Origin of the sequence: Novosphingobium sp. BL-52-GroH (genome assembly GCF_044813085.1) — a bacterium.
Classification (GTDB): domain Bacteria; phylum Pseudomonadota; class Alphaproteobacteria; order Sphingomonadales; family Sphingomonadaceae; genus Novosphingobium.
This window is the reverse complement of the sequence record NZ_CP171149.1, coordinates 981,446-1,039,116: the sequence shown is the minus strand read 5'-3', so window position 1 is coordinate 1,039,116 and position 57,671 is coordinate 981,446. Positions and strand designations below refer to the sequence as shown.

Annotated in this window: 41 protein-coding genes and 3 riboswitches (2 of these 44 running past the window's edge); of the genes, 21 read left to right on the top strand and 20 right to left on the bottom strand. The window is 66.4% G+C overall.

The annotated features are described in order from the left end of the window. A protein-coding gene (locus ACFFDA_RS04470) for a TonB-dependent siderophore receptor (protein WP_404476403.1) crosses the window boundary here: on the top strand, window positions 1-2,105 show its 3' portion. Its footprint begins 31 nt before the window's first position; 2,105 of the gene's 2,136 nt are visible here — the last part of the coding sequence; its start codon lies beyond the left edge, outside the window; the stop codon is at window positions 2,103-2,105. A 62-nt stretch (window positions 2,106-2,167) separates the two neighbouring features. On the opposite strand, the gene ACFFDA_RS04465 is transcribed toward ACFFDA_RS04470, so the two are convergent. Both ACFFDA_RS04465 and ACFFDA_RS04460 read right to left on the bottom strand, forming a co-directional pair. Next, a complete protein-coding gene (locus tag ACFFDA_RS04465; RefSeq protein WP_404476402.1) occupies window positions 2,168-3,541 on the bottom strand; it encodes a sensor histidine kinase in 1,374 nt (457 codons plus the stop codon). Beyond that, window positions 3,538-4,206, bottom strand: a complete 669-nt coding sequence (locus tag ACFFDA_RS04460) for a response regulator transcription factor (RefSeq protein WP_404476401.1) — start codon at window positions 4,204-4,206, stop codon at window positions 3,538-3,540. The genes ACFFDA_RS04465 and ACFFDA_RS04460 overlap by 4 nt, the downstream gene beginning before the upstream one ends. Before the next feature lie 210 nt (window positions 4,207-4,416). Between ACFFDA_RS04460 and ACFFDA_RS04455 the strand changes: the two genes are divergently transcribed. The 4 genes from ACFFDA_RS04455 to ACFFDA_RS04440 are packed head-to-tail and all read left to right on the top strand — an operon-like array spanning window position 4,417 to window position 8,120. Then, window positions 4,417-5,190 carry a hypothetical protein gene (locus tag ACFFDA_RS04455; protein ID WP_404476399.1) on the top strand — a complete coding sequence of 258 codons (774 nt, stop codon included), beginning with the start codon at window positions 4,417-4,419 and terminating at the stop codon, window positions 5,188-5,190. Between the two features lie 37 nt (window positions 5,191-5,227). Further along, a complete protein-coding gene (locus ACFFDA_RS04450; protein WP_404476397.1) occupies window positions 5,228-5,932 on the top strand; it encodes a nucleoside triphosphate hydrolase in 705 nt (234 codons plus the stop codon). Continuing rightward, window positions 5,929-7,284: a lipopolysaccharide biosynthesis protein gene (locus ACFFDA_RS04445; protein ID WP_404476395.1), complete on the top strand. Its 1,356-nt coding sequence runs from the start codon at window positions 5,929-5,931 to the stop codon at window positions 7,282-7,284. Before ACFFDA_RS04450 ends, ACFFDA_RS04445 begins: the two co-directional genes overlap by 4 nt. Next, window positions 7,281-8,120, top strand: coding sequence for a hypothetical protein (locus ACFFDA_RS04440; protein WP_404476394.1), 840 nt, complete (start codon window positions 7,281-7,283; stop codon window positions 8,118-8,120). Before ACFFDA_RS04445 ends, ACFFDA_RS04440 begins: the two co-directional genes overlap by 4 nt. Window positions 8,121-8,214: 94 nt before the next feature. On the opposite strand, the gene ACFFDA_RS04435 is transcribed toward ACFFDA_RS04440, so the two are convergent. The 3 genes from ACFFDA_RS04435 to ACFFDA_RS04425 form a co-directional block, all read right to left on the bottom strand. Then, a complete protein-coding gene (locus ACFFDA_RS04435; RefSeq protein ID WP_404478297.1) occupies window positions 8,215-8,841 on the bottom strand; it encodes a hypothetical protein in 627 nt (208 codons plus the stop codon). Window positions 8,842-9,025: 184 nt separating this feature from the next. Further along, complete coding sequence (locus ACFFDA_RS04430; protein ID WP_404476392.1) at window positions 9,026-9,775, bottom strand: CbtA family protein; 750 nt, start codon at window positions 9,773-9,775, stop codon at window positions 9,026-9,028. A 7-nt stretch (window positions 9,776-9,782) separates the two neighbouring features. After that, window positions 9,783-10,010, bottom strand: a complete 228-nt coding sequence (locus ACFFDA_RS04425) for a CbtB-domain containing protein (RefSeq protein WP_404476391.1) — start codon at window positions 10,008-10,010, stop codon at window positions 9,783-9,785. A gap of 31 nt (window positions 10,011-10,041) precedes the next feature. Then, window positions 10,042-10,187, bottom strand: a riboswitch (cobalamin riboswitch). Between ACFFDA_RS04425 and ACFFDA_RS04420 the strand changes: the two genes are divergently transcribed. The 7 genes from ACFFDA_RS04420 to bluB all read left to right on the top strand — a co-directional run bounded on the left by ACFFDA_RS04420 (window position 10,186) and on the right by bluB (window position 21,799). Further along, window positions 10,186-10,773, top strand: a complete 588-nt coding sequence (locus tag ACFFDA_RS04420) for a histidine phosphatase family protein (protein WP_404476389.1) — start codon at window positions 10,186-10,188, stop codon at window positions 10,771-10,773. Its footprint overlaps the riboswitch before it by 2 nt. Window positions 10,774-10,841: 68 nt before the next feature. Then, window positions 10,842-11,096: riboswitch (cobalamin riboswitch) on the top strand. A 197-nt stretch (window positions 11,097-11,293) separates the two neighbouring features. Further along, the gene (locus tag ACFFDA_RS04415; RefSeq protein WP_404476388.1) at window positions 11,294-13,294 is read left to right on the top strand and encodes a TonB-dependent receptor plug domain-containing protein; all 2,001 of its coding nucleotides are present in this window, start codon (window positions 11,294-11,296) and stop codon (window positions 13,292-13,294) included. A gap of 89 nt (window positions 13,295-13,383) precedes the next feature. Next, window positions 13,384-14,874: a PepSY domain-containing protein gene (locus ACFFDA_RS04410; protein ID WP_404476386.1), complete on the top strand. Its 1,491-nt coding sequence runs from the start codon at window positions 13,384-13,386 to the stop codon at window positions 14,872-14,874. A gap of 79 nt (window positions 14,875-14,953) precedes the next feature. Further along, window positions 14,954-15,199, top strand: a riboswitch (cobalamin riboswitch). Window positions 15,200-15,399: 200 nt separating this feature from the next. After that, window positions 15,400-16,449, top strand: coding sequence for a cobalamin biosynthesis protein CobW (gene cobW / locus ACFFDA_RS04405; protein ID WP_404476384.1), 1,050 nt, complete (start codon window positions 15,400-15,402; stop codon window positions 16,447-16,449). Window positions 16,450-16,588: 139 nt separating this feature from the next. Beyond that, window positions 16,589-20,407 carry a cobaltochelatase subunit CobN gene (cobN, locus tag ACFFDA_RS04400; protein ID WP_404476382.1) on the top strand — a complete coding sequence of 1,273 codons (3,819 nt, stop codon included), beginning with the start codon at window positions 16,589-16,591 and terminating at the stop codon, window positions 20,405-20,407. 2 nt (window positions 20,408-20,409) lie between these two features. Continuing rightward, entirely contained in the window at window positions 20,410-21,018 is a 609-nt protein-coding gene (gene cobO / locus ACFFDA_RS04395) for a cob(I)yrinic acid a,c-diamide adenosyltransferase (protein ID WP_404476379.1), read from the top strand. 37 nt (window positions 21,019-21,055) lie between these two features. Further along, the gene (gene bluB / locus ACFFDA_RS04390) at window positions 21,056-21,799 is read left to right on the top strand and encodes a 5,6-dimethylbenzimidazole synthase (RefSeq protein ID WP_404476377.1); all 744 of its coding nucleotides are present in this window, start codon (window positions 21,056-21,058) and stop codon (window positions 21,797-21,799) included. Between the two features lie 21 nt (window positions 21,800-21,820). On the opposite strand, the gene ACFFDA_RS04385 is transcribed toward bluB, so the two are convergent. The 7 genes from ACFFDA_RS04385 to ACFFDA_RS04355 all read right to left on the bottom strand — a co-directional run bounded on the left by ACFFDA_RS04385 (window position 21,821) and on the right by ACFFDA_RS04355 (window position 31,817). Then, complete coding sequence (locus ACFFDA_RS04385; protein ID WP_404476374.1) at window positions 21,821-22,600, bottom strand: SDR family NAD(P)-dependent oxidoreductase; 780 nt, start codon at window positions 22,598-22,600, stop codon at window positions 21,821-21,823. Between the two features lie 36 nt (window positions 22,601-22,636). Further along, window positions 22,637-23,722, bottom strand: a complete 1,086-nt coding sequence (locus ACFFDA_RS04380; protein WP_404476371.1) for a nuclear transport factor 2 family protein — start codon at window positions 23,720-23,722, stop codon at window positions 22,637-22,639. Next, the gene (locus ACFFDA_RS04375) at window positions 23,719-24,465 is read right to left on the bottom strand and encodes an SDR family NAD(P)-dependent oxidoreductase (protein ID WP_404476369.1); all 747 of its coding nucleotides are present in this window, start codon (window positions 24,463-24,465) and stop codon (window positions 23,719-23,721) included. The genes ACFFDA_RS04380 and ACFFDA_RS04375 overlap by 4 nt, the downstream gene beginning before the upstream one ends. A gap of 137 nt (window positions 24,466-24,602) precedes the next feature. After that, entirely contained in the window at window positions 24,603-26,864 is a 2,262-nt protein-coding gene (locus ACFFDA_RS04370) for a TonB-dependent receptor (RefSeq protein ID WP_404476367.1), read from the bottom strand. Window positions 26,865-27,006: 142 nt separating this feature from the next. After that, window positions 27,007-28,344, bottom strand: a complete 1,338-nt coding sequence (locus ACFFDA_RS04365; RefSeq protein ID WP_404476365.1) for an SRPBCC family protein — start codon at window positions 28,342-28,344, stop codon at window positions 27,007-27,009. 149 nt (window positions 28,345-28,493) lie between these two features. Continuing rightward, the gene (locus ACFFDA_RS04360) at window positions 28,494-29,168 is read right to left on the bottom strand and encodes a TetR/AcrR family transcriptional regulator (RefSeq protein WP_404476363.1); all 675 of its coding nucleotides are present in this window, start codon (window positions 29,166-29,168) and stop codon (window positions 28,494-28,496) included. Between the two features lie 258 nt (window positions 29,169-29,426). Next, window positions 29,427-31,817: a TonB-dependent receptor gene (locus ACFFDA_RS04355; protein ID WP_404476360.1), complete on the bottom strand. Its 2,391-nt coding sequence runs from the start codon at window positions 31,815-31,817 to the stop codon at window positions 29,427-29,429. A gap of 259 nt (window positions 31,818-32,076) precedes the next feature. Here ACFFDA_RS04355 and ACFFDA_RS04350 point away from each other — a divergent pair, with 259 nt between their 5' ends. After that, window positions 32,077-33,807: an arylsulfatase gene (locus ACFFDA_RS04350; RefSeq protein ID WP_404478296.1), complete on the top strand. Its 1,731-nt coding sequence runs from the start codon at window positions 32,077-32,079 to the stop codon at window positions 33,805-33,807. 48 nt (window positions 33,808-33,855) lie between these two features. Here the strand turns inward: ACFFDA_RS04350 and ACFFDA_RS04345 are convergent, their stop codons facing one another. From ACFFDA_RS04345 to ACFFDA_RS04335, 3 genes are all read right to left on the bottom strand, one after another. Next, window positions 33,856-35,904 carry a transglycosylase domain-containing protein gene (locus ACFFDA_RS04345; protein WP_404476358.1) on the bottom strand — a complete coding sequence of 683 codons (2,049 nt, stop codon included), beginning with the start codon at window positions 35,902-35,904 and terminating at the stop codon, window positions 33,856-33,858. A gap of 128 nt (window positions 35,905-36,032) precedes the next feature. Continuing rightward, entirely contained in the window at window positions 36,033-37,214 is a 1,182-nt protein-coding gene (locus tag ACFFDA_RS04340) for a mechanosensitive ion channel family protein (protein WP_404476357.1), read from the bottom strand. A 167-nt stretch (window positions 37,215-37,381) separates the two neighbouring features. Beyond that, entirely contained in the window at window positions 37,382-39,646 is a 2,265-nt protein-coding gene (locus tag ACFFDA_RS04335; protein ID WP_404476355.1) for an FdhF/YdeP family oxidoreductase, read from the bottom strand. Between the two features lie 171 nt (window positions 39,647-39,817). Between ACFFDA_RS04335 and ACFFDA_RS04330 the strand changes: the two genes are divergently transcribed. Continuing rightward, window positions 39,818-40,093: a metal/formaldehyde-sensitive transcriptional repressor gene (locus ACFFDA_RS04330; RefSeq protein ID WP_404476354.1), complete on the top strand. Its 276-nt coding sequence runs from the start codon at window positions 39,818-39,820 to the stop codon at window positions 40,091-40,093. Then, a complete protein-coding gene (dmeF, locus tag ACFFDA_RS04325; RefSeq protein WP_404476353.1) occupies window positions 40,090-41,025 on the top strand; it encodes a CDF family Co(II)/Ni(II) efflux transporter DmeF in 936 nt (311 codons plus the stop codon). Before ACFFDA_RS04330 ends, dmeF begins: the two co-directional genes overlap by 4 nt. A 40-nt stretch (window positions 41,026-41,065) precedes the next feature. Here the strand turns inward: dmeF and ACFFDA_RS04320 are convergent, their stop codons facing one another. Beyond that, window positions 41,066-41,302, bottom strand: a complete 237-nt coding sequence (locus ACFFDA_RS04320; protein ID WP_404476351.1) for an SDR family NAD(P)-dependent oxidoreductase — start codon at window positions 41,300-41,302, stop codon at window positions 41,066-41,068. A gap of 258 nt (window positions 41,303-41,560) precedes the next feature. Between ACFFDA_RS04320 and ACFFDA_RS04315 the strand changes: the two genes are divergently transcribed. Continuing rightward, window positions 41,561-42,703, top strand: coding sequence for a hypothetical protein (locus ACFFDA_RS04315; RefSeq protein WP_404476350.1), 1,143 nt, complete (start codon window positions 41,561-41,563; stop codon window positions 42,701-42,703). Window positions 42,704-43,128: 425 nt separating this feature from the next. Here the strand turns inward: ACFFDA_RS04315 and ACFFDA_RS04310 are convergent, their stop codons facing one another. Then, window positions 43,129-44,106 carry a ParB/RepB/Spo0J family partition protein gene (locus tag ACFFDA_RS04310; RefSeq protein WP_404478295.1) on the bottom strand — a complete coding sequence of 326 codons (978 nt, stop codon included), beginning with the start codon at window positions 44,104-44,106 and terminating at the stop codon, window positions 43,129-43,131. Window positions 44,107-44,274: 168 nt separating this feature from the next. Further along, window positions 44,275-45,492 carry an AAA family ATPase gene (locus ACFFDA_RS04305; RefSeq protein ID WP_404476347.1) on the bottom strand — a complete coding sequence of 406 codons (1,218 nt, stop codon included), beginning with the start codon at window positions 45,490-45,492 and terminating at the stop codon, window positions 44,275-44,277. Window positions 45,493-46,046: 554 nt separating this feature from the next. On the opposite strand from ACFFDA_RS04305, the gene ACFFDA_RS04300 reads away from it, so the two are divergent. Next, window positions 46,047-47,366 carry a replication protein RepA gene (locus ACFFDA_RS04300; protein ID WP_404476346.1) on the top strand — a complete coding sequence of 440 codons (1,320 nt, stop codon included), beginning with the start codon at window positions 46,047-46,049 and terminating at the stop codon, window positions 47,364-47,366. 46 nt (window positions 47,367-47,412) lie between these two features. Here ACFFDA_RS04300 and ACFFDA_RS04295 read toward each other — a convergent pair whose 3' ends face one another. Further along, window positions 47,413-48,324 carry a LysR substrate-binding domain-containing protein gene (locus ACFFDA_RS04295; RefSeq protein ID WP_404476345.1) on the bottom strand — a complete coding sequence of 304 codons (912 nt, stop codon included), beginning with the start codon at window positions 48,322-48,324 and terminating at the stop codon, window positions 47,413-47,415. Window positions 48,325-48,632: 308 nt separating this feature from the next. Here ACFFDA_RS04295 and ACFFDA_RS04290 point away from each other — a divergent pair, with 308 nt between their 5' ends. Genes ACFFDA_RS04290 through ACFFDA_RS04280 form a run of 3 tightly spaced genes read left to right on the top strand, consistent with a single transcriptional unit; the run spans window position 48,633 to window position 54,430 of the window. Continuing rightward, on the top strand, window positions 48,633-51,836 hold the full coding sequence (locus ACFFDA_RS04290) for an efflux RND transporter permease subunit (protein ID WP_404476343.1): 3,204 nt from the start codon (window positions 48,633-48,635) through the stop codon (window positions 51,834-51,836). After that, on the top strand, window positions 51,829-53,010 hold the full coding sequence (locus tag ACFFDA_RS04285) for an efflux RND transporter periplasmic adaptor subunit (RefSeq protein WP_404476341.1): 1,182 nt from the start codon (window positions 51,829-51,831) through the stop codon (window positions 53,008-53,010). Before ACFFDA_RS04290 ends, ACFFDA_RS04285 begins: the two co-directional genes overlap by 8 nt. After that, window positions 53,003-54,430: an efflux transporter outer membrane subunit gene (locus ACFFDA_RS04280; RefSeq protein WP_404476338.1), complete on the top strand. Its 1,428-nt coding sequence runs from the start codon at window positions 53,003-53,005 to the stop codon at window positions 54,428-54,430. Before ACFFDA_RS04285 ends, ACFFDA_RS04280 begins: the two co-directional genes overlap by 8 nt. A 36-nt stretch (window positions 54,431-54,466) precedes the next feature. Here the strand turns inward: ACFFDA_RS04280 and ACFFDA_RS04275 are convergent, their stop codons facing one another. Beyond that, the gene (locus ACFFDA_RS04275) at window positions 54,467-55,003 is read right to left on the bottom strand and encodes a hypothetical protein (RefSeq protein WP_404476336.1); all 537 of its coding nucleotides are present in this window, start codon (window positions 55,001-55,003) and stop codon (window positions 54,467-54,469) included. A 685-nt stretch (window positions 55,004-55,688) separates the two neighbouring features. Here ACFFDA_RS04275 and ACFFDA_RS04270 point away from each other — a divergent pair. Further along, a protein-coding gene (locus ACFFDA_RS04270; RefSeq protein ID WP_404476334.1) for a TonB-dependent receptor crosses the window boundary here: on the top strand, window positions 55,689-57,671 show its 5' portion. It continues 390 nt past the right edge of the window; the window shows 1,983 of its 2,373 coding nt (coding positions 1-1,983); its start codon is at window positions 55,689-55,691; the stop codon falls past the right edge of the window.

The window sequence follows — 57,671 nt, the reverse complement described above, 5'->3', positions numbered from 1 at the left end:
TGGCGCTTGCAGCACTTCACACCGGCACCGCGTGGGCGGCCGAGGACAAGGAAGGCGAAGACCCCATCATCGTCACAGGCGCTCTCGAACGCAGCTCGGCCGGGACCAAGACCGATTCGCCACTGCTCGAGACACCGCAGCCGATCACCATCATCGATGCCGAGACCTACATCTCGCAAGGCGCGATCTCGGTTGCGGACACGTTCCGCTACGTATCCGGCGTCCAGGCCAATACGTACGGCACCGACGGCCGCGTCGACAGCAACCGCATCCGCGGCACCAGCCCGCTGCAGTTCCGCGACGGCATGCGCGACGTCTACGACAGCTACGCCAGCATCCGCGCCGACCCGTACAACTTCTCGCGCATCGAAGTGGTTCGCGGTCCCGCCTCGGTGCTGTTCGGGCAAAGCTCTATCGGCGGCATCTTCAACCTCGTTTCCAAGGCACCCGAATTCGAGACCCACGGCGACGCCGCGATCGTCTACGGCTCGTTCGACCGCAAGGAGGCGATGGCCGATCTCACCGGACCGCTCACCGACACCATCGCCGCCCGTATCGTCGGCCGCGTCCGGGATTCGGGCACGCAGGTGACCAGCATCACCGACGACCGCGTGATGGTCGCGCCCTCGATCAAGTGGCGGCCCAGTGCGTCCACCGAGGTGACCCTGCTGGGCCTGTACCAGGAGGACGACGGCGGCTCGCAATCGACCTTCCTGCCGCTGATCGGCACGCTGTTCGACAACCCGGTCGCAGGGCACTTGTCCAACGACACCTTCCCCGGCACTCCCGGCTTCGACCGCTACGACGGCCGGCTGCTGCAGGGCACCGGCATCGTCAACCACAGCTTCAACGACGCGATCAAGCTCAGCCTGAAGGCGCGCTACATCGACAGCCACGTCGACTACGTCTCGCAGTACCCGAACAGCTACTCCAGCCCGCTGGCGCCCTATGGTGCCGACGGGCGGACCATCCGCCTGGCGGGCAGCGCGACGTATGCGCGGATGAAGATCTTCAGCACGGACAACAACGTGCAGGCGCGCTTCAATACCGGCGCCCAGGTCGAGCACCTGCTGCTGGCCGGCGTGGACTATAGCTGGAACAGGATCGACCGGCGATCGACCTCGCTGGCGACGGCCAGCTTTGCGACCGGGGTCAACGTGATCGACCTTTACGATACGACGGACCCGCGCCGGTTCGACACGCCGACGATGGCGAGCACCAGCACCGTCACCCGGCCCGAACAGAGCCAGCTCGGCTTCTACGGCCAGGATCAGGTCCGGTTCTGGGACCGCGTCTCGGTGGTCGTCGGGCTGCGTCATGACGACGTGACCACCAAGGCACTCGGCAAGGCCGACGTCAAGGCAAAGGCCACGACCATGCGCGCCGGCATCATCGGCGAGCTGGCCTGGGGCATCTCCCCCTTCTTCAGCTACACCGAAAGCTTCCTGCCGATCACCGGCAACGATCCCAAGGGCAATGCCTATCGCCCGCAGTCGGGACGCCAACTGGAAGCCGGCATCAAGTGGGCGCCGGACCGCTACACGCTGGTCAACGCCACCGCCTATCACATCAAGGACCGCAACCGGCTGGTCACCAACCCCAATCCCAACCCGTCCGATCCCTTCCCCACCGCCTCGATCCAAGCCGGCGAGGTGATCTCCAAGGGCTTCGAGCTGGAAGCCAGCCGCGTCCTGCCCGAGAACTTCGTGCTGCGGGCGAACTACAGCTACACCAAGGCGCGCAATGCCAACGGCACGCCGGTGGACAATCTTGCCAAGCACATGGCCTCGGCATGGATCGACAAGACCATCCAGGATGTGTCGGGCTGGCAGCTCCGGCTGGGCGGCGGCGTGCGCTACGTCGGCGAAAGCCTGTCCTACGGGGCCGCATGGGTCGGCAGCACCCAGGCGCCCTATGGCTTCATCGTCACGCCCGACGTGACCCTGGTGGACGCGCTCGTAGAGATCAGCCGCGACGACTGGTCCCTCTCGATCAACGCCAACAACCTGACGAACAAGAAGTTCTACGCGGCCTGCCTGGCTCGCGGCGACTGCTTCATCGGCGCCGAACGCAACGTCTTCGGCACCGTTCGCTACCACTTCTGAACGCCCGCCCGGCCGATCCCGTTCGGGGTCGGCCGGGCCAGATCAGCGTGATTCGGCGCTTACTAGTAGCCCGACGCCTGCAGGGTGAGGATCACGAGTAGGCCCGGGCCGTCCTGGCGGTCGTCAAGCCGGATCGTGCCGCCCGACAGAGTCATCGCCTTGGTGGCGATCGACAGGCCCAGGCCACTGCCGGAGGTCGGCTCCGCACCGCGTTCAAAGCGGCCGAGCAGGCGCTCGCGATCCGCCGCCTGCACCCCGCGCCCCCGGTCGCCGACGGTGATGGCCAGGCGGTCGGAACTGCGGACGATGGCGATGTCGAGCCGGCCGCCGTCGCGGGCATGGCGTATCGCATTGTCGATAACCGCCGACAGGGCGATCCGCAACGACGAGGGATCGCAGCGCCAGCGCACGATATGGTCGGGCGTGACGGTGAATTCCATCGCGTCGGCGGGCAGGCGCACCGCCGCCTCGGCGACGACGTCGCCTACCAGCGCGTGAATGTCGACCGACCGGCTCGATACTTGCGTCGCATCGAGGCGGGCCAGAGTCAGCATGCCGTCGATCAGGTCGTTGGCGCGGTCGACCATCGCGACCAGCCTGCCCACGTCCTCCACCAGAAGGACCGGCGCCATCTTGCGCACCAGTTGCGCCTGGGCGCGCATGGCCGCCAGCGGGGTGCGCAATTCATGAGCGACGTCGTCGGTGAACGCCTGCTCCAGCTCGTAGCCCTGACCCAGCCGCGCGAACAGCTTGTTGAGGGCCACGATCAACGGCCCGAGATCGCGCGACCATTCCGTCGGGACCAGTGGGGTGAGGTCGGACAGCGACCGGGCATTCAGCGTGGACGCCAGCCGCTCCACCTCCGACAGGCTCTTGCGCAGCGTCCACCACAGCACGACCATCCCCGCCGCGAGCAGCAGCAGCATCGGCACCGCGAGCTGGCGCAGCACGGGCACCAGCGAGAATTCGCGCATCGCGCCACGCTCGGCGACGACGACCAGCAGGCGCGGATCGCGTCCGCGCAGGCCATAGCTGCGCCATTCGTCCTTCACCGCCCTGAAATCGTGCAGCCCGGTCTGGCGCGGCACGAGGCCGACCGGAGCACCCCAGCCCGACTGGGCGATCGGCCGGCCGTTCCAGAACACCACGAACATGCACCAGTCGTAGGACGCCTGGAACGCCTTGCGCTCCTCGGCAGTCAGCAGCGGATCGTCGTCCGACGACCTGGGACCGTGCGCCGTCAACAGCGCCGGCGCGAGGTCGTCCTGCATCAGCATGTAGAGCATGCGCGAGGCGTTCACGAGCTGGGCATCCGCCGCACGGCCGATCTCGCGGTTCGCGACGGTATAAAGGATGGCCCCCATCCCGAGGCCCGTCAGTGCCAGCAGGATCAGCAGCCGCCGGTAGAGCCGCGTCGAGAGCGAGGAGCGCCTCACGGTTCCCGGCCGCCCACCATGTAGCCCAGCCCGCGCGCGGTGCGGATGAAGTCGCGCCCGAACTTGCGCCGCAGCGAGGAGATGGCGACCTCGATCGTGTTCGATTCGACCCACTGGTCCTGGTCGTATAGCTCGCCCTCGAGGTCGGCCTTGGAAACGAACCGGCGGGCTCGCCGCATGAGCAGCGCCAGCACGCGGTACTCCTTGGCGGTCAGCGAGACGGCCGCCCCGTCGAGCGTCGCGACGTGGCCCGTGAAGTCCAGCGTGACGTCGCCGACGCTCACGCTGTCGTCCTGCCTGCGGTCCTTGCGGCGCAGCTGGGAGCGGATCCGCGCCGCCAGTTCCTCGAGGTCGACGGGCTTGACCACGTAGTCGTCCGCGCCGGCGTCGAGGCCGGCGACCCGATGCGGGGTGCGATCGAAGGCAGTGATGATGATGACCGGCGTCGCGTCGCGCCCGGAGCGCAGTTGGCGCAACGCCTCGAGGCCCGACATGTGCGGCAGGCCGATGTCCAGCAGGATCACGTCGTAGCTGTTGACGCTGGCGGCGGCGAGCACCTCGTCGCCGCGATCGAGCAGGTCGACGACATAACCGTCGAACTCCAGTGCCCGCTTCATCGCGCGGCCGAGATCGGCATCGTCTTCCGCAACCAGCAGCCGGGGCAAGGCATGGCTCCACCTGAAATGGGACGGCCCCTGCGCGTTCCAGGGGCCCCTGAGCGCTGCCTACGCCAGCCCCGAAAGGCCGTCAAACCGCCGATTTTTCTTTTTCCGGCCATCAGCTTCGCATCAGCTTGAAGGCCTAGGACCCAGCTTCGGCCTGAATGCAGGCACCGCGCGCGAGCCCGCCGCGTATCGAAAAGCGACTGACCGAACATGACGATCCACCTGCCCGCGCGCGAGATCGCGTACCTTGCCCTTCCGGATATTTCCCTATTCCCCCCGGTTATCCGAACCCGCGCCGGCCTCGCGCCCTGCGTGGCCCTCGTCGGGTGCGACGGATCGGGCAAATCGACGCTTGCCCGCGATCTCGTGGCGCTGCTCGACCGCCAGGCGCCGACTCGTTCGATATATTTAGGGCTGGGCACCGGCGAACTGGGGCGCCGCATCGCGCAAGTGCCGGTGGTCGGCGCGTTGGTGGAGCGCTACCTCGCGGGCAAGGCGAGCAAGGCCCACGACCGCCCCGACAAGCGGTTGCCCGGCCTCGTCACGGCGCTGGCGATGTATGCCTTCTCGCTCGCCCGCCGCCGGCGCTTCCGCAAGGTGCTCGACTATCGCGGGACCGGCGTGCAGGTCATCACCGACCGCTATCCGCAGGCAGAGGTTCCAGGCAGCTTCGATGGCCCGGGGCTGTCGTGGACCCGCAAGGGCTCGGCCCTGGTGGAACGTCTCGCCGCGCACGAGCGCGTCCTTTACGCCGAGATGGCGGCCTGCCGGCCGACGTTGGTGATCCGGCTGAACGTCGACGCCGATACCGCCCTGGCGCGCAAGGCCGATCACCGGCGCGACCTGCTCGAAAGGAAGCTCGCCGTCGTGCCGGGCTTGCGTTTCGGCGGGGCGCAGATCGTCGATATCGACGCCACCCGGCCCTATCACGAAGTCCTCCAGACCGTGCTCGCGGTGCTGCGGCGCAACGGGCTGAACACCTGACAGCCCCGCTTCCTCTTCTCTTCCCGGTATCCTTTCCATGAACAGCTATCCCCTTGCGCCCCTGATCGCCGTCGTCGGCTGCGACGGCTCGGGCAAGTCGACCGTGACGCAGGCCCTCCAGGAATGGATGGACGCGCGCATGCCCACCCGGATCTGCCACCTCGGCAAGCAGTCGGGCAACATCGGGCGGCAGATCGCGCGCCTGCCGCTGCTGGGCGGCCGGCTCGACAAGTCGATCCACGCCAAGGCACAGAAGGCCCAGACGGAAAAGGGGCCCGGCCTACTTGCCGCCCTCGTGATCTACGCCTTCTCGATGCGCCGCGTCCGCCGCTTTCGCCGTATGATGCGGCTGCGGGCGGAGGGCAATGCCATCATCGCCGATCGTTTCCCGCAACTGGGCGTACCCGGCCCTATGGACGGGCCAGGTCTCGCCAATGCCCGGCAGACCGGGCTGGTGGGCATGCTCGCTCGCGCGGAACGACGGCGCTACGCGGCCATGGCCGCCTGCTCGCCGGACCTCGTGCTGCGCCTCAATGTGTCGCTGGAGGTCGCCGTCGTCCGCAAGCCCGACCACCGCATCTCCTCGCTCGCCCGCAAGATCGCCGACGTGCCGCTGCTCACGTTCGAAGACGCGCCGATCGTGGAAATCGACGCCGAACAGCCGCTCGAAGACGTGCTGGCGCAAGCCATGGCGGCGATAACCCTGCGCGTGGAATGCACAGAGCACAGGGTCGCCGCGTGAGCACGAGCCTGCCCATCAAGCACTGGTTCTCCGACAGCGTGTTCCGCACCATCGTGCGCAATGCCTCCTACCTGGGTTCGAGCAAGCTGGTCGGCGCCCTGCTGGGCCTCGTCGCGCTGGCCTGTGCCGGGCGGGGCATGACGCCGGCGCTGTTCGGCGTGCTCGTGCTGATCCATTCTTACGCCAACGGCGTCGGCGCGATCGTCAAGTTCCAGACCTGGCAGTTCATCGTGCGCTACGGCGCCCCCGCGCTCGGCCGCGGCGACGTCGACGAACTGCGCGACGTCACCGGCTTCGCCTTCGGGCTCGACCTCGCCAGCGGGTTTATCGGCATGGCCGCCGGCCTGATCGTCCTGCCGTTCGTCGCCGAACGCATCGGTATCGACGCGCGCGACGTGGGCATAGCCATGCTCTATTGTACGCTGATCCCGACGATGACCGCCGCCACCCCGACCGGCATCCTGCGCGTGCTCGACCGGTTCGACCAGATCGCCGTCCAGCAGATGGTCACCCCCCTGCTCCGCGCCGTGGGTGGGGCCATCTCCTACTTCGGGAACCTGGGCTTCCCGGGCTTCGTGCTGACCTGGTATCTCGCCGACCTGGCGGGCGACCTGTGCCTGTGGTTCATGGCCGTGCAGGAACTGCGACGCCAGGGTATCCGGCGCGCGCTTCGCCCGGGCCTGTTGGGTCCAGGCCGGCGGATCAGGGGCGCGTGGGACTTCGTGTGGACGACCAACATCGCGCACTCGATCTGGGCCGCCTGGGGGCCGATCAGCAATCTCATCGTCGGCGCCATGCTGGGGCCAGCCAGCGCCGGCCTCTTCAAGATCGCCGCGACCTTCTTCGATTCCGCCAGCAAGCCGGCGGACCTCATGGCCCGCAGCTTCTATCCCGAGATCATGCGCCTCGACCCGGCCAGCGGGCATCCCTGGCTGCTGGCCATCCGCAGCGCGCTGATCTCGGGCGCGATCGGGCTGCTGATCCTGCTGCTGGTGATCCTGGGTGGCGAGCCGGTGATCGGCTTCGTCTTCGGCAAGCGCTACCTCGAGGCCTACGACCTGCTGCAGCTCATGACGGCCTCGCTGATCGTCACCATGGCGAGCTTCCCGCTGGAATCGCTACTCTACATGGCCGGCCGGCAGCGGGCGGCAATGGTGGCAGAAGGCATCGCGGCGCTGGGCTATGCCGTGCTGCTGTTCGTGCTGATCCACCTGTTCGGGATCACCGGGGCCGGCCTTGCCTATGTGGCCGGCGTCTGCCTCAAGGCGCTGTTCATGCTGATGCCCACGCTTGGCGCCTATCGCGGACGACGGCACCTTTCGCACGTCATGGCGCAAGGGGCCCGCGCATGAGTGCTCGCGACACCTTTTCGCGCGAAACGCTGGGCGCGCTGTTCGAGGCGGTCGAGATGGACGATGTCGTCGATCCGGTCGTCAGCCTCCCCGACCCCATACCGGTCGCCTGCACGCGCGAGGAAATGCGCCGATGCCTCGACTTGTGCGTGCAGTTCTGGCGCGAGGGCGCCGCGCGGGCCGACATGGTCGAGCTTGTCGGCACCCTGCTGCTGACCGGCGACCTGCCGCAGGATTCGCGAATCCGCTACAAGCACGTCCGCGCCCGCTACAAGCACTTGCGCTTTGCCCTCGTGCTTTACGGATCGCGGCACCGCGCGCCGCTTCTGTTCCGCTCCACCGTGGCGGTGATGGGGCATTTGCAGGACGCGTTTCGCAACCGGCAGCGGGCCGCGGTCCTCGGCTATGCGCTGCTCCTGCGCCTGTTGCTGTCCTGGCCGGCCTGGCTAGCGGTGCGATGCGAGGTCCAGGCCGTCCGCCTCGACGATGCGGAGGGCTTTCTCGCGTTCCGCCAGGCCGAATTCGCCCGTCTGAGGCAGTGGTTCGAAAGCGGAGAACCCACGGGACACCGGTTCCACGCGATGCGCAAGATCGTCAGCCGGCAGGTCTCGTTCTACGATACCGTGCGCACCCTGGAACCCGACGACCGGATCTATCGGATGTCGCGCTTCCTCAGCGCCATCAACGGCCTGATGGGCAGCATGCACGACGACCTGGTCGAACAGGCCGTCGCCGGTCATCGCCACTATCACCGCGACGAGTTCCCGCTACCTGAGAACATCCGCCACCGCCTGGAAGCACTGACCCGGCGCTACCCGAAAGCTCCGCCCGCATAAGCGGCTCGACGACGGATGCGAGACGCCTCGCCACCTTCCGCCACCTCCGCGACGGTTGGAGGCCCGCTTCTTGCTACGGGAATGGCACCGGCCCCTAATCCGGGAGCTTCCCGAACGGCAGCAACTTGCGCGCCAGCAGGGCGGCGGCCTTGCCGTCGTTGGCGCGCAGGGCCGGGAGCATGGCGAGGGCCGCGCGCTTCATGATCGAATCGAGCGGCGTTGGGGTTTGCGCCGCCACAGCCGCTTCCGCCCAGCGCCGGGCACGCGGCACGTCGTCGGTGTCCTTGCGGATCTGCATCAGGGCCGCGAGCCCGGGATAGAACGCGCGATCCCCGCCCAGGGTGACGGCGCGCATGAGCGCGACCTCCCCCGCCTGGGTCCGCGCGCCCAGCGCCGCGCCGGCTACGAAGCCACCGAGCTGGTCGATCGCACCCAGATGCCAGCCTGCGATGACCATCTGCGCTTCGGCATCCCGCGGATTTTGCGTGGCCAATTGCTTGAACACCGTCAGCGATGCCCGCACGTCCGAGCGGCTACGCGTAAGTTTCCCACGATAGCCGATCGCGATGGCGCGCTGCAGCGTCGCTTCATGATCGCCGGGACGGGCCGCCAGTATCCTGTCGGACGCCGTGATCGCCTGCGCGACCAGCGCCAGCGCCCGCGACTTGTCCGCCGCCTGGAAAGCTGCGGTCGTCAGCAGGTCTCGCGGAGACTCCGCCATGGCCGCGCAGGGCGTGGCGGAAACGATTGCACTGACGGCGATCAACGTTGAGCGGTACACGCATACTCCTGCCAGGATGGGCATGCGCAAGGTGACCGATCATCGAGCCCTAGGCCAGCGATTATCGCTCCTGCCCGCACGGCCCGGGGCGCGCCCGGACCGGCCTGCCGACAGGGAGCGGATTTCAGCGCGCGGGCGAAGCACCCTGTCGCTTGAGCACGGTCTCCGCCCATAGCCCGAAGGCGATGCCGATCGTCGCCCACAGGAGGAATTGCGTGCCGATGGAGGCGACGCGGAAATTCCACAGCAGCGTCGCCGGAAAATCGGCCGGAACTTCGTCCACGGTGGGCAGCAGGAACTGCCCCAGGCCGACGATCGCGCAATAGCTGCCGACCGCCAGCAGCGTCGCATCGAACCCGCGCCCGGACCGCGCCGCAAGGACCGCGCGCACCTTGCCGGCGATCACCGCCGCGCCCAGCGAGAGGACGATCATCGCGAAGTAGGCCGCCGTGCGCAGGCCAACCGTCTCGTGCTTACCCACCGCGGGCGGCGTCTGCGGATACTTGATGGCCGGCACGACGACCACCAGCAGGAACACCAGCCCCGCCATCAGCAGCGCCAGGCTGCGCGGCCCGGCCGCGCCGAAGCGGCCATAGCCATAGGCGAAGACCAGCGCGAAGATGCCGCCTACCGCCGCACCGTAGAGCGCCATGGCGGTCAACAGCCCGGCGCCCTTCTGCGTCGAGCGGCTGACGAGTTCCTCCTCCGGCTCGGCAGCGGGCGCTGGCCCGCTCATATGATGTGCCGCGTGCGATTGCTCGACACCGATGGCAAGGTCGATCTGCGGTTCGGCGAAGGCGCGCGCGAAGAGCGTGGCGAGCAGGGCCGCGAGAATGCCGGCCAGCATTCCGCGCCACAACAGGTCCCTGGTCATCGCCGGATCAGTGGCAGGGGAAGCCGAGAAGATGGCGTCCGTCGTGGACGAACTCGTGCACGTACATGCCCTGGAACAGCGCGAAGGCGCCCTGCTCGGTGCTGACGAAGTAGAGGAAGATGAGCGCCAGCAACGTGCCGAGCACGGCCCAGGGGGCGATGTCCTCGACCGGGATGGCGGTGCCACCCTGTACGGGAATGAAACTGTCGTCGAACAGGGCTGCAGACTTGGACATGTCACGCTCCTTCAGGGGATTTCGCGTCCCGGGGATACAAATTCCAGGGTGAAGGTCTGGCTCTCGACGGCGAACGTCGATTACAGTGGCGCGACCGCGCCGGATTTTCACCGGCTTCCCCATCCTGAAAGTCCCGGCCACTTAGGGCCCGATCGGCCATCCGGTCAATGCCGAGTTGGCAACGCTTTTGGAGGTTTCCCTGGCGACGACCCTGCTGCTGCTCTGCGCGGCCACGACACCGCTAAGCCGCAGCGGCGGTTTTCCCGGCCCCGACGACGCGCTCGACGAGCCTGGCCGACGCGCCGCGGCGGCGTGCGTCCTGCCGGTGCGATTCGCAGGCGATGTGCTGCACGCGCCCTCCCGCGCAGCTGCGGAAACTGCCGCCACCATGGGCCTTGCCGCCCGGATCGATCCCGCGCTGGCAGACATCGACCACGGGACATGGTCCGGCAGGTCTTTCGACGCGATCGCGTCAGCAGACACGGCCGCTCTGCCTGCCTGGCTTGCCGATCCCGTGCAGGGCACGCCCGACGGCGAGACCATGGCGCAAGTGCAGGCGCGCATCGGCCGCTGGCTCAACGCCATAGCCGCGGCGCCGGCAACGTCCTGCGCGATCACCCATGCGATGCCGATCCGCGCCGCGCTGGCCCACGCGCTGGACATTCCCCTTCCCGCCACTCTCGCCATCGACGTGGCGCCGCTCTCGCGGACGGTGCTGTCCTTCAACGGCAGGTGGCGGTTGCAGTCGCTAGGGCTCGATTGACCCTCTTGCGAACTGTCGCAACTGTCGATATCCGCCGCTCCGTCCGGGCAGGCTACACGAGCGAGCCCGGGCGAAATGATCGCGCCGGTGCCTCGAAAGAGGCTTAAAACGGGAACACGGTGAGGGATATCCGCGCAAGCGGACCTTTCGAATCCGAGGCTGTCCCTGCAACTGTAAGCGGCGAGCGCGATGTACATGTGCGGACGGGAAGACCCGGGCCGCCAGCCACTGGGCCGGACGCTGCGACATGCGAGGCCTGGGAAGGCCGTGCATCAAGCCATGACCCGCGAGCCAGGAGACCTGCCGGCGTCTGGTCGCTCATGCCTTGGCCCAGGGGGTGGCCGTGGCACGGTGATTTTCCGTCTGAGCGACGAACGAGCGGCGGGGGCCGCACGGCAGCGCATGCCGGTCGCCACGACGAGGGGCGCCCGGCCGGTGTGCGCGCCGGCCGTTCGGAGCGATCGTCGTTCCCGGGCGGCACGCCCCTGCCTGATGTCGCCAGGCGCTCAGGGGAATGTTCATGTTCAATGCCACCATCTCGCGCGGCGCGCTTGCCGCATCGATCGCGCTCGCCTGCGTCACGCCCGCCCTTGCGGACGAGGATGCCGACGCGATCGTCGTCACCGGCCGCAGTCTCGAGGAGACCTTGCCGGAGGAACTCTCGCGCTACGGCAGCGACATCGCCACGCTCGACGAGAAGCGCGTCAAGGACAGCGGCGCGGTGGACCTCGCCCGCGCGCTGGAAGCGGTACCGGGGCTCTACATCCGCTCGCGCGGGGGGCCATTCACCTATGTCGACGTCTCGCTGCAGGGATCGCGCACGCAGGACGTGCTGTTCACGCTGGACGGCATCCGCCTCAACAACCGCCTCTACGGCGGCACGTCGCCCAACGACACCCTGCCCGCCAGCATGATCGAGCGGATCGAGGTGCTCAAGGGCGGCGAGAGCCTGTTCTACGGCACCCAGGCCTCCGCCGGGATCATCAACGTCGTCACCCGCGGCTTCACCGACGACTTCAACGGCCAGGTCAATGGCAGCGTCGACAGCCGCGCGGGCACCAGCGTCGACGGCTATGTCCGCGGCGGCATGGGCGGCCACAGGTTCGTCGCCTACGCCTCGCGCAACCAGTCGGACGGCTACATGCCCTACAGCGCGTACCAGCCGAGCCTGACCGACCGCAAGCTGGGCTATGACCTGTGGTCCGCCGGGCTCAAGTACCAGTACGACCTCGCCCCCGACCTCGCGTTGAACGCGCAATACCAGCACACCGAAGCGAAGCTCGACAACCTGTCCGCCACCCGCATCAAGGAAAGCCGCAACGACCGTAACGAGGAGATTGCCAGTGTTCGCGTCGACTACACCGCGGACGACGGCTTCCAGTTCTTCCTCAAGGGCTACTTCCACGAATGGAAGACCGCCTACGTGCGCATCCGCAATTCGCTGCCCCTCGGCACCCCGATCGTCGATTTCCCTCCCGGCACCTTCTGGGGCTATCGCGACTGGGGCGGCAGCGCCGTCGCCAAGCTGCACCTGCACCGGGGCCTGGAATACCTTGTCGGCTACGATTTCCAGAGCTTCAACGGCCGCGACGACGTGCTGCTGATCGGACCGACCAACGAGAAGGTCCACGCGGGCATTCTCCAGGTTCGCACCGACGACGAGCTGTCAAGCAAGGGCCGCATCGCGGCAGGCCTGCGCTACAACAGGACCGAAGGCGCCAGGAAGACGATCTGGAACGTCTCCGGCCGCTACGACTTCTCCGACGCGCTCTACATCGAGGCCAATGGGGGCACCTCGTTCATCCTGCCCGACGCCTCGCAACTCTACGGCAATGACCCGTGCTGCGAAGTCGGCAATCCCAACCTTGCACCGGAGGAGAGCCTCAACCTCAACGCCTCGGTCGGCGGCCTGATCCCTGCCGGCCTGGCCGAGCTGCGCTGGAAGGCGACCTACTTCAACCGTCGAATCACCAACCTCATCGACACGACATACGACGATCCGGCCTTCCCCGACGGCACGTACATCAACGTCGATGACAAGGTCCGCTCGCAAGGCGCGGAAGTCGAACTGAACGCGCGCCTTGCCGGTGGCTGGACCATCAATGCCAGCTACACTTATGCCCGCGTGCGCAACCAGGGCGCCTCGCTCCAGCGCGACCGCAACCCCGAACAGTACGCCAAGGGCACGGTCGCCTATGCACCGGAAGACCGTCCGTTCGGTGCCAGCGTATCGGTGAACTGGCTGGGCGATACCTGGTCGACGCTCTCGGGCTTCGGACGCCGCAACTACGGCAACTATGCGCTCGTCGACTTCGGCGCCTACCTCTATCCCGATGGCGAAACGCGCCAACATCGCTTCGGGATCAACGTCGAGAACGTGTTCGACCGGGAGTACGCAACGCGCGGCTGGTCCTCGGCCGTCACCGACCAGGGTGCGCTCGAGGGCACCAACACGCGCTTCACCTTCTTCAACCGGGGCGTCCCGCGCACGCTGCGGGTGAGCTACGGCGTGAGCTTCTAGCGTCCGGGAAGGCGTCCCCGCGAAAGCGGGGGCGTCGGCCGAAGAAACGCGCCTGCCGTCCCGCAACGCTACCCGACGGAAACCCCATCATGATGAAGCCCGTGCTTTTTCTCCATCGCTGGCTCGGCGTCCTCGTCGGGCTGCTCATGACGATCTGGTGCCTATCCGGGTTCGTGATGATGTACGTGGATTATCCGCGCCTCTCGCCGGCGGAGCAACTCGAGGGCCTGGCCCCCCTTCGAATGCCTGCCGCGCTCGGCCCAGTCGACCTGCCGGCGGACACCTCCCTCGCATCCGCCCGGATCGAGATGATGGCGGGCCGGCCGGTCCTGCGCGTCACCCCGGCGCTGGAGCGGGTCCGCCCCATCGCCCAGATGCGCGCCGCCCCCATTGCCTTCGATCTCGCCACCGGCCGGCCGATCCAAACGATCGCGCCAGCCGACCTGCAGGCCATCGCCCGCTCTTTCGGCCGGGGCCGCGGGATCGAAGGGCGAGCGCCCAGCCTCGCGGAAACGCCGATCGACCAGTGGACGGTCCAGGCCTACCGCCGCAATGCGCCGCTTTACCGTGCCGACTATGCCGACCCCGCCGGAACCCACGCCTACATTTCGGGCCAGTCCGGCGAGGTGGTGCAGCAGACCACGCTGTTCGAACGTTTCTGGGGCTGGCTGGGCGCAGTGCCGCACTGGCTCTACCCCACGATCCTGCGACAGGACGGGGAATTATGGACCCAGGTCGTGATATGGACCTCGCTTGCCGGCTGCTTCCTCGCCGCGACAGGGATGTGGGTGGGCATCGGCCGACTGCGCCGCCGCCGCGACGGCACGATCGGCTCGCCCTATCGCGGAATCTGGTGGTGGCATCACGTCTTCGGCCTGTTCTTCGGCGTGCTGACGCTCACCTGGCTCGCGAGCGGGCTGCTATCGATGAATCCGTGGGGTTTCCTCGACAACAGCGCAGGTCTTGCCGAAAGGAGCAAGCTGACCGGGGAGATGCAGTGGAGCGCCGTGCGCCGGGCCCTGCTCGCTCTGCCCCGTCTCCCTGGGGACACCGTCCGGATCGAAACCGCTCCGCTGGGCGGGGCCGTCCACCTCGTCGCGATCGACGGTGCAGGGCACGCCACGCGCTACGCCGCCGACGGACGCCCAGCCCCGCTCGCGCGGGCCGAACTGCGCGCGGTGCTCACAAGAACCCTCCCGGTAGCCCGGCTGGAGCGACTGACGCACGAGGACGCCTATTACTACGCCCGCCGCTTCCCTGCCCCGCTGCCCGTCTGGCGCGCGCAACTGTCGGATGCCGAACACACGCTGCTCTACCTCGATGCCACCTCGGGGCAGCTAATACGCGCGTTCGACCGCAACGGACGCGGTCATCGCTGGCTACAGGACGGGCTGCACAGCCTCGACCTGCCGGTCCTGCGGCGTCGTCCGCTGTGGGACATCGTCGTCTTGCCCCTCCTCGCCATGGTCACCCTGGTCTGCGCGACGGGGACCTGGATGGGATTGAGCAAGGTCCGGCGCGACGTGCGGCGCCTGCGCCGCAGAATGATCCGGCGCTGGCGTCGGGCAAGCTCTGCCTGAGTGTCTCTGAACCCGAATCTTCCGATTGGCAGGCCGGAGGAATCGCCCTAATGCGGTCCCCGGCAGGCGCTCACGCACCTGTCGAAAAGATCGCGCCGGTGCCTCGATACGAGGCTTAAAACGGGAAGGCGGTGAGGGTGGCGCCAGCCATCCGATTCCGCAGCTGTCCCTGCAACTGTAAGCGGCGAGCGCGATGTACATCGTTTCCCCCAAGCCGGGGGAAGCAGCCACTGGGCCGGACGCTAAGTCATGCGGGGCCTGGGAAGGCCGTGCATCGAGCGAAGACCCGCGAGCCAGGAGACCTGCCGGCGTCTGGTCGCTCATGCCTTGGCCCAGGGGGTGGCCGTGGCACGGTATTTTCCGTCTGAGCGACGACGAGTCATGCGGCCGGGGCCGCATCGGCACGCGTGCCGCGGGCGCTTGTCGCGCCTGCCCGCAGCGCGCGTGCCGACCGTCGTACCGCGCCTCACCGTGCGAAACGACGGCAGGCCCCGCCGTGCCAGTCGCTGCGCGAGGAGAAGACCATTGAGCAAAGTGCCCACCACCGTCATCACCGGCTTCCTCGGAGCGGGCAAGACCACGCTGATCCGCCACCTGCTGCAGAACGCGAAAGGTCGCCGCCTCGCCCTCGTCATCAACGAGTTCGGCGACGTCGGCGTCGACGGCGAACTGGTCAAGGGCTGCAACGACGACGCGTGCCCCGAAGACGACATCGTCGAGCTGGCCAACGGCTGCATCTGCTGCACGGTCGCCGACGACTTCCTGCCGACGATGATGAAGCTGCTCGACCGCCCCAACCCGCCAGAGCACATCATCATCGAGACGTCCGGCCTCGCCCTGCCCAAGCCGCTGGTGAAGGCCTTCCAATGGCCAGACATCCGCACCCGCGCGACGGTCGACGGGGTGGTCGCGCTGATCGACGCGGATGCCGTCGCGGCCGGGCGCTTCGCCACCGACGAAGTCGCGCTGGCTGCAGCCCGCGCGGCCGATCCCAACCTCGACCACGACAGCCCGCTGGAGGAATTGTTCGAGGAGCAACTGGGCTGCGCCGATATGGTCGTGCTCAACAAGACCGACCTCGTCGATGGGGCGACACTAGCCCGCGTCGAGAGGCTGGTGGCGGCAGAAACCCGCCCCGGCGTGAAGATCGTGCGCGCGGACCACGGCGCGGTCGACATCGCCGCGTTGCTCGGCATCACTGCGGCGGCCGAGGACGACCTCGACAGCCGCAAGTCGCATATCGACGGGCTCGAGGACGGCCACGACCACGACGATTTCGACAGCTTCGTCGCGCAGGGCGGCGAGGTCGCCGATCTCGATGCGCTGGTGGCACGGATGGCAGCGCTGATCGCCGAGCATGACGTGCTGCGGATCAAGGGCATGGTCGCAGTGGCGGGCAAGCCGAGCCGGTTGATCGTCCAGGCGGTCGGCCCGCGCATCCAGCATTTCTACGACCGCGCCTGGCTTGCGGGCGAGGCGCGCCGCACGCAACTGGTGGTGATCGGCCAGAAAGGTCTGGACCGCGTGGCCATCGAGGTTGGGCTGGCGGATGTGCTCGGCGTTGTAGCCGCGTGATGTTTTCCCACCGTCCTGGCGAGGCCCTGCGTGCGGCGGCCCGGAACGTCGGCGAGCCCGCCAAGCGGGTGCGGCAATCCAGAGTCGCGTGGCAACGACGGAACTTCGCGCCGCCCCCCTCCGCGCGAGGCATCGCCTGATGCACCTGCTGTCCGCCACTCCGGGGACCATTTCCAATGGCGACGAGGCGATCGACCTCGACCAGCCGCCGGGCGACATCGTCATCCTGACGGTGGCGGACAGCGAACTCGCGTGTTTCGCCAAGGCGGCGGCGCAGCTTCCCGCCGGCGCGCCGAGCGTGCGGCTTGCCAACCTGCTGCAGCTCAAGCACCCCTACTCGATCGACCTATACGTCGAGAAGGTCATCGCCCACGCCCGGTTCGTCTGCGTCGTGCTGCTCGGCGGCAAGAGCTATTGGCCCTACGGCATCGACGAGATCGCAGCCATCGCGCGCGAACGCGGTATCGCCTTCGCCGCCATCGCCGATGGAAGGGAAGCCGACCCGGCGCTCGACCGCGCCTGCACCCTGCCTGCCCCCCAGGTCGAGCACTTGCGCGATTACTTGCGCCAGGGCGGCACCGCCAATGCACTGGCGTTCCTGCGCACCGCCGCGCGAGCGATCGGCCACGATTGCGGGCAGCCCGACGATCCGGTGCCGGTCGCCGACGCGGGGCTCTACCTCCCCGGCGTCGACCGGCCGGGCCTGGCCGACCTGCATGCGCGCTGGCGACCCGACGCGCCGGTCGCGCTGCTGGTGTTCTACCGCGCGCTGATGATCGCCGGCACGCTCGACGCGGTCGATGCCATGGTCACGGCACTGGAAGCGCGCGGCTTCAACGTCGCCGCCGTCCACGTTCGCGCCCTGCGCGAGCCTTTCGCGATCGACTGGCTGGGCGGGCTGATGGGCGAGATCGCTCCCGACGTGATCGTCAACGCGACAAGCTTCGCGTCCTCCTCCTCGGGGGAGCCACGCAATCCCGGGGTGCTGGAACGCGCCGACTGCCCGATCCTCCAGGTCGCGTTCGCCGGGGTGGAGGAAGCCGACTGGCAGGCCGCCGCGCGCGGCCTCGGCCCGCGCGACCTGGCGATGAACGTGGCGCTGCCCGAAGTCGACGGGCGCATCTTCACCCGCGCCGTCGCCTTCAAGGCGGCCGAGCGCTTCGACGAGACGACCCAATGCGGCATCGTCGTGCCCCGCGTGGCGCCCGACCGTGTCGCCTTCGTCGCCGACCTCGCCGCCAACTGGGCGTACCTGCGCCGCACTCCCGCGCCCGAGCGACGGGTGGCGCTGGTCCTCGCCAACTACCCCAACCGCGACGGCCGGATCGGCAACGGCGTCGGCCTCGACACCCCGGCCAGCGCGGCCTCGATCCTCGCGTCACTGCGTGCGGCCGGCTACGATGTCGGCGATGCTCCACGCGATGGCGCGGCGCTGATGGCACTGATGACCGGCGGGGTGACTAACGACCTCGCCTCCCGCGATCGAGCCGGCGAGATCGCCCTGCCCTTGGCGGCCTACCACGCCGCTTTCGCCAAAGTTCCGCCCGCCGCCAGGTCCCGGATGCTCGACCGCTGGGGTGCGCCCGAAGCCGACCCCTTCGTGCGCGATGGCGCCTTCCGCCTGACCCTCCACCGGTTCGGCAATGTCGTGCTCGCGGTACAGCCGGCGCGGGGGTACAATATCGATCCCAAATCCAGCTACCACGACCCCGCGCTGCCGCCGACGCACGCCTACTTCGCCTTCCACGCCTGGCTGGCCGGGCCGTTCGGCGCGCAGGCCGTGGTCCATGTCGGCAAGCACGGCAATCTCGAATGGCTGCCGGGCAAGGCCGTCTCGCTCTCGGGGGACTGCTTCCCCGAGATCTGCGCCGGGCCCCTGCCCCAGCTCTACCCTTTCATCGTCAACGATCCGGGCGAAGGCACCCAAGCCAAGCGGCGCATCGGCGCGGTGGTGGTCGATCACCTGACGCCACCCCTCACCCGCGCCGAAAGCTATGGGCCGTTGAAGCAGCTCGAAGCGCTGGTCGACGAATACTACCTAGCCGCCGGCATGGACCCGCGCCGGCTCGAACGGCTGCGGCGCGACATCCTCGACCTCGCGCGCGGGCATGGGCTGGACCAGGACGCGGGCGCGACGGGGGACGGCGACGATGCGCTGTCCGCCATCGACAACTACCTGTGCGAATTGAAGGAACTGCAGATCCGCGACGGGCTGCACGTCTTCGGCCATTCGCCGCAAGGGCGTTTGCGCCGGGATCTGCTGGTGGCACTGGCGCGCACGCCGCGCGGGTATGAGCGAGCAGGGCAGGCCTCGCTGCTGCGGGCGATGGCGCAGGACTTCGGGTTCGGATTCGATCCGCTGGATTGCCGGATGGGCGATCGCTGGGACGAGGCGCGGCCCGAGGCGTTGGCGGCGATTTCGGACGAGCCCTGGCGCACCTTGGGCGATACGGTAGAGCGCTTGGAACTCTTGGCCGCGGCATGGGCGGAGCGGCGTCCCGGGCTTGATCCGGGCCCGTGGGCAGTCCTCGAGGAAGAACCTCGTGTCCGGGCGCTCTGGCGAGAGCTATCGCCTCAAGATCTGCCCACCCGGGACGAAGCCGCTTTCCCTTGCACCGCCGCCGTCCTGGCCGAAATTGCCGACAACCTCGCGCCGCGTATCGACGCTTGCGGATCGGCCGAAACCGCGGCGCTGTTGGCGGGACTCGACGGGCGCTTCGTCCTCCCCGGACCCTCCGGCGCGCCCACCCGGGGCCGACCGGACGTGCTTCCTACCGGCCGCAACTTCTACTCCGTCGACACCCGCGCGGTGCCCACAGCCGTCGCCTGGGACCTCGGCTTCAAGTCGGCGCAGTTGCTCGTCGAGGACTACCTCCAGCGCGAGGGCGAATACCCGCGCGCGATGGCGCTCTCGGCCTGGGGCACCGCCAACATGCGTACCGGCGGCGACGACATCGCGCAGGCCCTCGCCCTGATGGGCGTGCGGCCGCGCTGGGAGTGGACGTCACGCCGCGTCACCGGGTTCGAGATCATGACAGTCGCAGAACTGCGCCGGCCGCGCGTGGACGTGACCTTGCGCGTCTCGGGCTTCTTCCGCGATGCCTTCCCCGAACAGATGGACCTGATCGACAGCGCCGCCCGCGCGGTCATGGCGCTCGACGAACCCCAGGGGGACAACCCCGCCGCCGAGCGCCACCGCGCCGAAACCGCGCAGCTCGCAGCGCTGGGCCAAAGCCCGGAACTTGCCGCCCGCCGCGCCGGATCGCGCGTGTTCGGCTCGAAGCCCGGCGCTTACGGGGCCGGCCTGCAGGCGATGATCGACGAGAAGCTGTGGCACGACCGCGCCGACCTCGCACAGGTCTACCTCGACTGGGGCAGCTATGCCTATGGCGCCGGCGTCGAGGGCGAGGCCGAGCGCGCGCTGTTCGCCGCCCGCCTGACGCAGACCGATGCCGTGGTCCAGAACCAGGACAACCGCGAGCACGACCTGCTCGACAGCGACGACTACTACCAGTTCGAAGGCGGCATCGCCTCTGCGGTGGAGCACTTGAAGGGCCGCAAGGTCGTGTCCTACCACAACGACCACTCGCGCCCCGAACGCCCGGTCGTGCGCACGCTGGAGGACGAGATCGGCCGGGTTGTCCGCGCGCGCGTCACCAACCCCAAGTGGATCGCGGGCGTGATGCGCCACGGCTACAAGGGCGCGTTCGAGATTGCCGCCTCGGTCGACTACCTCTTCGCCTTCGCCGCCACGACCCATGCGGTGAAGGATCACCATTTCGACGCCGTCCACGCCGCCTTCATCGAGGACGAGGCGGTCCGCGCGTTCATGGGCGAGGCCAATCCGGCGGCGCTGCGCGAAACCGCGGCGCGCCTGGCCGAAGCGCTCGAACGCGGGCTGTGGAAGCCCAGATCCAACAGTGCGGGCGTACTGCTCGCCGAAATCGCAGGAGCCTGATCATGGTGGAACGTACCGACGAACGCCACGCCGAGAAGATGAAGAAGAAGCAGGCCGCCCACGACAAGATCATGGCGTCCAAGACGATCGAGAAGGGCCTGCTGATCGTCCATACCGGCAAGGGCAAGGGCAAGACCACTGCCGCGCTCGGCATGGTGGTCCGCGCGATCGGGCACGGCAAGAAGGTCGGCGTCGTGCAGTTCGTCAAAGGCGCGATGACCACGGGCGAGAAGGTGGTCTTCGATGCCTTCCCCGGTAACGTCGAGTTCAAGCCGATGGGCGAAGGCTTCACCTGGAACACCCAGGACCGCGCCCGCGACATCGCCCTCGCCCGCGAGGCCTGGGACGAGGTCAGGCGCATGGTCGAGGACCCGGCCTACGACATGGTGCTGGCCGACGAACTGAACATCGTCCTGCGCTACGACTACCTGCCGCTGGACGAGGTGCTGGACGTGCTCACCGCAAAGGCCGAGATGAAGCACGTCATCGTGACCGGCCGCAATGCTCCCGAGGCGCTGATGGAGAAGGCGGACCTCGTAACCGAGATGACGCTGGTGAAGCACCCCTTCCGCGAACAGGGCGTCAAGGCGCAGGCAGGCGTCGAGTTCTGACGATGGCCTGCGACGGCGCCGACACGGCACCGGGGCCATGAACGGTCCCGCCATCCCAGCACGGGCGACGGACGTCGTGGAGTACGGCGCTGTGGATTCGTCGAAATCACCTGCCGATGGGAGCCTTGCGAACGGCAATGCCTTGAAACCGGGGCCCCGTTTCGCTCCCGCCTTTCGCGACGACCTCGCAGCGCTTCTGACGTGGCGGCGCGACGTGCGGCACTTTCGGGTGGAGCCCATACCCGAGGACATCGTGGCGCAACTGCTCGCCACCGCCCAGTGCGCGCCATCTGTCGGCAATTCGCAGCCCTGGCGCTTCGTGCGCGTGCGCTCCGCCGCGTTGCGCGGGGAACTGGCCCGCCATGTCGATCGCGAAGCCGAGCGCGCCGGGCAGGCGATGGGTGAACGCCGCGAGGTCTATGCCGCCCTGAAACTCCATGGCCTCGACCGCGCTCCCGAAATCCTCGCGGTGTTCTGCGACGGGACCACCGAAGTCGGTGGCGGCCTCGGTGCGGCGACGATGCCGCAGACCCGCGAATGGTCGGTAGTGCTGGCCATTCACACCCTGTGGCTGGCGGCCCGGGCCCGGGGACTCGGGCTGGGCTGGGTCTCGATCGCCGAGCCTGACGTCGTGACCCGCCTGCTCGACGTGCCGCCAGGCTGGAGCTTCGTGGCCCTGCTGTGCCTGGGCGTGCCGGAACGCTGCGACGAGGTCCCCGAACTCGAACGGCGCGGCTGGCAGGCCCGCCTGGACTGGAGGCGCCACGTCAGCGAGCGATGACCTCCACCGCGGCGCCGGCCATCAGGATGCGGCGTAGCCGCCGTCGACATGGATGGCATCGCCATGCACGTAGCGCGAGGCGCTCGAAGCCAGGAAGGCGACCGCCTCGGCCACTTCGGCAGGCTCCACGAAGCGGCCCATCGGATTGCCAGCGGCGACGCCCTGCCGCAACGTCTCGACCGGGGTGCCGCCGGCGATGCGCGAGAAAGTGGCGAGGATATCGTCCATCATCGCCGACTCGACGACGCCGGGGTGGACCGAGTTCACGCGGATCGGCTTGCCCAGCGTGGCGAACTCCACGGCCGCAACGCGCGTGAGCATCCGCGCTGCCGCCTTGCTCGTGCAATAAGCGGCGCTGAACGCCGAAGGCTTGTCCGAGGCGCCCGAGCACAAGTTGACCACCGAGGCCCCGCCCGGCCGACGCGGGCCGCTGCGGGCAAGCAGGTCGCAGGCCACCTTGAGACCCAGGAACATGCCTTCGACATTGACCTGCTGGCAGCGGCGCCAGTCCTCCAGCGACATGGCGTCCAGCCGCGCCATCGGCGCGATGCCGGCATTGTTGACGAGGATGTCGAGCGCCCCGTGGCGCTGCTCGACCAGCGCGACCGCTTCGGCCCAGCTCGCCTCGCTGGTGACGTCAAGCGTCACGAAATCGTCCGCTGCCGCGCCCTTGGGCGGCCGGATGTCCGAACGCACTACCGTTGCACCCCGCGCTTCCAGCAGGGTAGCGACCGCGGACCCGATATCGCCGTTGGCGCCGGTCACGAGGGCGACGGTGTCGTCCAGACGGGTTGCATCCATGTATCGTTCCTCTTTCCTTGTGTTCGAACCGGAAGCTCAGCCGCGCAAGAACGCGTAGACCGGGTCGCCCTGCCCTCGTTCGCCGTGCAGGTCGAGCGCGGCATACATGCCGCCGGCCATGTCGCGCGTGCTCGGTTCGCTGCGCAGCCAGTCGAGCACGAAAGTGCGCTCGGCGATGGCCCAGCAACCGTCGCGGCGGACGAAGCGGTCGATATAGCGGCCGCCAGTGAGGGTATCCGTGCCGTCGCGGCCGGTGCTAGCGGCAATCACGTAAGTCTCGCCAACGGCGCCGTCGCCTTCGACCTCGATCCACTGGTTGGCGATCGAATGGAAGGTCTGCTCGTAAGTCTCCTCGACCAGCGCGCAGATGGCGGCGGCGAAATCGCGGCCCCTGCCGTTGAAGGCGCCGCTGACCACGGTGGAATCCTCGTGGAACACTTGGCTCAGCAGCCGCACGTCGGCGCGGTCGACGCCCCGGCAATAAGCCATCGTAAGGTCCGCGATCTGCTGGCGCGAGACGACGGCGTCGAGGGTCTGTTCGCTGTGCGTCATCGGCTGATATCCTTGTTCTTGCGTCTTTGCGGAAACCTGAGCGCGAGCCCGTGCCAGCAGGGCGATGCCGGCGTCGGCGGCGCCATGGCCGCCAACCGGCACCTGGCTTTCGAGCGGCCCGATGCCCGGCAATGCGCAGTCGACGTGCGGGCCGCCAGTCCAGTTCACATTGGTGTCGAGCACATACGTGCGATGGCTCATGCGCCATTCGCCACCGCGCAGTTCGTGCCGGTCGAGGTAGCGGCCGCAGATCAGATGCTGGGTGGCGGGACCGCCCTCTCCGGGACTGGAGGCGTAGGCCATGATGTAGCTCTCGGACGCCGCCCGGTCGCCATCGAGTTCGATCCACATCTGCGCGGTGCGGTGCAGCGTCACCGGACCCGACTTCTGTGCGCCGGCGAGGATCGCCGCGAACTCGGATGCCGCGCCGGTGTAGAAGCGGTAATCGACAGTGCCGTCGTCGTGGTAGCAGCTTGCCAGAAGGCCCGCGTCGGCGCGGTCGACGCCGCGGCTGTGGCAGGCCAGCACCTTGGCGATGGCCTGGATGTCGGCCACATGTCCGATGTTCATCCCACCGTCTCCCCGTTGTCGATGACGATGTGGGTACCGGTGATCTGGCGCGATTCTTCGGAGGCGAGGAACAGCACGAGGTTGGCGACGTCCTGCGGCGAGCCCTGACCGCGCGCGTTGACCTGGTCGAGCCCGGCGTTGTCCTGCGGCAACTGGTCGAGCGCCTGGCGCGTCATCGGCGTGTCGTGTGCGCCGGGCGCGATGGCGTTGACGCGTATCCTGTAGTCCTGTTCGAGGCAGTGGACCGCGACGCTGCGGGTCAGGGCGATGATCCCGGCTTTGGCGGCGCTGTAAGCCGGGATCGCGCTGATCCCCTTGAGCGCGGCGACCGACGCGACGTTGATGATCGAGCCGCCGCCGCCCTTGGTCATGTGCGGCAGGGCCGTGTGGCAGCCCAGGAAACAGCCTTCGACCATGACCTGCATCTGCAGGCGGAAGGTGGCGAGATCGCACTCCTCGACATTGCCAAACCGCACGAGGCCGGCATTGTTGACCAGCACGTCGAGGCTGCCGAACCGGGCGATGGTCTGCGCCACCACCTCGCGCCACTGCGCTTCGTCGCGCACGTCGTGTTCGAGGAACAGCGCACCGGGGATGGACGACGCGACTTCGCGGCCGAGATCGGCCTGGAGGTCGGTGATGACGACTTGCGCGCCCTCGGCCGCCAACGTCCGCGCGTCGGCGGCGCCGAGGCCGGAGGCTCCTCCAGTGACGAGAGCGACTTTGCCTGCGACACGGTTCATGGTTTTCTCCGTTCTGGTTGCTCTGCGCGCCATGCTTTAATCTCGTCATCCCCGCGCAGGCGGGGATGACGGGATCAGCGTCATCTTCGAGGCATCGTCGTCCCCGGTTCGGCCGGGGACGACGTCATAGGACGGGTTCAGAAGTCCATGCTCACCGAGCCGCCCCACTGGCGCGGCGGGGCGTAGCCGGCGAGGCCGGCATAGCCGGGGCTGTCATAGACCGTCGACAGGTAACGCGAATCCAGCAGGTTGGTGGCCCACAGCCCCAGCGACCACGCGGCGCCGTCCGGCTTGTAGGTCAGCGAGGCATCGACGAGGTGGGTCGGCTGGATCTTGGCGCGCGGCGTGTCGAGGATCGCGGTGTAGTACTTCGAGCTGGTGTAGGTGTAGTTGACGTCGCTCACCAGTTCCGCGCCGTTGCCAAGCGGGATCACGAAGTTGGCCCCGAAGCTGGCATTCCACTTCGGCGCGTTCTGCAGCCGGTAGCCTGCCAGGTCGATCACCGCGCCGGATAGCGGATCGCCGTAAAGGAAGGTCTTGTACTTGGCATCGAGGTAGGCAAGCGAAGCGCGCAGCGTCATGCCCTCGACCGGGACCGCGGTGGTCTCCAGCTCGAAGCCCTTGATCTCCGACTTGCCGGCGTTGAGGATGCGGTTGCCCTGGGTGGCGGTGTCGGTGTCGAAGTATATCTGCGCGACCTGCATGTCGCGGTAGTTGGTGTAGAAGCCCGCCAGGTTGACGCGCAGATGACGGTCGAGGAAGTCGGCCTTGATGCCGGCTTCGAACGTGTCGACCTTCTCGGGATTGAACGGGGTATCGCCGTCCGCCGGGACGCCGACGCGCGCGGTGAACCCGCCCGACTTGAAGCCGCGCGCCCAGCTTGCGTAGACCAGCGTGTCGTCGGCCACTTCGTAGTCGGCGCCCAGCTTCCAGCCGACGTTGTTCCAGCTCTTGCGACCGCCGGTGATGAAGCTGCCGATCACCAGGTTGCCCTCGCCCGTGTAGTTCGAACCGGCCGGATCGCCGATGCTGGTGGTGAGGCTGGGGGTGGAGACGGTGCGCTCGTGCGAATAGCGGATGCCGCCCTGCAGCTTGAGCCGGTCGGTGACCTGCCAATAGGCCTGCGCGAAGCCGGAGACCGAGTAGTTGTCCTGGTCCTGCAGGTTGGTCTGCAACAGGCCGGGCGCGGCGAACTGCAGGCGGTAGGCCTGGATGTGATCGTAGTGGTTCTTGAGATAGAAGCCGCCGACCAGCACGTTGAGCGTATCGGTCAGTTCCAGGTTGGTGCGCAGTTCCTGGCTGAACTGCCAGCCTTCGGTGCGGCGGTAGGTGTCGTTGAGGAACAGCGGGCTGCCGTCCTGGTCGGTGAATTCACGCAGCTTGAAGTGCTTGTAACCGGTGATCGAGGTCCAGTCGCCAAGTCCGGTGTTGCGCCAGTTCATCGTCAGGGTGCCCGAGTAGGTGTCCATGTTGGACGTATCGGGCACGGTGTTGTTGGCACTGTAGAACTTGTCGGGCGCGGTGCACTGTCCGCCGCCCGCGCAGGGGCTCACGTACATGCCCTGCGTACCCGGCGGGACGTAGAGCGCCTCGCCCGTGTACGAGCCGTTGACGATGATCGGCGAGCCGTTGCGCACGTTGACGTATTCGCCCTGCAGCGTCGCGTCGAAGTTGGAGCCGGGGGTGAACTTCAGGTAGGCGCGCAGCGCGTCGATGTTCTTGCGCCCCATGTCCGAACCGTCGACGACGTTGGTGACCCAGCCCTTGCGCTGGGTGTGGATGCCGGCGACCTTGACCGAGAGCAGGTCCTTGACCAGCGGCGCCTCGATCGATCCGGTGACGTCGAAGCGGTTGTAGTTGCCGTAGACCGCCTTGGCATGGCCGCCGAACTCTCCGGTCGGCTGGGCGGTGACCACGTTGATGACGCCGCCCGTGGTATTGGCCCCGAACAGCGTGCCCTGCGGCCCGCGCAGGACCTCGATGCGGTCGATATCGTAAAGGTCGAGCAGCGCGCCCATCGAGAAGAACTGCGGCACCCCGTCGACCACGATCGAGACGGTGTTGCCGGCATAGGGGTCGGGCTCGATCACGCCGATGCCGCGCACGGTGAAGACGGCGCTTTGCGGGGTGTTGGCGAAGTTGTCGATCTGGACGTTGGGGATCTGTCCCTGCAGCGCCTGCAACGAGGTGCCCTGGGTGGTCGCAAGCGCTTCGCCGCCGATCGCGGTGATCGAGATCGGCACGTCCTGGATGTTCTCGGACTTCTTCTGCGCGGTGACGACGATTTCCTGGATGCCGCCGACCTGTTGTTCGGCTTCCTGAGCCAGGACGGCCTGCGGTGCGATGAGGGCGGCAGCCCCAAGGGCGATGCGCGAACTTGCGTTGAACCAAGTCTTCATATCCGTTCTCCCCTACGTCTTGTCGTTATGGTTTTGCGGTCGCAGCCCCTCGTCCCGGGCTTGGTCCGGGACCGGTGGCTGTCTTTATTTGGAACTTGGCCGAAACATGGGCGCGGCCAGGCCCGCGATCCCGGGCCGACGTTCAGCGGCGCCCTTCGAGATAGTCGTTCAGCACCTCGTGGAAAAATCTCACCCGCGTTTCCTGCCCGGCGAGATAGGCGTCTTCATAGCCGCGCGAATGCATGCCCTTCTGCTGGCCCTCGGCCAGAAGCATGTCTTGGTAGACGATCTGGTCCTTGATCTCGGGAACGCCCCGGCCGTTGTCGAAGGCGCGGTGCTGGAACTCGGCCTCGCGCAGCGGCTGAGGGCCGGCCATGATCGATTCCACCACCGTCTGCCCGGCGACCGGGAAGGCCATGCACCACAAGTCGAACGTGCACTTGTCCGGGTCCGTCGGGTGCGGCTCGGTGCGGAAGAAGATCACGTTGTCGGGCAGGAAGCTGATGGTGACGTTGGGGAACATCACCGTATGCGGGCTGTCGGTGATCTCCTCGTCATCCATGTGCTCGTAGTGGAGATAGCCACGCTCCTTCCACAGCCGCTTCTTGGCCGCCTTGAGATCGAGCCAGCCCTGCATCGCCTTGGTCTCGAAGTCGGGATAGGCGTCGGGATCGATGTCCCACTGCCGCAGGATCATGTCGAAGGGATGGTCGACGCCTTCGGGCAGGCGGTCCGACAGCGAAGGGCGCATCGGCTGCACCGTGCGGCCGTGCCCGCCCGGCCACATCTCGTGGCGCGAGGTGTCGACGTCCTGGTCTATCCATGGCGGCACCTGCGGGTGCGCGGTGCGCGTGTGATAGCTTTCCGAGAAATTGTCGGTCGCGAACTTCCAGTTGGTGTTGAGGTCGATCTTCATCCAGAATACGCGGACCCCGGTTTCCATCGGGTAGTTGCGATAGAGATCGGGCATCGGCGCCAGGAAATCGAGCAGCTCGGGCGCCTCGTCGTCCATCGTGTACCACACGAAGCCGCCCCAGGTGGCGCAGCGCAGTTCCTTGAGCTTGAGCTTGCCGCAGGGATTGCCTTGCGGAAAGTCCTCGGGGTCCTGCGCCTTTTCCAGTACGCCGTCCTTGCCCCAGACCCAGCCGTGGTAGGGGCACTGGAAGCTGTCCTGCGAGCTGGCGTCCCACACCAGCCGCTGGCCCCGATGACGGCAGGTGTTGTAGAACGCCTTGATGGAACCGTCGTCCTGCTTCACGCAGAACACGGATTCGTTCATGAAGTCGTGGACGACGTAGTCGCCTGCCTCTTCCAGTTCGGCGGTGCGACCGGCGACATGCCAGATGCGGGTCCACATGCGATCCCATTCGCGCTGCATGAACTCGCGCGAGGTGTAGCGGTCGCCGGTTATCGGATCGCCGCGTAGATTGGCGGCGTTGCGACCGTCGATCATCAGCGCGTCGATGTCTTGCCTTGCCATCTCGTCTCCTTCCCGTGGAGCGCGCGTCCTGTCTCGGGTCGCGTCGTTGCGAGGGCAGGATATAGGAACTGGTCGATCGACCAACTATCCAAACGATCAGGCTTCGTGTCCAGGCGGCACCGCTCCGGTGCAAGCCGACAGGCTACAAATCAGGATGGTTCGCGCAGGCTTTCGAGGCCGCTGGCGAAGAAGCGCAGCGCCGGCTGGGCGATGTCCTCCAGCCGCGCGACCGAGTGGTGGTCGCGGCTGAGATCGTCCAGAAAGCCGGGGTCCTGCACCATGAAGATCAGCGCCGCCTCGATCAGGTAGACGCCGGCGAGCAGGTTGCCCTCGGATATTGCGGGTCCGTGCCTGCGCAGCCGGTCAGTCAGGATCTCCGACACCACGCTCAGCCTGGCAAGGCTCGGGCGCAGCTCGGGCATGCGGTACGAACTCATCAGGTGCGAGGTCATGACGATGTAGTTGCGCAAGGGCTCGTCCTCGCGCGACACCGCCTGCAGGAACGGCAGGATGAAGGCGGTGACGATCTCCTCGAGACCGAAAGGGCCCGGCCGGGCTTCGGCCTGTGCGAAACTATCGGAGATTCTCTGGCTCAGCAGGTCCAGCTTGCGCTCCAGCGCGGCATCCAGGATGAGGTGCTTGTTGCCGAAATGATAATGCACCAGCCCCATGCGCACGCCGGCCTCCTGCGCGATGTCGCGCAGGGAGGTGCCCTGGTAGCCGTTGCGGGCGAACAGGATCTCCGAAACGTCGAGAATCTGGTTGCGCGTCGCTTCCCCCTTGGCGGTGCTCGGTACGCGTGGCTTTCTCGTCGTCTCGGTCATGGCCCCTCTTGGAACGCGCGCGCCCCAGTGGCGACACGGGCCGTCATGGCCGCTGCCGCTGTCGGTGACAACCGCTTGTCCTGGAGAAACGGTTCAGGGGCCGCATCGATGACGGCTCCGGCAAGAGGCGGCTGCAGCCGGAACGGCACCGAGATCATCGGTCCCGTGCCGCCTCGCCTCGCGGACGGCGGGCCGGTTACCGCCCGCCTGGCATCGGGGTCCTTGTTGTTCCGAAGCCAGATTCCGCACTGATTCCGATCAGAACTTGGTCCGGACCGTAAGGCCATACGTCCGGGGATCGCCCAAGGTGCCCGTGATCGCGCCGGTGTTGGCGGCCGACAAGCTGAGGTAATAGGTCTTGTTGGTCAGGTTGCGCCCCCAGACCTGGATGTCGACGAGCCCGTCGAGCGCCCGCACGCCCAGGCGCGCATTGACCAGCGAATAGCCGGGAATCTGCGAATAGCGCGAAAGGCTGGCAGTGGTGTTGAAGGTCGAGCGATAGCTGTAGTCCGCACCGAAGTAGGCCTCGGCATCACGCCCGGCTACCGAGCCGACCGGCGCCCTCGCCTCGCCGCCGGCCGAGGCCGACCACTTGGAAACGCCCGGCAGGCTCCGTCCGCTCAGGTCGCAGGTGGTCTGGCCGGTGACCTCGATGGGGCAAGGCGCGTCGGCATAGCTGACGTAGTTCGCATCGGTATAGGCGCCCGAGGCGTAGAGCGAGAGCCACTGCGCCGGGCTGGCGCGCAGATCGCCTTCGAAGCCGCGCGTGCGCACCTTTCCGACATTGGTGAAGTACGAAAGGTTGTTGCGATCGACGTCGACGACCGTGGTCTGGTAGCCGCTGTCGTCGGTCCAGAAGGCGGCGAGGTTGGCGGTCAGCGTGTTGGCGAACCAGGCAGTCTTCACGCCAAGTTCGTAGCTGTCGATGGTCTCGGGCTTGATGACCGGATTGGCGGCATACTGGCCCGTGGTGGTGATGTTGGCGAGGTTCAGGCCACCGAACTTGTGGCCCCGGGCATACGTTCCGTAGACCATCGCATCCGGCGTCACCTTCCACGAAAGGGTCGCGCCGCCCGAAAGTCGGCCTTCCTTGGTGCTGGCCGAATAGGAGTTGGCAGCCCCGTAGCGGGCGCGGATCGTCGTCGCGGCGGCCTGCTGTGCAGTGGTCAACCCGTCGAGGCTGGCGCCGCTGACGGTCTGCTCGAAATAGCCGGTCTTCGTCTCGTAGGTGTAGCGCAGCCCGCCGGTGAGGTCGATCGTGGGCGTGATGTGCCAGATCGCCTGGCCGAAAGCGGCGTAGCTGTTGGTCACCGGCTTGGAATGGCCGACGATGGTATAGCCGTTGAGCGCCGCCGCGCCGACCGCCGGGTCGACGCTGGGCGCCAGGAACCAGGACGCCGCCTGCGTACCATAGGCGTTGAGCGCCTCGGCATCGATCGACTGCCAAAGGTAATAGAGCCCGGCGACGTAGTCGATCTTGCGCGTGCCTTCCGAGGCGATGCGCAGTTCCTGGCTGAACTGGCGCTGCTCGTTGCTCTGGTGGAAATCGCTGCCGGCATCGAGGCTGGTGGAATCGCCGTCGTTGTGCGGATACCAGTTCCACGCACGGTAAGCGGTGACCGAGGTGATCGTGTTGCCGGGGATCGACAGCTCCGCGATCGAACTCAGGCCCCACTGGTTCATCTTGTAGCGCGGGTTGGCGTCGACATCGACGATACGCGCGCCGGGGTCGATGGCGGTCGGGGTATAGCCCAGGCGCGCGGCGCGATCGTTGTAGTTGTTCGCAAAATTGGTGCCGTTATCGTACTGGCGGATCACCCCGGTCAGCACCGCCGCCGCGGTCTTGGAATGCTGGCGGCCATAGTCGCCGATCACCCGCAGCTTGAAGTTGCTGCTCGGGGTGAACAGCAGTTGCCCGCGCAAGCCGAAATCATGGTAGTCCTGCGTGTCGCTGCCGTCGTAGCGGTTGGTGACGTAGCCGTCGCGGTCGGTCTTCGAGACGTAGATGCGCGCGGCCAGCAAGTCGTCCACCAGGGCACCGCTGGCATAGGCGTGGAATTGCCGGAAGTCGTAGTTGCCCACCGTGACGTCGCCGCCGGCCTCGGGCTCGAACGTGGGCGACTTGGTGGTGACGACGACGGCGCCGGCCGAGGTGTTCTTGCCGAACAGCGTGCCCTGCGGCCCGCGCAGCACTTCGATGCGCTCCACGTCGGACAAGTCGAACACCGCCTGGCCTGGCCGCGCGAGATAGACCTGGTCGACGTAGACACCCACCGCTGGCTCCAGCCCGTCGTTGTAGACCGAGACGTTGTTACCCAGACCGCGAATGTTGATGCTGGTGTTGCGCGGGTTGGTGTTGGTGACGACCAGGCTCGGCGTCAGTTGCTGCAGGTCGCGCAGGTTGTAGGTACGCGTCGCGGCGAGCTGCTCGCCGCCGAAAGCGTTCGCAGCGACCGGGACGTCCTGGATCCGCTCGTTGCGACGGCGTGCGGTGACCATGATGTCGGCGCCGGCATCGCGACCGGAGGCCGCCTCGGCAGCATCGTCGGCAAGGACAGGTGCGGCTTCATCGGCCGCGAAAACAGGCGCGGCGGCCAGGGCGGTCGACCCGATCAGGGCAAGCGTCGTGGCACGCAGAATTTTCTTCATCTCAAACCTTTTTTGCGAAAAGCGACCATCGGCCGGGCGGCCATTTGAAAATCTCAATCATTTGGGTAGAGAACTCATGGAACACGGCAAGAAAGATTCTCTACAGTTTCACTTGAGAAAACTTTCTTGGGTCGGCGCATGGTCCGGGGCTAGCTCCCGCTTCCTTCCAGCCACATACGGAACGCCCGTGAATCGTCCTACAACCGGCCGCAAAATCCGCCCTTTGACCCGCAGGGCCGCCGTCATCGCCGCCGCTCTGATGAGCACGCTCCTCACGCCGCCGCTGGCTGCCCAGACCACGCCCGCCCAGGCCAAGCCAGTCTCGTCGGTTCCCTCGGCCGCCCGTCCCGGCGACACGCGCGAGGCCAGGCGCCCCAACTTCCTGGTCATCGTCGCCGACGACCTGGGCTGGTCCGACCTTGGGGCCTTCGGCGGCGAGATCGCGACGCCCAACCTAGATGCCCTGGCCACCAGCGGCGTGCGCTTCACCGGCTTCCACACCGCGCCCACCTGCTCGCCCACCCGCTCGATGCTGCTGAGCGGGGTCGACAATCACGAGGCAGGCCTCGGCTCGATGGCGGAATCGCTGGGCCCGACGCAGATCGGCCACGCCGGCTACGAAGGCTATCTCAACGACCGGGTCGCATCGATCGCCGAACTGCTCCAGCAGGGCGGCTATCGCACGCTGATGTCGGGCAAGTGGCACCTCGGCCTCACCCCTGAGCGCGGGCCAGCCGCCCGCGGGTTCGAGCGCTCGTTCGCGCTGCTCCAGGGACTGGGCAACCACTTCGGCGAAGACCAGGACGGTGCCTGGAAGAAGGCCAAGGCCAACAGCGTCTATCGCGACGACGGCAAGGTCGTGCGGTTCCCGATAGGCCGCTATTCTGCCGACTACTTCGCGGACCGCCTGATCGGCTTCCTCGACGAAGGCGCTTCCGACGGTCGGCCGTTCTTCGCCTACCTGCCGTTCACCACGCCGCACTGGCCGATGCAGGCCCCGGCCGAGGTCATCGCCAAATACAAGGGGCGCTACGATGCGGGCTACGAGGTGCTGCGCGCAGACCGGCTCAAGCGGCAGAAGGAACTTGGCCTCGTCGCACTGGACCAGCAGCCGCACGCGCCCGACGGCGTCAAGGCATGGGACAGCCTCACGCCCGAGCAGAAAGCCATCGAATCGCGCAAGATGGAAGTCTACGCGGCGATGGTCGATCGCATGGACCAGAATGTCGGCCGCGTGATCGACGAACTCAAGCGCACGGGCCGTTACGAAGATACGGTGATCGTCTTCCTCGCCGACAACGGCCCGGAGGGCAGCGAGATCGATGCCCCCTTCCAGGTGCGCGGCGTCCCGGACGGCGCGAAGATGCTGGGCATCGACAACCGTCTGGAGAACATCGGCAAGGCCACGTCCTACGTCGGCTACGGCGCCGGGTGGGCCCAGGCGAACAGTTCGCCCTCATGGCTCGTCAAGGGCTACCCCACCGAGGGCGGCACGCGGGTGACCGCCTTCGCATCGGGCAAAGGCGTGGTCGGCAACCGCATCGCGCGCGGCTACCTGAGCGTTACCGACGTCGCGCCGACGTTGCTCGACCTTGCCGGCCTGTCGCAGCCGGCGTCGTTCAGGGGCCGGTCGATCCTCCCGTTCGAAGGCCACAGCCTGGTGCCGGTCCTGGAGGACAAGGCCGCCGAAGTGCGCAGCCCTTCGGAACCCGTGGGCACCGAACTGTTCTACCGCCGCGCCCTGCGCAAGGGTGACTGGAAGGCCGTCTACTTGCCCAAGACCGGGTCGGCCTATCCGCGCGACGGAGCCGGCGAAGGCAAGTGGCAACTCTTCAACCTCGCCACCGACCCGGCCGAATCCACCGATCTCGCATCGAACCATGCCGACAAGCTGGCCGAACTCGTCAGCGACTGGGACAGCTACGCCCGCACCAAGGGCGTGGTCCTGCCCGTACCTCCCGCAGAAGCAGCGACCAAGCCCGGCGCCTGAGCCATCAGGAAGCGCTCCGGCAGCCGCGATGCTGCCGGAGCGCGATCGTCACGGCGTGGGTGTCGGGGAAGGCGTGATCCGCGCCGCCGGCGGCGGCGAAGGCTCGCCCGAGCCGATCCGCAAGCCCTGCCCGTCGATCCGCAAGTCGAGCGGCACGCCCTCGAGCTTGGTGCTGATGACCGCCTGCCCGTCCTCGATGCGGATGTGGCTGTCATCGCCTACCGGGATGTCGCCGATCCCGGGAACGTCCAGCGGCTGGACCGGCCCATCCGGGTCCGCCGCCTTGGGCCGCGGTGCCGGTCGCTCACCCAAGGCATCGCGCATGAAGTCGCGCCAGATGCGCGCGGGGACAGTGCCGCCGGAGATACCCTTGAGCGGGGTATTGTCATCGTTGCCCACCCACACGCCGACGACGAGGTCACCCGAATAGCCCACGAACAGCGCGTCGCGGTTCTCCTGGCTGGTGCCCGTCTTGCCGAAATTGGGCGCGCGCAGCATTGCCGCATGGCCAGTGCCGCGGTTGATCGTCGCGCGTAGCATTTCCTCGATCGCCGCATGATCGCGCGATGACAGGCTGCGCTTGCCGTCGATCAGCCAGTCGAACCAGCCGGCCTCGGGCACCGGAAATGCCCTCGGTGCGACCGGGAAGCTGTTGGCGGCAACTCCGGCGTAGGCGGAAGTCAGTTCCAGCAATGTCATACTAGCGGTTCCGAGCGCGAGGCTGGGGTCGCCCGCAGGCAGCGGCGAGGTCACGCCCAGCCGCCGCGCCATGTCGATGACCGCCTCGTCACCCACTTTCGCGAACAAGCGCACAGCCGCAACGTTGCTGGAGCGCGCGAAGGCGTCCTCCAGGGTAATCGTCTGCGAATAGGCGCCGCCCGCGTTCTGCGGGCGATAGGAGCCTGCCTCGATCGGCGTGTTGGCAATCGTATCCTCGGGCGTCATGCCGGCCTTGAGCGCGGCGAGGTAGACGAACAGCTTGAAAGTCGATCCCGGCTGGCGGCGCGCCTGGGTGACGCGGTTGAACGGACTGGCGGAGTAATCGCGCCCGCCGACCATCGCGACGACTTCGCCGTTCTTGCGCATCGCCACCAGCGCAACCTGCGTCTTGCCTGCGCCCGCTTGGCGTATGGCGCGATGGGCAGCGGCCTGGAGCCGCGAATCGAGCGTGGTGCGATAGGTCTGGCCCGCATAGCCCGCCGCCTCGATCTGCCGCGCCTGTGGCAGCGCCCAGTCGGCAAAGTAGGTCCCGGTCGGCAGTTCGCTGCGATCACGCACGTCGAGCCGGGGCGTTGCAACTGCCTTGGCCTCGCGCTCGGTCATGTACCCGGCTTCGACCATGGTCTGGAGCACGACGCGCATGCGTTTTTGCGAGAGCGCAAAATTATTCGTCGGCGCGAGACGGGATGGCGCCTTCATGAGGCCCGCCAGAAGCGCCGCCTGGCCTTCGGTCAGCTTTTCGGGCTGGCGATGGAAATAGTGGAGGGAAGCAGCGCGCAGGCCATACGTATTATCACCGAAGTAGGCGTTGGAAAGGTAGCGCTCGAGAATCTCGTCCTTGGTCAGCCAGGCTTCGAGCCAGAAGGCGATCAGCAGCTCCCGCGCCTTGCGGGTGAGGCTGCGTTCTGCGGTCAGGAACGTGAACTTGGCGAGCTGTTGCGTAATCGTACTGCCGCCTTGCGTGCTCCCCCCGGTCACATTGCTCCAGGCGGCCCGCGCGATCCCGCGGGGATCGACACCCCAGTGGCTGTAGAAGCGCCGGTCCTCGATGGCGAGAAACGCGTGGACCACATGCGGCGGCAGGCTCGCCACCTTGACCGGCGCATCGGTGACGGCGCCGTTGCGCGCGATCGGCGTACCGTCGGCGGCGAGCAGCGTAATCTCCGGCGGCGCGATGGGCTGCAGCGATTTCGACAGCGGAGCGGTGACCGCAAGATAGCCGACCGTCGCGACGACAAGGCATGTCAGGCCCGCAAGCCCCACCTTGATGCGCTTCCAGCGCAACCATCGGGGCTTGGGCGGAGCGCCCGCGAGTTCCGGGGCGTCCGGCACCGGCGGTGCGGGCGGATCGGCAACGAGGTGTCCTGAAAGCTCCATCGCCCGGCACCGCTATACGATTTTTCGCCGCCATGCATCTGCCAAGCACGAACCGATCGTCGATGGACATATGGAAATAGACGAAGGGCTTCCTGGAGCCCAGGCCCCCCTCGGGACGGCGTATCGGTTCAGGCTTGTGCGGCGGCGCCAGCTTCCCTCGCCGGGTAGGGCATGATGAGCTTGCCGTCCGGCGCGGCGGTGAAGGCCGTTTGCGTGGGATAGGGGATCGAGATGCCTTCCTGCGCAAAGCGTCTGACGATGGCCACCATCAGCCTGTCGCGCAGCGGATGCGCGATGCTCCAATCCTTGCCCTGGACGTCGACCAGCAGCGCGAAGTCCAGCGAGCTGGCGCCGAAGCTCTCGAACCCGGCACGGGCCGCCTTGCCGCCTTCCGCCTCGACCAGTTCCTTCAGGATGTCGGGAATGCGTGCCAGCGTCTCGGGCGGGGTTTCGTAGGCGACGCCGATGGTGAACGGCAGCCGTATGTGATCGCGCCCGCTGACGTTGAGGATTTCCTTGTCGAGCAGGTTCTTGTTGGCGATGATCCGCAGCTCGCCGGTATAGGCCCGGATGCGCGTGGACTTGAGGCCGATCGCCTCGATCGTGCCCGAGCTGTTGTCGTAGGTGATCTGGTCGCCTTTGCTAAACGGGCGGTCGAAGATGATCGCCAACGCCGCGAACAAGTCCGCGAAGATGCCCTGCGCAGCAAGGCCTATGGCGATGCCACCCACGCCCAGGCCGGCGACGAGGCCGGTCACGTTGACGCCGAGGTTGTCGAGCAGCACGACGGCCGCGACCGCGAAGACCACCACGCTGACGAGCAGCCGGATCAGACCCATCGCATTGATGATGGCTTCGCCCTGGAAATGCTCGGCCGAAGTGCGGTGCTCGATCGCGCCGAGAATGAACTCGCGCGCCCAGATCGCACCTTGCACCACTGCAGCGAGAGTGAAGAAGAAGGTGATGAAGCGGTCCAGGGCCGGTGGGGTCTGCGCATATCCGTCCACCGCCCGGATCGCGACCATGATGATGAAATAGCTCGTCGTCCGGGAGACGACGCGTCCCACGACGACCAGCCAGTCGCCGCGCCCGCGCCCCGGTCCGCAGAGCTTGGTCCCGAGTCGCCGCAGCGCGTAAAGCGCCGAAACGATGGACACCGCGATCACGCCGGCGATTATGATCTGCAGCCAGTAGGCCTCAAACCAGGCCAACGAGGAAGTCCATATCTCCCGCAACTGGACCGAAACGTCCGGTGCGGCGTGGGTGGCTGGACTGGGGGCGGAACTCTGGGGGGTTTTGCCTACGCTCATCGCGTACTCGTCATCCTGCTCTGACGTCGGCAGGCGTCCGTGGCGGTTGGACCCGTGCCGACTGGTCGGTCGGCGACGCCTGAACCGGGTGGGGCCAGGCGTCGGCGCGGGTTAGTTCAATGGTCGAGCGGCCGAGTTTGTTCCCGCCGAAAGGCACGGAACGGGATTCATGAAGCGATTGCGATGGTCACGGGAATGGACTTGTACGCCGGCGTTCCGCTCTCCGGATCGAAATCGTCCAGTGGAACGAGGCAGTTGGCTTCGGGATAATAGGCGGCCAGCGAGCCGCGGGCGATGGCGTGCCGGATCACCGTGAACCCCTTGAGCGTCCGGCCGGCCGGCGTGGTCACATCCACCCGGTCGCCATGCGCCAGGCCCAGCATCGCAAGGTCGACCTCGTTGGCGAAGATCACGTCCCGCCGCCCGGTCACGCCCCTATAGCGGTCGTCGAGGCTGTAGATCGTGGTGTTGTACTGGTCATGGCTGCGGATCGTGGTGAGCAGGAGCGACTGGCCCGCACCATCTTCTTCGACGTGGGGATGGACGAAGAACTGCGCCTTGCCGCTCGGCGTCTTCCAGACGCGCTCGCTCGGCCCCACCGTCAGGCGGAAACCGCCGGGTTCGCGCACCCGCACGTTGAAGTCGCGGAAGTCGGGATAGACCGCCTCGATTTTGTCGCGAATGCGGTCGTAGTCGGCCACCATGGCATCCCAATCGACCGGGGATTGCGGCATCGCCGCCTTGGCGAGGCCTGCGACGATCGCCGGTTCGGAACGGACCATCGGTCCCGGTGCCTTCAGCTTCCCGCGCGAGGCATGGACCATCGACATGCTGTCCTCCACCGTGACCCATTGGGGGCCGGCCGCCTGCACGTCGAGTTCGGTGCGGCCCAGGCACGGCAGGACCAGCGTCTCCCGGGCGGTGAGCAGGCAAGTGCGGTTGAACTTGGTGAGGATGTTCACCGAAAGATCGAGCCCGCGCACCGCCGCGAAGCAGGCCTGGGGATCGGGCATGGCCACCGCCAGGTTGCCGCCCAGCGATATCAGCGCCCGGGAGCGCCCGTCGCGCATGGCCGCCAGGGCCTCCACCGCATTGTGGCCGTGCTTGCGCGGCGACACGATGCCGAAGGCCGCATCGAGGCGCTCCAGCATATCCTCTGTCGGCAGTTCGGTGATGCCGACGGTGCGGTCGCCTTGCACGTTGCTGTGTCCGCGCAGAGGGCATATCCCCGCCCCTTCCTTGCCGAAATTGCCGCGCAGCAGCAGCAGGTTGGCGATGGCCTGCACGTTCTGGGTGCCGTGCGTGTGCTGGGTGATGCCCATGCCGTAGCAAACGATCACCCGCTCGGCCCGGGCATAGACGTGCGCCATGCTCTCGATCGCCTCGCGCGTGAGGCGGGACTGGCCCTCGATCCAGGTCCACGAGGTATCGTCGATGTCCGCCCGCAGGCCCTCGATGCCCTGGGTATGCGCGGCGATGAAAGCATGGTCGAGAACGCCGCCTTGCGCATCCTCCATCGCAAAGAGCGCCTTCATCATGCCCTTGAGCATCGCCATGTCGCCGCCGATGCGGACCTGATGATAGGCCGAGGCGAGCGGCGTCGAAAGCGTGGATAGCATTTCGGCGGGATGCTGGGGCGACTTGAACCGTTCCAGTCCACGCTCGCGCATCGGGTTGGCGACGATGATCGGCACCCCGCGTTTGGATGCCTCCGCCAGCGTGCCGAGCATGCGCGGGTGGTTGGTGCCGGGGTTGTGCCCGATGCAGAAGATCGCATCGGCATGGTCGAAATCCTCGAGCGTCACCGTGCCCTTGCCGATTCCGATCGACTTGGGCAGGCCGGTGCTGGTGGCCTCGTGGCACATGTTCGAGCAGTCGGGGAAGTTGTTGGTCCCGAACGCGCGCGCGAAGAGCTGATAGAGGAAAGCCGCCTCGTTCGATGCCCGGCCCGAGCAGTAGAACTCAGCCTGGTCGGCGTGGTCGAGCGCCTGCAATGCCGCGCCGGTCCGCGCAAAGGCTTCGTCCCAACTGATGGGCACGTAATGATCGGTGACCGGATCATACCTCAGAGGCTCGGTCAGGCGGCCCGCGTCTTCGAGGGCATGGTCGCTCCAGGTCCACAGTTCGCTGGCGGTGTGGCGCGCGAAGAAGTCGGGATCGACGCGCTTGACGGTCGCCTCCCAGGTCACGGCCTTCGCGCCGTTCTCGCAGAATTCGAACGAGGACGTGTGCTTCGGGTCCGGCCACGCGCAGCCCGGGCAATCGAAACCGTCCGGCTGGTTCATCTGCAGGAGCGCACGTGTATCGGGGCTGGCCTTCATCTGTTCGCGCACGGTACGGGCGACAGCAGCCAGCGCCCCCCAGCCACCGGCGGGGCCCTTGTAGTCGCTGATGCCTTCGACTTTGGGCGCAACGGTTTTATCGTCAGACAAGATTTTTTTCCTTGGTGCTGGCCCTTCCCATCTAATGCGCCGCGCCACCGTTTTCGAGCAGATTCATAGCCTTTTCGAAGCCTATGCTGTTTCGTTTCGCCGATCCCCAGGCCGCCCGGGACTGGCACCGACGCCCTGCGCAGATGCAAAATATACCATAGGGGGTATAGTATGGGACATCTTAGCGAGAACAACCAGGCACTGGTCCTGCGCGTCAGGCGCATGATCGGACAATTGCAGGCCGTCGAACGTGCGCTCGTCGGTGGCGAAGACTGCGCCAAGACGCTGCTGCTCAGCGCGGCCGTCCGCGGGGCGGTCAACGGCTTCATCGACGAATTGATCGAGGATCACTTGCGTACCCACGTAGCCGCGCCCGACCTCAGCCCGCAGGAACGCGACGAAGGCGTGCAGGCGGTCATCACCGCCATCCGCCGCTACGCAAAATGACGGAACCGAACAGGACGGCCTACGCTGGTATCGAACACACCCACGATTTCCTGGGTGCCTCGCACGACGACAACGCCCGTCGGACCGGTTGGGTCGTGGCCCTCACGGCTGCCATGATGCTGGGTGAAATCGTCGCCGGCTATGCGACCGGATCGATGGCCCTGCTGGCGGACGGGTTCCACATGGCTACCCACGCCGGCGCACTGACCGTAGCGGCCATGGCCTATGCCTATGCCCGCCGTCACACCAACGATCCCGCCTTCAGCTTCGGGACTGGCAAAGTGGGCGACCTCGCGGGCTTCGCCTCCGCTCTCGTCCTGGCCGTCTTCGCCATCGGCATCGGGGTCGAATCGGTGAAACGGTTGCTCGAACCCGGAACCGTCGCCTTCGGGGAGGCGACGATCGTCGCCGTGGCCGGCCTCGCCGTGAACATCGTGAGCGCCCTGCTCCTCGCCGGTGACCATCACCATGGCCATCACGGGCACAGGCACGGGCACGATCATCACGATCACCACCACCATGCCCACGGGGACAACAACTTGCGCTCGGCCTACCTGCACGTTCTGGCCGATGCCCTGACCTCCGTACTGGCCATCGCCGCGTTGCTGTGCGGCCGTTATCTCGGGTGGACCTGGCTCGATCCGGCCATGGGAATAGTGGGTGCGGTCGTCATCGCGCGCTGGTCGTGGTCGCTGATGACGGATACCGCCGGCGTGCTGCTCGACCGCACCGACCGTCATGTCGCACAGGAAGTGCGCGAGGCGATCGAGGGACCGGGCGACGCGAAGATCACCGACCTGCACGTCTGGCGCGTCGGTCCCGACGCCCACGCCGCGATCATCGCCGCCGACACATCGCGCGACCAGGCCGAACTGCGCCACCGCCTTGCACCCGTCCACGAACTGCGCCACGTTTCCATCGAACGGCATTGACGAGAGCAGCGAAGCCTGCCCCCGCCCGTCCGTCGGTAGTCTACCCGCCATCGACCACGAGACCGGCGCCGGTCATCAACGCGGAAGCATCGGACGCCAGGAACAGGATCGCCCCCATGAGGTCTTCGACCTGACCGATGCGACCGAGCGTGATCTTCGCAAGCACGCTCGACGTGAACGCCTCATCCTCGAAATAGGGTTTCGTCAAAGGCGTCTCGATGAATGTCGGCGCAATCGTGTTCGAGCGGATGCCGTGGCCCGCGAGGTCGAGTGCCATTGCGCAACCGGCCGAGCGCATGGTCGCCGAAACGCAGGGGCTGATTCTCGCATTGGGCGGCGGTCCCGATGGTCACGAGCAGGTCGTGACCGAGGGCGGCTTGATCGTAAGGGGCAGCACTCGCCCCGTTGGGCCGCGCGGCCAGGCACGCTGTAGCACCGCGCGAAAAGCCCTTGTACGAGTGATTGTATATCTTTTTTGCATTAGCTATACAACTACGGCGGAATTGCTGAAAAAGAGGGGTTTTTCGACACAAAAATGGAAGAGCATGAACCCCATTCGGCGGCGTCGGAGGCGAATGCGATGCTCGCGATGGGTCGCGTCGACGGAGCCCTGGCGCACTGCACACCGGCCACAAGTCGCATCTTCGCCGCACAAATGCTGCGCCATACGCTGGTGTCCGCGTTGCGCCAGGAGGGCCATCTTTTCACGGCACAGCGGTTCCACGCCTGGTTTGCCGGTCTTGCTACATTGGCCGAAATTCCGCCGCGCCATGCGCGGTTGCCACGGGCGCTGTGCGAAGCGATACTGACCGAGCTTGCCCACAGCAACTGGGCTCCATTGGCCAACCTTGCGGCGCGGATGAAGCCCGCGCTACTCGCGCCGCAAGACCTCGACGATCCCGAAGCCCATGAACAGGCTCATGCGACGATCGCCGATGCGCGAAATTTGATCGAACGACATGGGCTCCCGCCATCGCCCCTCGCGTTCTCGTCACTCTCGCAACTCTATCGCGAAATCGGCGAAAACGTTCGCTTCGCACCAACGCAGCGCCTGCCTTCGCCGCTCCAGATGCAAGGCCGGTTCGTAACCTTCGAACGCGCCCCCCTCCCCTCGCCGTACTGGGCCATCGAACTGCTGTATGGCCAATGCCTGCGCTTGGCCGGTATCCTGTCCGACGCCCTGCCCTGCCCCGGCTTGATCCGACCTCACACGTTTGCCGTGCAAGAGCCGGAAACGGCGCGGACCATCCGTGCCAATGGCCTGCTCGATGTGGCACGGGACTGGGGCGAGAAGCTGAACAATGCGGCAGATGCGTCCCGCATGATGGAGCGGCCCATGCCCGGGCGCCGCGGCACGTCGCGCGCACCAGCCTTGTTCGAATTGCTGGCCGGCTTTGGCCCGATGCGCTCCATTCAGATCGAAGGCCTGCTTGGAGCGACCCGGCTCGGGGTGCGCGGCATGCTGACGACGCTCGACGAGATGGGCGTACTCGATCGCACCACGATCTCGGGGTCGCATCTCTATTCGGTGTCGAGCATCCACAGCCCTGCCCTTTGTCTACCTGCAGCGGAAGCTGGGTCCGCCTTTTCAACCGAAGCGCTGGGTGATTTCGAAGCCTCGCTTGCCCGCATCGACAGCCTCCTCGACCGCGGCTCAACGGATGCCGAAAGCGACTGAATCTGCGCATTCGGCCTGAATTTCGGGTCGAACCGGCCGATCCATCCGGCTGGATCGCCCAAGGTCTTGCTTTTCGGCCGTTATTTCGACTTCCTCAAAAAGGCCATCTAGAGCGCGAAAAGGACAACTCGCTGAACCAGAGTGCGCAGGAGCGACAGACGCGCTCTACGGGGCTCTCAGGCCATTTTACGAAAATTCCTTCGATTTTCGCGGCTGCGCGAGCCAAGAAAGCGCCCCATTGCCCGGCAAGCGATAGCTTTCGCTTCCGCAGATCGTCGTTGTCGCGAGCGTGGGGAAACATAGCCCAGCATCGCCGCAGGCCGGCCCTTGGATTGACCTTTCACCATTTGCGACGGCGCGCGACAATAGCTTGGCCCAACCAATCTCGCCCAAAGCGCGGCCCGGTCAGGACCGGGCCGCGTCCTTCATTCCCCTACCAAACCGCGAATCGCGGTCATGATTTCTTCAACCGACGCGCCGGACTTGGGCAGGACCCGCAGGGCCAGCCCGCTTCGCGCCGATCGCGTATAGCGCAGCATCGGCTTGCCGTTGCCAGCCTTGACCACCACTTCACCGACGCTCTCCTTTGCCTTGGCCACGGTTGCGCGGACGAGCCGCTTGGCTATTTCGGGACCGCTGAGCCGGGTGCCGAGGTCGGCCCGTTCTTCGGCGATCGCCCTTCCCTCCGCCACCATCAGCGCAAGCGCGCGAGGATCGCCGGCCAGGGGCTTGACGTCACGGGCGACGCGCACGGTGATATCGTGCGTATCGGCGAAGATGTCGACGATCTCCGTCGGCAGCCTGGCGACGTCCAGCAGTCGACTGAGCCAGGAACGAGAGATCTTGAGATGCTCGGCCATCTCGCTCTGCGATCCGTCGTAGAACTCCTCGAGCGCCTGCAGGTATTCCTTCGCACGCTCCCAGTCGGAGATGTCCTTGCGCGAACGGTTCTCGATATCCGAAACCCGGAACGCCTCTTCGTCGGAAACGTGCTGGATGGTGACCAGATATTCGAAATCGGGATGATGATGCGCGCGCAGCCACTGCACCGTCCACCAGCGGCGCACGCCGGCGATGATTTCGAAGTCATGGCTGGGATCGTTCTGGAGGCGGCGAACGATAGCCGGGATGCGCTGCTTCTTGGCTGATAAGAAGGCATCGATGAGGTCGCGGCAGGTTTCCTCGTCGAGGTGATCGAGGTCGCGATTGTGGAGCCGCCAAGGACGGCACCGAGCCGGGTCAACCCATTCGGTGCGGTCGGTAACTACCTTGCCGGCAGCCAGTCTCGCCAGGGTCTGACTGCGGCTCGCCATGATGCTTTCGGACGGAGCGGAGGCGTCGAGTTCTTCGTCGTCCAGACCTTCCGTGAGGCTGCTTCCGAAGCCGCGATTACCCTTGCTCATATCTCTGGTCCTTCCTGAAAGAGGCCTTGCGACTGCCATGTTGCCACGTGGCAACCGGACCGTCGAAAGCTCTTCCCTATCGTCTCGACAATCACGCCCGGAAATTCCGAAAAATGATTATCATTATGAAATTACGCGCTTTTCTTCATCGTTGCCACGTGGCAACGCTCAATCGACATCGCCTCTCCGGCTCGCCCAAGTGCGCAATACGTCCTGCTCGATGTCGTGGCAGACGTCATTGAGGAAACGCACGCAACGGTTGTGGACCTCATGCGAGGTTACCGGGCGATCAAGCTCGTAAACCGTCTTCATCCGCGAGCTGGCATTGTCGATTTCGGCACTGACCTTGAGCACCGAATTTATCATCGAGCCGCCGAAGACCTGCCGCATCATGGTGAGGATCTCGCGGTGCATGGACTTGCTGTCATCGACGCGGCTGCCGACGAGGCGGATGAAATTGTAGGCCGGCTTCACCCTGCCCCCAAGCTGTTCGAGCTGCTTCATCGTCGTGCGCGCCATGTCGATGAAGGAGACGGTCGAGGCGAAATCGATCACGCTCGGCGGTGCCGGAATGACCATCGCGTTGGCGGCCTGGAGCACCGCCATCGAGACCATGCCAAGCGCCGGCGGCGGGTCCATCACGACGATGTCGTAGTCGTCGACGACGGTATCGATGGCCTGCGCGATGAGATCGATGACATCGAAGCTCTGGTTCTGCGCAAGGTAGCCCGCGATCTCATACTCCAGGTTATAGAGTTTGAGGTTGGCCGGGATCAGGTCGAGTCCGTGGAAGTGGGTCTTGCGGATGATCGAGCGCACGCCGAGCAGTTCCGGATTGTGGAAATGTCCGTAGAGGGTGTCGTCCTCTCCCAGGTCGACGTCGGGCCGATAGCCGAACATCATTGTCGAACTGGCCTGGCTGTCGCAGTCGATGAACAGCACGCGGTAGCCGCGGATCGCAAAGTGCTGCGCCAGGTGCAGCGCCAGGGTCGACTTGCCGACTCCGCCCTTGAAGTTCGAGATCGAGATGATCGCGGGAACATCGTCCGGAGCGCGCCAGGGGCGCGTGCCGAAGACGGCGCGCATGTGGTCGAGTTCTTCCAGAGTATATTGCACGCGATGGCCCGACGCCGTCCGGTCCCGCTCGGGGAGGCGACCGTCGCGTTCGGCTTCGCGGATCGCCGAAGCGGTCCGGCCGACGAGCGATGCGGCTTTGGAGATCGCGAAGGAGGGTCCGACCTTGTGGCCGGTTTCGGGATCGAGCGCCCCGTCGCGAATCCGCTTGAGGATGGTGAGGGCCTTGCGATGGAGGAGGTCAAGGCTATCCTCCAGCAGTTCTTCGCCGGGGACGTCGGAGCGGGCATCGGATGCAGGATGGGTCGCCATGATTACCAGTCTTGTGGGTTTGAGCGCCGACAGTACCCGTGTTGGAAGTTTCGAGCAACGATCGTCCACCAGTGTTACAATCAAGCCGATGATCTCCGAGCCGTTTTGCCGTGCAGGGACGGGTAGGCCGGTCCATCATGATGCAAACGACCGATGATCTCGGTGCCGTTTCTCCGCCAGCAGCGGAAGGCCGCGGGCGACGCGACTCGGATTTACGCCCTGCCGAAGCCGATTGCCGGCAAGACCGATGATCTCGGTGCAAGCAGATGATTCCGGTGCGTTTTTGCGATGATCTCGGAGCCATTTCGACCGATGATCTCGGAGCGCAAACCTAATACAAGAATCCCTAATCAAAACCGATTCGCGAATCGGCTGTTTTCAGAAAAAGAGGGGCAGGGCGGCTGAAATCCAGGAAGGGCTCCGAGATCATCGGTGCCTTTGTAGGTTTCAACCGCCAAATCCCGTCGAAACTGCCAACCTGCTTGCGTTTCGAGGCCAAACCTGTTGTCTAAACCCACATCACAGCCCGATGAGTCGGGGCAGAGCAGGGTCATATGAACAACGGGGACAGCAACAAGCCGATCGGACACCAGTATGCCCTGGCCATGCTCGATGGCGGGGAAGCACAGGTCCGTTCGCTTGCCCGGCATGCCGGCTCGCAGATCACCATGGATGCCTTCCTGCGTGTCCAGGATGAAGAGCCGGTGCCGGCCTTCCTGCATTCCGCGTTGTGCGCCATGTCGCTGCCGACCAAGCGGCCCAAGGACGAAACCCAGCCGATCCTACGCGAAGATGGCAAGTATGCCCTCGCGATCAATCCCCGGCCCGTCCTGCTGAACGTCGATGGCAAGCCGGTGCTGCGCAGCCTTGGCGTGCCTTACGGGGCCTATCCGCGCGTCGCCCTTATATACCTGCTATCGCAGGCGGTGACCAAGCGATCGCGCGACGTCTATCTCGGGCGCAACTTCACGGAGTGGATGCGACGCCTCGGCTACCAGACGGTATCGTACGGACCGCGCGGGACGGCGAACCGGATGCGTGAGCAAGTCGATCGGTTGCTTGCGTGCGAATGGCAGATTCGATGGGACGGGACCGAGGCCGACGACAACGCCTTTGCCGTGCGCGACGTCAAGATTTCCAACGAATATGCCGGTTCCCTCGAGAAGAACGGAGCCTTCGCACGCGAAATCCGCATGTCGGAGGCTTTCTATAGCCATCTGATCGAGCATGCGGTGCCGCTCAACGAAGTTGCGATCCGGGAACTCAAGGGCACGCCGACGGCGCTCGATCTCTATACTTACCTTGCCTATCGCCTGCCGCGTATAACCAGCGACAAGGGCCAGACGATCTCGTGGGATCAACTGGCCCGCCACCTGGGCAACGAGGCCGACAGCAAGCGCTTCCGCCAGACCGTGCGCGAGACCATGCAACTCGTCTCGGCGGTCTATCCCAACGCCAACGTCGACTTGTCCGGACGCAAGGTCGTGCTCAATCCCTCGCCTGCGCCGCTTGAACGCAAGCTGGTTGGCCCGCATCTGAGGTTGCTGGGAGCCCCCGCCGCCGAAACGGCACCGAGATCATCGGTCCTGGCGAAACTGTCGGACTCGAAGAAGGCGCCAGGCAGCGAACCGAAGAATGGCGAACCGTTGCTTTCGTTTCCCGTCGGCAGCTTGAGCTTCGGGACGCGGGAGGGAGCCTTCCGCAAGATTGGCGTGGACAAGGGCCACCCATGGTCGGTCGACCAGATGGCCGATGCCTTCCGCGCCGGCTTCCCCGGAATCGCCCGGCAGCGCAGCGAGGCGGAGTGGCTGCGCGTATGGGAATCGTTCGTGGTCAGCTACGCCAAGCGGAGGGCGAATACCGAAGCCGAATGACCGATGATGTCCGAGCCGTTTTCGGCGAAGGGCTGGGCGGACGACGTCAGGAGCGGTACGAGGCGCCCCAATTGACGCGCTGATCGACCAGCTTGCGGAAATTGAGCGTCGCAGGCGAAGCATCGCGCAAGTGAAACATCACCAGCTGGCTCGAGAACGGCATTTCGATGTGCCGGAAGACCAGCGTATCGACGTTGAAGCGGGCCAGCGAGCGGGACAGGATCGTCACGCCAAGTCCTGCTGCCGTCAGGCCGACCAGTGTGCCGAAGCTGCCGGCTTCCAGCGTCACATTCGGCTTGAAGCCCTGGATTTCGCAATGGGCCATCAGCATGTCGTTGAAGCCCGCACCGTTCATCGAACCGAACAGGACCAGCGGTTCACCCTCCAGGTCGGCGAGGAACAGCGCCCGCTCCAGGCTTGCCAGGGGGTGATCGCGTCGCATTGCCAGGACCATGCCTTCGCGCTGCAGGTTGAGAGACCGGATCTGGGACGGCATCTCCAGCGACGAGAACGCGCGCACGATACCGATATCGAGGGTGCCGCGCTCGACGCCGGCGATCTGATCGTCCCGGGGAAGCTCGTTGAGTTCCACGCTGACTTGCGGAAACGACTGCCTGTAGCGCGCAAGGGTGTCCATCACTTGCGCAATGAACGGTACGGAGGGTGAAAGCCCGAGGCTCAGGCGTCCGACCTCGCCGCTATGGGCGAGGCGGGCGACCCGTGCGGCGCGATCGGCCTGGGCCAGCGTCTCCTGGGCGTGGGGCAGGAACTGCCGGCCGGCCTCCGTCAACTGGACACGCCGGCTGGTGCGGTCGAGCAGGCGCACGCCCAGTTCCTCCTCAAGCGCGCGGATCTGCTGGCTGAGCGGTGGTTGCGAGATTCCGAGGCGCTGTGCGGCATTGCCGAAATGCAGTTCCTCGGCGACGCAGACGAAATAGCGCAGGTGCCGTAGTTCCATGGTCTCGGTGCTCGTCAATCAAGAGGTTTGGCATATGGATTGAGCCTCTTTATATATTGGACAGGAAAGATTGAAGCGCCCATCGGCCCCGAACGGGGATTCCCCCGCGGCGCGACCGGCCAGAACCGACTCATCAAGAAGCGGGCGACCGGGGCGTCATTCAGTTTTCCCGTATCCGGGCACGTCAGCCCGGCCTCCTCGATGGCCACTACGATGCGGCCGGGCAGGGGCGGGGATCATGAGAGGATTGCGATAAAGGGGTCGTTCGGCGCGGGCAGGTCCGTCTCGTTCGGCGAACGGAGAAGTCGATGATCGGTATCGTCAAAGTCGCCCTCAACCGCCCGCTGACGTTCATCGTCATGGCCATCCTGATCGGTGTGGGTGGCATCCTTGCGGCGTTCCGGACCCCCGTGGACATCTTCCCGGAGATCAAGGTTCCGGTCATCGCGGTCGCCTGGCAATATGCCGGTCTGCCGCCGCAGGATATGACGGACCGCATGGTCACGCCCTTCGAACGCGTGCTGACGACGACCGTGAACGATATCGAGCATATCGAAAGCCAGTCGTACCAGGGCTTCGGCATCGTCAAGATCTACTTCCAGCCCAGCGTCGACATCCGTACCGCCACCGCGCAGGTAACCTCGATCTCGCAGACGATCCTGCGGCAGCTCCCTCCCGGCGCCTCGCCGCCGCTCATCATAAACTACTCCGCTTCGACCGTGCCGATCCTGCAGCTGGCGATGTCCGGCAAGGGATTGTCCGAAAAGCAGCTCTTCGACCTCGGCCAGAACCAGATCCGGCCCAAGCTCGTCACCGTCCCGGGCCTCGCCATGCCTTACCCCTCGGGCGGCAAGCAGCGGCAGGTTCAGATCGACCTGAATCCACAGGCATTGCAGGCGAGGGGGCTCTCGGCGCAGGACGTGGGCAATGCGATCGCGGCGCAGAACCAGATCAATCCGGCCGGCTTCGTGAAGATCGGTGCCACGCAGTACAGCGTGCGACTGAACAACTCGCCCGCTTCCATCGAGGCGCTCAACGAACTGCCGGTCAAGGTCGTCAACGGCGCTACGATCTACATGCGCGATGTCGCCTACGTACGCGACGGCAACGCCCAGCAGCAAAACGTCGTCCACGTCGACGGAGGGCGCTCGGTGTTGCTGACCGTCTTCAAGAACGGCGCCGCGTCCACGCTGGCCGTCGTCAACGGGGTGAAGGACGCGCTTCCGGGCATCCAGGAAACACTGCCGGAATCGCTCAAGATCCTCAGGGTGGGCGACCAGTCGCTGTTCGTTAAGGCGGCTGTCAGCGGCGTCATCCACGAAGGCGCGATTGCCGCGGCGCTGACCTCGCTGATGATCCTGCTGTTCCTCGGTTCCTGGCGTTCGACGGTCATCATCGCGCTGTCGATCCCTCTGGCGGTGCTCGCGGCCATCGCTGCGCTGGCACTGTTCGGGCAGACGCTCAACGTCATGACGCTGGGCGGCCTCGCGCTCGCAGTCGGCATCCTGGTCGACGACGCGACGGTGACGATAGAGAACATCAACTGGCACCTCGAGCAAGGCAAGGGCGTGGTCGAATCGATCCTCGACGGCGCCGCCCAGATTGTGACGCCGGCCTTCGTGTCGCTGCTGTGCATCTGCATCGTCTTCGTGCCGATGTTCTTCCTGCCCGGTGTCGCCGGCTATCTCTTCGTGCCCATGGCGCTGTCGGTGGTCTTCGCGATGATCGCCTCGTTCATCCTGTCGCGCACCCTGGTGCCGACCATGGCGATGTACCTGTTGCGGCCGCATCAGCCGCATGGCGAGAACGGCCACAATGCCGGCACGCCCGCCTCGCGCAACCCGCTCGTCCGCTTCCAGCGGGGCTTCGAGACGCGGTTCGAGAAGCTGCGCGCAGGCTACATCGGCATGCTCCGGCGCGCGCTCGATGCACGGCGTGGCTTCATGATCGGCTTCATGGCCGTGGTCGTGGTGTCGTTCGGGCTGCTGCCGTTCCTGGGAAGCAACTTCTTCCCTTCGGTCGATTCCGGACAGATCGCGATGCATGTGCGCATGCCTTCGGGCACGCGCATCGAAAGTTCGGCAGCGGGCTTCGAGAAGATCACCGCGGCGGTGCACGAGATCATCCCTGCCGAACAGCTCGAGACGATCACCGACAACATCGGCCTGCCGGTCAGCGCGATCAACACGATCTACAACAACAGCGGGACCATCGGCCCGCAGGACGGCGACGTGCTGATCTCCCTCAAGGAAGGCCACGAGCCCACGGAAGCCTACGTCGCCGCGCTGCGCGAGCAGTTGCCGCGGCGTTTCCCCGGGGTGACCTTCGCCTTCCTCCCGGCCGACATCACCAGCCAGATCCTGAACTTCGGCTCCCCTTCTCCGATCGACGTGCAGATCGCGGGCCGGGACGTCGTCGCCTCGCGCGTCTACGCCCACAAGCTCATGGCGAAGCTGGCGAAGATCCCGGGCCTTGCCGACTTGCGCCTACAGCAGCCTGCCCATGCCCCGCAGCTCGACGTGGAAGTCGACCGCTCGCGTATCGGCCAGTACGGCCTGAGCGAAAAGGACGTGACGACCAGCCTCGCCAGTTCGCTGGCCGGCACTGCGCAGACTGCGCCGGTGTTCTTCGTGAACCCCGACAACGGCGTGTCCTACCCGGTCGTGGCGCAGGCGCCCGAATACCAGGTCGGATCGATGAACGCGCTGTCGGACATTCCCGTCTCGGGTGCGGCGGGCATCCCGACCCAGCCGCTGGGCGCGCTGGCTTCGCTGACGCGATCGAGCACGACGCCGGTTTCCTCGCACTACAACATCCAGCCGGTGATAGACGTCTATGCGACCACCCAGGGGCGTGATCTCGGAGGAGTCGCGGCGGACGTCCAGAAGGCGATCCAGTCGCTCGAGAAGGAGCAGCCCAAGGGCGCGAGCGTGACGATCCGCGGCCAGTACCAGACCATGACGACAGCTTTCTCGGGCCTCGGGTTCGGTCTGCTGGGTGCGATCTTCCTGATCTACCTGCTGATCGTCGTGAACTTCCAGAGCTGGGTCGATCCCTTCGTCATCATCACCGCACTGCCTGCTGCACTCGCCGGCATCGTGTGGATGCTGTTCGCCACGGGCACCACCCTGTCGGTGCCCGCGCTGACCGGCGCGATCATGTGCATGGGCGTGGCGACGGCGAACTCGATCCTCGTCGTCAACTTCGCGCGCGAACAGTTGGCCGAGAGCGGGGATGCGATCCATGCCGCGATCCAGGCCGGGCTCGTCCGCTTCCGCCCGGTGCTGATGACCGCGCTGGCCATGATTATCGGCATGGCGCCGATGGCCTTCGGGCTGGGCGAGGGCGGCGAGCAGAACGCACCGCTCGGCCGTGCGGTGATCGGCGGCCTCATCTGCGCGACCATCGCCACCTTGTTCTTCGTCCCCGTCGTGTTCAGCTTCGTCCATCGCCGCCGCACCCGCGGTGCCGAGCAGACCTCTCCTGTGGAAATGCAGCCCAGCCATGCTTGAACCTGAAATCACCCAGAACACCGGCCCCGACGGCCGTACCCTCAAGCGGGTCGGCATCGGCGCCGCCGTCGTCGCCGTGGCCCTTGTCGGGTTCGGCATCGCTTCCCGGATCAATGCCACCAGCGACCTCGAGCAAGTCGCGGCGAAGGCCTCGGTGCCGACCGTGACGGTCGTGTCCCCGACCAGTGGCGAGGGCGGGGAAGGGCTGGTGCTTCCCGGCTCCATCCAGGCCTATAACAGCGCGGCGATCAACGCGCGGACCAACGGCTATGTGCGCCGCTGGCTCGCCGACATCGGCGACCGCGTGCAGGCCGGGCAGACGCTCGCGATCCTCGATGCGCCGGAAATCGACCAGCAGCTCGCGCAGGCACGGGCGGACTACCAGACCGCGCTCGCCAACCAGCGGCTTGCCGCGACGACGTCGCGCCGCTGGCAGTCGATGCTTGCGCAGGATGCCGTCTCGCAGCAGGAAGCGGACGAGAAGGCCGGCGATCTCGCTGCCAAGACCGCGCTTGCCAATGCCTCGCTCGCCAGTGTGCGCGAGCTCAATGCCAAGCAGGGCTTCACCCGGCTGGCGGCGCCGTTCAGCGGTGTCGTGACCAGCCGGTCGGCGCAGATCGGCGCTCTCGTCGTCGCCGGCAACGCGGCTACGCAGCCCCTGTTCACGGTGTCCGACGTGCACCGCATGCGGATCTACGTGCGGGTGCCGCAGGTCTATTCCTCGCAAGTGCGGCCCGGCATGCAGGCGACCCTGAGCCTGCCCGAGTTTCCCGGCCGCAGCTTCACCGCCTCCCTGACGCGCAGCGCCAACTCGGTCGACGCGCAGTCCGGCGCGATGCTGGTCGAACTCCAGGCCGACAATGGCGAGGGCGCGCTCAAGCCCGGCGCCTATGCCCACGTCAAATTCCCGATCGACGGTGCAGGGACGGGCCTGCGCCTGCCCGGAAGTGCGATCCTTTCCGCCGAGGACGGGCCGAGCGTTGCGGTGGTCGGTGGCGATGGCCGCGTGACGCTGCGTCGCGTCACCATCGCCCGCGACGAGGGCAAGAGCGTGCTCGTCTCGGTCGGCGTCAAGCCCGGTGACAAGGTGATCGACTCCCCGCCGGATTCGATCGCGACCGGCGATCGGGTACAGATCGCCGCGCCCGAAAAGGGAGCCAAGCCCAATGGCTAGGCACATCGCCGCGTTGTCGGCGGCGGCGGCGGCCTTGTCGCTCGCTGCCTGTTCGATGGCCCCCGACTACAAGCCGCCGCAGACGGCGGCCCCGGCGCAGTTCAAGGAAGTGGCCGGCTGGACCGGGGCGACCCCGCGCGACGATGAGGCCCGCGGTGCGTGGTGGTCGGCTTTCGACGATCCGGTGCTGGCCGACCTCGAGCAGCGCGCCGCCGCCGCCAGCCCGACGCTTGCCGCGGCGCTGGCCCGCTACGATGCGGCCCGTGCGGCGGCCCGGGTTAACGAGGCTGATCTCTATCCCGAAGTGGGCGTGAGCGGCGACGTCTCGCGCGAGCGTCTCTCCCGCGGCCGGCCGCTGAGCACCGGCACTGCCCGCAAGTACGACGATTATGTCGTCGGTGGCTCGATCGCCTATGAACTCGACCTGTGGGGACGCATCCGCAATCAGGTCAAGGCATCGCAGGCCGAGGCCCAGGCCAGCAGGGCCGACCTCGCCTCGGCGCAGCTCAGCCTGCAGGCCTCGGTGGCCGATGCCTATTTCCGCCTGCGTGGCTTCGATGCGCAGGCGCAATTGCTCGACAGGTCCGTCGATGCGTTCGCGCGGGCCTACGACCTCACGGCCAAGCGGCGCAGCGGCGGCATCGCCTCCGGCATCGACGTCAACCGCGCGCGGACGGTGCTCGGCAATGCCCGCGCGCAAGTCGCCACCGTCGCCAACCAGCGCGCGGCGACCGAGCACGAGATCGCCGCACTGGTCGGCGAACTGGCGACCGACTTCTCGTTGCCCGCCGACGTCAGGCCGCTCGATCCGCCGGCGGTGCCGGCCTCGACACCGTCCGAACTGCTGCAGCGCCGGCCCGACATCGCCGCGGCCGAGCGCCGTGTCTTCGCCGCCAACGCGGGCATCGGGGTGGCGCGTGCGGCGTTCTTCCCCTCGCTCACGCTGGGCGCGACGGGGGGGTGGGAGACCACCGGCGGCAGCTTGTTGACCACGCCCAACACGTTCTGGGCCCTGGGCCCGCTCACCAGCCTGCTGACGATCTTCGACGGCGGCCGGCGCGCCGCGCAAGTGAAGATCTCACGCGCGCAGTACGAGGAAGTCGCGGCCGACTATCGCGGTACGGTGCTGGGAGCGTTCCGCCAGGTCGAGGATTCGATCGCGGCGATCCATCACCTGTCCGACGCTTCGGTGGCGCAGAAGGAAGCGGCCGATGCCGCGCAGCGCACAAGCGAGATCGCGATGTCGCGCTACCGCGACGGCGCTTCGGGCTATCTCGACGTGGTGACGGCACAGACCGACGCGCTTGAAGCGCAGCGCGCCTATCTTTCGGTACAGACCCAGCGGATGCAAGCGAGCGTGGAACTCGTGCGGGCGCTTGGCGGAGGTTTGCCGACGGTCCCGGTGGCGCGCACGCGGTAGGGCTGTTGTTGCCCGTGGCAGGGAGGACTTAGCCGGTCAATTCAGGCGCAATTCGCCCTGCCGTCGGTCAGTCGCTACCGGCAGGAGAGGGGAGGGCGACGATCGCCCCATCAGGCAGCGCGCCCGGCCCACCAGCGCATAGACGACATGGCGGCCTGCCCCGCGATTTTGGTGGTCTACCCGGAATCCTTGATAATGGCGGCGGATGAGGCCCGCATGGACAAGCTCGGACACCGCGCGGCTCAGGTTCGTCTTGCCCGACTTGCGGATGCGTTCGTGTACTTCTGCGGCGATCGCCGCTTCCACCGCCTGCGGTTCCGCCGGTGCCTCGCTCGAGACGAGCACTTCGGCACGGACCTTTTCCGCCAGCATGAGCCGCTTGGGATCGCGCGCGCCCATCGGCGCCAGCGCATCGCACAGCCAGTCGCGCAGCAACGTGGCGCGCCCGTTCCGCATCACGAAAGGCCCGGCGCTCCCGTCCGGACGGGCGATCTCGGCGATCAGGCTGAGTACCATGAAGGCATAGCGCGGGCGCGTGCTGGTGTGGGCGACCCGGTCGAGAAGCTCCGCCATGTCGCTGGCCTGGCCGCTGGGCGGGATAGGGGGCGTGTCGTGGAACATAGCGAGAGAAAATAGAGCACATAAACGGAATCGTGAGAATCCCCCTTCCGGGCGGCCTTTCGCTTTGTCAGCAATGACACTTAACCGGCGGCAAAGTGTCATGGGTGAGACTCTGCCGCGAAGGTGGTGGCGCCTATCGAGCCCGTTGATGGGGAGGGACCTCGTCTGGCCGGCCAAACGGAGCGATTCGAGATCCTTTGTCTTGTAGCCAATATTGGTAAAACCAATCGGGATCATTTTTTGCCTCGTGCGACTGACGCTGTCGGGAGCGCAAAAACCCCTGATTTCCGGGCCCCGGCAAAGTGTCACGGGTGCCATGTCCGTTGGGCAATGAAATCCGAAAGGCCGACAAATCGCCACGGCGAAGGCAGCGTGTACCATTGATCGCCATAGGGATGTTGGCGCGTGCCGCTTCATTCCCCGCGTCCCCGCCCGTATGGTCCGCCGGTCGATTGCAAGGCTGACGATCGTCGCAATTGGCCGGACAGGTGTGGGACACAAGGCCCCGTTCGCATCGTTTCGGCCGGCCGGCGAGGAAAATCTTCGGTCGCGGCGCTACCGAGGATGCCGGCTCCGAGCCGGTTCGCGGCAGTGTTTCAACCGGAGCGGTAAGACCAATGAATAGGGAAGAGATGTTATGAGGCTATTTTCGTCCGTTTTGCTGTGCTCGGCCAGCCTGGCCGGTCTTTCGGCGCCCGCGCTGGCGCAAGGCACGGCACCCGCTGCGGAAGAGGAAGCCGCCGTCGGCAACGTCATCATCGTCCAGGCCCGCCGCCGCGACGAGGCGGTGCAGGACGTGCCCGCCGTAATCGACACCGTGACCGCGGACGACGTCGCCAAGCTCAACTTGCGGGACTTCAAGGAAGTCTCGACCGTCGTTCCCGGTCTGCAGTTGACCACGGAGGCCAACGGCACCGGCGGTAACGCACGCCTGCGCGGCGTCAACTTCGACATCACCGCCAGCGGCAGCAACCCGACGGTCGAATTCTACTTCAACGATGCGCCGATCACGGCGGGTGCCATCCTCCAGCAGATGTATGACATCGGCCAGATCGAAGTGCAGCGGGGGCCGCAGGGCACTCTGCGCGGCCGCGCGGCGCCGTCGGGTTCGATCACGATCGGTGCCAAGAAGCCCAATCTCTACGAGATCGGCGGCTTCGCCGACATGACCGCCAACGACATTGGCACGCTCAACTTCAAGGGCGGCCTCAACCTGCCCGTGATCGAGGGCGTGGCTGCAATCCGCGTCGCCGGCGTCTGGGACGAGAACGAGGGCGACCGCGTGCGTCCGATCACTGCCGGCCGCGATCCCTTCTCGCGCACCAAGAGCGGCCGCGTGTCTGCGCTGGTCCAGCCGACCGACTGGCTGAAGCTGGAAGGTCTCTACCAGTACATGGACCGCCGGGCCTTCACGTACGACCAGGTCGCCTCGTTCAGCGAAGGCAATCCGGATGCCGCCGCAAGCCCTGTCACCATCGACACGTCCGACCGTCGCTCGATCCAGGAATCGGCGCGTGAGATCCACCAGGTCTACGAAATCTTCAACTGGCGTGCCGAAGCATCGGCGATGGGCCAGGTGTTGATCTATCAGGGCCAGCACAATACCCAGAAGATCAGCGCGCCCGAGAACCAGGACTTCGGCAACTTCTTCCCGGGCGACGTCAACCAGTTCACGTATTCGCACCCGAGCTGGTGGTCGCACGAAATCCGCCTGCAGAACGATGCGAGGATCGCCGACATCTTCGACTATGTGGTCGGATACTTCGACTACAAGACCAGCCAGCCGACCGAACTCACGCGCCCCACGATCATCGGCTTCCCGACGAGCGCGAACACCGGCCAGATCGCCACGGTCGTACAGACGGCGGTGGATCGCGTCGGCAGCAGCCGCGAGAAATCCATGTTCGGCAACCTCACGGCCCATCTCGGCGACAGCACCGAAGTCTCGGGCGGCGTGCGGCACATTTCCTACAAGTCGGTGAATGCGCTCTACGTCAACGGTGCGCTGACCGATACGCAGGGACAGGATGCCAAGAAGTGGATCTATTCGGCATCGGTGAAGCACAACTTCACGCCCGATTTCATGGTCTATGCCAGCACCGGCAGTTCGTGGCGGCCCGGCATCAACGTCGTCGGTGACTTCAGCCAGAACCAGTCGGCACTGGAGAGCAGCTTCATCAACCTGCCGGCGGAAACCTCGAAGTCCTACGAGATCGGTCTCAAGAGCACGCTGCTGGGGGGCAAGCTTCGCGCCAACCTCACCGGCTATCACCAGAAGTTCAAGAACTATCCGTACCGCACCGGCGGCCGCGGCGTATACTTCGTGGACTACACCAATCTGGCCAACCCGGTCGTCTCGCAGTTCAATTTCGTCGGTGCCGTGCCGGTCGAGGTGAACGGCATCGAGGGTGACGTTTCCTTCGACGTGATGCAGGGCTGGAGCGTCAGCGCGGTCGCCAGCTACTCGATGGGCAAGATCAAGAACGGCATCATTCCGTGCAACGATCTCAACGGCGACGGCATCCCCGACGCCACCACCAATGCGCCGACGCTCGCCCAGCTTCAGGCGGCGACAGGGACCGACAACCTGGCCGCCTGCGCCGTCTCGCAACGTTCGGGT

What these genes read in the sequence shown, in the direction of transcription:
- ACFFDA_RS04455 (WP_404476399.1), top strand. Translation starts at nt 4,417, where the DNA reads ATGACGATCCACCTGCCCGCGCGCGAGATCGCGTACCTTGCCCTTCCG.
- ACFFDA_RS04450 (WP_404476397.1), top strand. Translation starts at nt 5,228, where the DNA reads ATGAACAGCTATCCCCTTGCGCCCCTGATCGCCGTCGTCGGCTGCGAC.
- ACFFDA_RS04440 (WP_404476394.1), top strand. Translation starts at nt 7,281, where the DNA reads ATGAGTGCTCGCGACACCTTTTCGCGCGAAACGCTGGGCGCGCTGTTC.
- ACFFDA_RS04435 (WP_404478297.1), bottom strand. Translation starts at nt 8,841, where the DNA reads ATGGCGGAGTCTCCGCGAGACCTGCTGACGACCGCAGCTTTCCAGGCG.
- ACFFDA_RS04430 (WP_404476392.1), bottom strand. Translation starts at nt 9,775, where the DNA reads ATGACCAGGGACCTGTTGTGGCGCGGAATGCTGGCCGGCATTCTCGCG.
- ACFFDA_RS04425 (WP_404476391.1), bottom strand. Translation starts at nt 10,010, where the DNA reads ATGTCCAAGTCTGCAGCCCTGTTCGACGACAGTTTCATTCCCGTACAG.
- ACFFDA_RS04415 (WP_404476388.1), top strand. Translation starts at nt 11,294, where the DNA reads ATGTTCAATGCCACCATCTCGCGCGGCGCGCTTGCCGCATCGATCGCG.
- ACFFDA_RS04410 (WP_404476386.1), top strand. Translation starts at nt 13,384, where the DNA reads ATGATGAAGCCCGTGCTTTTTCTCCATCGCTGGCTCGGCGTCCTCGTC.
- cobN (WP_404476382.1), top strand. Translation starts at nt 16,589, where the DNA reads ATGCACCTGCTGTCCGCCACTCCGGGGACCATTTCCAATGGCGACGAG.
- cobO (WP_404476379.1), top strand. Translation starts at nt 20,410, where the DNA reads ATGGTGGAACGTACCGACGAACGCCACGCCGAGAAGATGAAGAAGAAG.
- bluB (WP_404476377.1), top strand. Translation starts at nt 21,056, where the DNA reads ATGAACGGTCCCGCCATCCCAGCACGGGCGACGGACGTCGTGGAGTAC.
- ACFFDA_RS04385 (WP_404476374.1), bottom strand. Translation starts at nt 22,600, where the DNA reads ATGGATGCAACCCGTCTGGACGACACCGTCGCCCTCGTGACCGGCGCC.
- ACFFDA_RS04380 (WP_404476371.1), bottom strand. Translation starts at nt 23,722, where the DNA reads ATGAACATCGGACATGTGGCCGACATCCAGGCCATCGCCAAGGTGCTG.
- ACFFDA_RS04375 (WP_404476369.1), bottom strand. Translation starts at nt 24,465, where the DNA reads ATGAACCGTGTCGCAGGCAAAGTCGCTCTCGTCACTGGAGGAGCCTCC.
- ACFFDA_RS04370 (WP_404476367.1), bottom strand. Translation starts at nt 26,864, where the DNA reads ATGAAGACTTGGTTCAACGCAAGTTCGCGCATCGCCCTTGGGGCTGCC.
- ACFFDA_RS04365 (WP_404476365.1), bottom strand. Translation starts at nt 28,344, where the DNA reads ATGGCAAGGCAAGACATCGACGCGCTGATGATCGACGGTCGCAACGCC.
- ACFFDA_RS04360 (WP_404476363.1), bottom strand. Translation starts at nt 29,168, where the DNA reads ATGACCGAGACGACGAGAAAGCCACGCGTACCGAGCACCGCCAAGGGG.
- ACFFDA_RS04355 (WP_404476360.1), bottom strand. Translation starts at nt 31,817, where the DNA reads ATGAAGAAAATTCTGCGTGCCACGACGCTTGCCCTGATCGGGTCGACC.
- ACFFDA_RS04350 (WP_404478296.1), top strand. Translation starts at nt 32,077, where the DNA reads ATGAGCACGCTCCTCACGCCGCCGCTGGCTGCCCAGACCACGCCCGCC.
- ACFFDA_RS04345 (WP_404476358.1), bottom strand. Translation starts at nt 35,904, where the DNA reads ATGGAGCTTTCAGGACACCTCGTTGCCGATCCGCCCGCACCGCCGGTG.
- ACFFDA_RS04340 (WP_404476357.1), bottom strand. Translation starts at nt 37,214, where the DNA reads ATGAGCGTAGGCAAAACCCCCCAGAGTTCCGCCCCCAGTCCAGCCACC.
- ACFFDA_RS04330 (WP_404476354.1), top strand. Translation starts at nt 39,818, where the DNA reads ATGGGACATCTTAGCGAGAACAACCAGGCACTGGTCCTGCGCGTCAGG.
- dmeF (WP_404476353.1), top strand. Translation starts at nt 40,090, where the DNA reads ATGACGGAACCGAACAGGACGGCCTACGCTGGTATCGAACACACCCAC.
- ACFFDA_RS04320 (WP_404476351.1), bottom strand. Translation starts at nt 41,302, where the DNA reads ATGGCACTCGACCTCGCGGGCCACGGCATCCGCTCGAACACGATTGCG.
- ACFFDA_RS04315 (WP_404476350.1), top strand. Translation starts at nt 41,561, where the DNA reads ATGGAAGAGCATGAACCCCATTCGGCGGCGTCGGAGGCGAATGCGATG.
- ACFFDA_RS04310 (WP_404478295.1), bottom strand. Translation starts at nt 44,106, where the DNA reads ATGAGCAAGGGTAATCGCGGCTTCGGAAGCAGCCTCACGGAAGGTCTG.
- ACFFDA_RS04305 (WP_404476347.1), bottom strand. Translation starts at nt 45,492, where the DNA reads ATGGCGACCCATCCTGCATCCGATGCCCGCTCCGACGTCCCCGGCGAA.
- ACFFDA_RS04300 (WP_404476346.1), top strand. Translation starts at nt 46,047, where the DNA reads ATGAACAACGGGGACAGCAACAAGCCGATCGGACACCAGTATGCCCTG.
- ACFFDA_RS04295 (WP_404476345.1), bottom strand. Translation starts at nt 48,324, where the DNA reads ATGGAACTACGGCACCTGCGCTATTTCGTCTGCGTCGCCGAGGAACTG.
- ACFFDA_RS04290 (WP_404476343.1), top strand. Translation starts at nt 48,633, where the DNA reads ATGATCGGTATCGTCAAAGTCGCCCTCAACCGCCCGCTGACGTTCATC.
- ACFFDA_RS04285 (WP_404476341.1), top strand. Translation starts at nt 51,829, where the DNA reads ATGCTTGAACCTGAAATCACCCAGAACACCGGCCCCGACGGCCGTACC.
- ACFFDA_RS04280 (WP_404476338.1), top strand. Translation starts at nt 53,003, where the DNA reads ATGGCTAGGCACATCGCCGCGTTGTCGGCGGCGGCGGCGGCCTTGTCG.
- ACFFDA_RS04275 (WP_404476336.1), bottom strand. Translation starts at nt 55,003, where the DNA reads ATGGCGGAGCTTCTCGACCGGGTCGCCCACACCAGCACGCGCCCGCGC.